This is a genomic window from Acinetobacter sp. YH12106 (assembly GCF_013418995.1).
GTDB classification, from domain to species: Bacteria; Pseudomonadota; Gammaproteobacteria; order Pseudomonadales; family Moraxellaceae; genus Acinetobacter; species Acinetobacter pseudolwoffii.
The window spans coordinates 1-57,671 of record NZ_VPAV01000009.1 but is presented as its reverse complement, the minus strand read 5'-3'; the positions used below and the strand labels follow the sequence as shown (position 1 = coordinate 57,671).

General features: G+C 43.7%; 46 protein-coding genes, 8 tRNA genes and 1 pseudogene (1 of these 55 running past the window's edge). 15 read left to right on the top strand and 40 right to left on the bottom strand.

Going from position 1 to position 57,671, the window contains the following annotated elements; all coding sequences use genetic code 11:
- The 5 genes from FTU45_RS09040 to FTU45_RS09020 all read right to left on the bottom strand — a co-directional run.
- On the bottom strand, positions 1-888 hold the 5' end (the start) of the coding sequence (locus FTU45_RS09040) for a diguanylate cyclase (RefSeq protein ID WP_179999879.1). The gene continues 915 nt to the left of window position 1, outside the view; only the first 888 of its 1,803 coding nucleotides appear in the window; its start codon is at positions 886-888; its stop codon lies beyond the left edge, outside the window.
- 229 nt (positions 889-1,117) lie between these two features.
- A complete protein-coding gene (locus FTU45_RS09035; protein ID WP_005097798.1) occupies positions 1,118-1,456 on the bottom strand; it encodes an FKBP-type peptidyl-prolyl cis-trans isomerase in 339 nt (112 codons plus the stop codon).
- A gap of 84 nt (positions 1,457-1,540) precedes the next feature.
- Positions 1,541-2,164, bottom strand: coding sequence for an MgtC/SapB family protein (locus tag FTU45_RS09030; protein ID WP_005097799.1), 624 nt, complete (start codon positions 2,162-2,164; stop codon positions 1,541-1,543).
- 85 nt (positions 2,165-2,249) lie between these two features.
- Positions 2,250-2,780, bottom strand: coding sequence for a YaeQ family protein (locus FTU45_RS09025; protein WP_005097801.1), 531 nt, complete (start codon positions 2,778-2,780; stop codon positions 2,250-2,252).
- Positions 2,781-2,881: 101 nt separating this feature from the next.
- On the bottom strand, positions 2,882-3,889 hold the full coding sequence (locus FTU45_RS09020; protein WP_180076298.1) for a GTP-binding protein: 1,008 nt from the start codon (positions 3,887-3,889) through the stop codon (positions 2,882-2,884).
- Positions 3,890-4,279: 390 nt separating this feature from the next.
- On the opposite strand from FTU45_RS09020, the gene FTU45_RS09015 reads away from it, so the two are divergent.
- Positions 4,280-4,510, top strand: a complete 231-nt coding sequence (locus FTU45_RS09015) for a hypothetical protein (RefSeq protein WP_005097806.1) — start codon at positions 4,280-4,282, stop codon at positions 4,508-4,510.
- A 348-nt stretch (positions 4,511-4,858) separates the two neighbouring features.
- Positions 4,859-6,463 (top strand): bifunctional 3-(3-hydroxy-phenyl)propionate/3-hydroxycinnamic acid hydroxylase, encoded by a 1,605-nt coding sequence (locus FTU45_RS09010; protein ID WP_180076297.1) that lies wholly within the window; start codon positions 4,859-4,861, stop codon positions 6,461-6,463.
- 82 nt (positions 6,464-6,545) lie between these two features.
- Here the strand turns inward: FTU45_RS09010 and FTU45_RS09005 are convergent, their stop codons facing one another.
- The 7 genes from FTU45_RS09005 to FTU45_RS08975 all read right to left on the bottom strand — a co-directional run bounded on the left by FTU45_RS09005 (position 6,546) and on the right by FTU45_RS08975 (position 12,819).
- Positions 6,546-7,160 (bottom strand): glutathione S-transferase family protein, encoded by a 615-nt coding sequence (locus FTU45_RS09005; RefSeq protein WP_180076303.1) that lies wholly within the window; start codon positions 7,158-7,160, stop codon positions 6,546-6,548.
- 133 nt (positions 7,161-7,293) lie between these two features.
- Entirely contained in the window at positions 7,294-8,187 is an 894-nt protein-coding gene (locus FTU45_RS09000) for a LysR substrate-binding domain-containing protein (protein ID WP_180040576.1), read from the bottom strand.
- 1 nt (position 8,188) lies between these two features.
- Positions 8,189-9,388, bottom strand: a complete 1,200-nt coding sequence (locus FTU45_RS08995) for an MFS transporter (protein ID WP_180076296.1) — start codon at positions 9,386-9,388, stop codon at positions 8,189-8,191.
- A 31-nt stretch (positions 9,389-9,419) separates the two neighbouring features.
- Positions 9,420-9,983, bottom strand: coding sequence for a TetR/AcrR family transcriptional regulator (locus tag FTU45_RS08990; RefSeq protein WP_005169748.1), 564 nt, complete (start codon positions 9,981-9,983; stop codon positions 9,420-9,422).
- Between the two features lie 497 nt (positions 9,984-10,480).
- A complete protein-coding gene (locus tag FTU45_RS08985; protein ID WP_004280680.1) occupies positions 10,481-11,002 on the bottom strand; it encodes an acyl-CoA thioesterase in 522 nt (173 codons plus the stop codon).
- Positions 11,003-11,291: 289 nt separating this feature from the next.
- Complete coding sequence (locus FTU45_RS08980) at positions 11,292-11,468, bottom strand: hypothetical protein (RefSeq protein ID WP_167381266.1); 177 nt, start codon at positions 11,466-11,468, stop codon at positions 11,292-11,294.
- Between the two features lie 346 nt (positions 11,469-11,814).
- Entirely contained in the window at positions 11,815-12,819 is a 1,005-nt protein-coding gene (locus FTU45_RS08975; RefSeq protein WP_005169741.1) for a patatin-like phospholipase family protein, read from the bottom strand.
- A 123-nt stretch (positions 12,820-12,942) separates the two neighbouring features.
- On the opposite strand from FTU45_RS08975, the gene chrA reads away from it, so the two are divergent.
- A complete protein-coding gene (gene chrA, locus FTU45_RS08970) occupies positions 12,943-14,151 on the top strand; it encodes a chromate efflux transporter (protein ID WP_180076295.1) in 1,209 nt (402 codons plus the stop codon).
- 54 nt (positions 14,152-14,205) lie between these two features.
- On the opposite strand, the gene FTU45_RS08965 is transcribed toward chrA, so the two are convergent.
- Both FTU45_RS08965 and gltS read right to left on the bottom strand, forming a co-directional pair.
- Positions 14,206-15,681 (bottom strand): sodium:alanine symporter family protein, encoded by a 1,476-nt coding sequence (locus FTU45_RS08965; RefSeq protein WP_180076294.1) that lies wholly within the window; start codon positions 15,679-15,681, stop codon positions 14,206-14,208.
- Positions 15,682-15,726: 45 nt separating this feature from the next.
- The gene (gene gltS, locus FTU45_RS08960; RefSeq protein WP_100355594.1) at positions 15,727-16,965 is read right to left on the bottom strand and encodes a sodium/glutamate symporter; all 1,239 of its coding nucleotides are present in this window, start codon (positions 16,963-16,965) and stop codon (positions 15,727-15,729) included.
- Positions 16,966-17,878: 913 nt separating this feature from the next.
- Between gltS and FTU45_RS08955 the strand changes: the two genes are divergently transcribed.
- Positions 17,879-18,586, top strand: coding sequence for a nitroreductase (locus tag FTU45_RS08955; protein WP_005097826.1), 708 nt, complete (start codon positions 17,879-17,881; stop codon positions 18,584-18,586).
- A 79-nt stretch (positions 18,587-18,665) separates the two neighbouring features.
- Here FTU45_RS08955 and FTU45_RS08950 read toward each other — a convergent pair whose 3' ends face one another.
- On the bottom strand, positions 18,666-19,883 hold the full coding sequence (locus FTU45_RS08950; protein ID WP_180076293.1) for a multidrug effflux MFS transporter: 1,218 nt from the start codon (positions 19,881-19,883) through the stop codon (positions 18,666-18,668).
- 139 nt (positions 19,884-20,022) lie between these two features.
- Here FTU45_RS08950 and yccS point away from each other — a divergent pair, with 139 nt between their 5' ends.
- The 4 genes from yccS (at position 20,023) to FTU45_RS08930 (ending at position 26,483) form a co-directional block, all read left to right on the top strand.
- Complete coding sequence (yccS, locus tag FTU45_RS08945) at positions 20,023-22,197, top strand: YccS family putative transporter (protein WP_074383432.1); 2,175 nt, start codon at positions 20,023-20,025, stop codon at positions 22,195-22,197.
- A gap of 85 nt (positions 22,198-22,282) precedes the next feature.
- Positions 22,283-22,843: a YcxB family protein gene (locus tag FTU45_RS08940; RefSeq protein ID WP_005169724.1), complete on the top strand. Its 561-nt coding sequence runs from the start codon at positions 22,283-22,285 to the stop codon at positions 22,841-22,843.
- A gap of 170 nt (positions 22,844-23,013) precedes the next feature.
- Positions 23,014-25,593 (top strand): sulfite reductase flavoprotein subunit alpha, encoded by a 2,580-nt coding sequence (locus FTU45_RS08935; protein WP_180076292.1) that lies wholly within the window; start codon positions 23,014-23,016, stop codon positions 25,591-25,593.
- A 95-nt stretch (positions 25,594-25,688) separates the two neighbouring features.
- On the top strand, positions 25,689-26,483 hold the full coding sequence (locus tag FTU45_RS08930; protein WP_180076291.1) for a YdcF family protein: 795 nt from the start codon (positions 25,689-25,691) through the stop codon (positions 26,481-26,483).
- 24 nt (positions 26,484-26,507) lie between these two features.
- On the opposite strand, the gene FTU45_RS08925 is transcribed toward FTU45_RS08930, so the two are convergent.
- The 11 genes from FTU45_RS08925 to FTU45_RS08875 all read right to left on the bottom strand — a co-directional run bounded on the left by FTU45_RS08925 (position 26,508) and on the right by FTU45_RS08875 (position 29,426).
- Entirely contained in the window at positions 26,508-26,966 is a 459-nt protein-coding gene (locus FTU45_RS08925) for a DUF2750 domain-containing protein (protein WP_005097833.1), read from the bottom strand.
- A gap of 71 nt (positions 26,967-27,037) precedes the next feature.
- A tRNA-Val gene (locus FTU45_RS08920) sits at positions 27,038-27,113 on the bottom strand.
- A gap of 99 nt (positions 27,114-27,212) precedes the next feature.
- A tRNA-Asp gene (locus FTU45_RS08915) sits at positions 27,213-27,289 on the bottom strand.
- A 12-nt stretch (positions 27,290-27,301) separates the two neighbouring features.
- Positions 27,302-27,377, bottom strand: a tRNA-Val gene (locus tag FTU45_RS08910).
- A 70-nt stretch (positions 27,378-27,447) separates the two neighbouring features.
- Positions 27,448-27,524: transfer RNA gene (locus FTU45_RS08905), tRNA-Asp, on the bottom strand.
- A gap of 14 nt (positions 27,525-27,538) precedes the next feature.
- Positions 27,539-27,614: transfer RNA gene (locus FTU45_RS08900), tRNA-Val, on the bottom strand.
- A 21-nt stretch (positions 27,615-27,635) separates the two neighbouring features.
- Positions 27,636-27,712 (bottom strand) — tRNA-Asp (locus FTU45_RS08895).
- 48 nt (positions 27,713-27,760) lie between these two features.
- Positions 27,761-27,837 (bottom strand) — tRNA-Asp (locus tag FTU45_RS08890).
- A gap of 28 nt (positions 27,838-27,865) precedes the next feature.
- Positions 27,866-27,941 (bottom strand) — tRNA-Val (locus FTU45_RS08885).
- Between the two features lie 496 nt (positions 27,942-28,437).
- Positions 28,438-28,971, bottom strand: coding sequence for a cell wall-recycling L,D-carboxypeptidase ElsL (elsL, locus tag FTU45_RS08880; RefSeq protein WP_180076290.1), 534 nt, complete (start codon positions 28,969-28,971; stop codon positions 28,438-28,440).
- A complete protein-coding gene (locus FTU45_RS08875) occupies positions 28,968-29,426 on the bottom strand; it encodes a YbaN family protein (RefSeq protein ID WP_100329126.1) in 459 nt (152 codons plus the stop codon). The genes elsL and FTU45_RS08875 overlap by 4 nt, the downstream gene beginning before the upstream one ends.
- Before the next feature lie 87 nt (positions 29,427-29,513).
- On the opposite strand from FTU45_RS08875, the gene FTU45_RS08870 reads away from it, so the two are divergent.
- From FTU45_RS08870 to dapE, 3 genes are all read left to right on the top strand, one after another.
- Positions 29,514-30,389: a DUF1853 family protein gene (locus FTU45_RS08870; protein WP_180076289.1), complete on the top strand. Its 876-nt coding sequence runs from the start codon at positions 29,514-29,516 to the stop codon at positions 30,387-30,389.
- Between the two features lie 112 nt (positions 30,390-30,501).
- On the top strand, positions 30,502-30,654 hold the full coding sequence (locus FTU45_RS08865; protein WP_004280704.1) for an entericidin A/B family lipoprotein: 153 nt from the start codon (positions 30,502-30,504) through the stop codon (positions 30,652-30,654).
- A 121-nt stretch (positions 30,655-30,775) separates the two neighbouring features.
- Positions 30,776-31,912, top strand: a complete 1,137-nt coding sequence (dapE, locus tag FTU45_RS08860) for a succinyl-diaminopimelate desuccinylase (protein WP_159138274.1) — start codon at positions 30,776-30,778, stop codon at positions 31,910-31,912.
- A gap of 65 nt (positions 31,913-31,977) precedes the next feature.
- Here dapE and FTU45_RS08855 read toward each other — a convergent pair whose 3' ends face one another.
- The 6 genes from FTU45_RS08855 to pilG form a co-directional block, all read right to left on the bottom strand.
- Positions 31,978-32,436, bottom strand: coding sequence for a hypothetical protein (locus FTU45_RS08855; protein ID WP_180076288.1), 459 nt, complete (start codon positions 32,434-32,436; stop codon positions 31,978-31,980).
- Positions 32,437-32,439: 3 nt separating this feature from the next.
- Positions 32,440-36,900: an Hpt domain-containing protein gene (locus FTU45_RS08850; protein ID WP_180076287.1), complete on the bottom strand. Its 4,461-nt coding sequence runs from the start codon at positions 36,898-36,900 to the stop codon at positions 32,440-32,442.
- A gap of 168 nt (positions 36,901-37,068) precedes the next feature.
- Positions 37,069-39,141: a methyl-accepting chemotaxis protein gene (locus FTU45_RS08845; protein WP_005097845.1), complete on the bottom strand. Its 2,073-nt coding sequence runs from the start codon at positions 39,139-39,141 to the stop codon at positions 37,069-37,071.
- A gap of 46 nt (positions 39,142-39,187) precedes the next feature.
- Positions 39,188-39,724: a chemotaxis protein CheW gene (locus FTU45_RS08840; RefSeq protein WP_005097846.1), complete on the bottom strand. Its 537-nt coding sequence runs from the start codon at positions 39,722-39,724 to the stop codon at positions 39,188-39,190.
- Positions 39,725-39,729: 5 nt separating this feature from the next.
- On the bottom strand, positions 39,730-40,098 hold the full coding sequence (locus FTU45_RS08835; RefSeq protein ID WP_005097847.1) for a response regulator: 369 nt from the start codon (positions 40,096-40,098) through the stop codon (positions 39,730-39,732).
- Positions 40,099-40,126: 28 nt separating this feature from the next.
- Positions 40,127-40,510 (bottom strand): twitching motility response regulator PilG, encoded by a 384-nt coding sequence (pilG, locus tag FTU45_RS08830; protein ID WP_005097851.1) that lies wholly within the window; start codon positions 40,508-40,510, stop codon positions 40,127-40,129.
- Between the two features lie 287 nt (positions 40,511-40,797).
- Between pilG and FTU45_RS08825 the strand changes: the two genes are divergently transcribed.
- The 4 genes from FTU45_RS08825 to FTU45_RS08810 all read left to right on the top strand — a co-directional run bounded on the left by FTU45_RS08825 (position 40,798) and on the right by FTU45_RS08810 (position 47,568).
- Positions 40,798-41,445 (top strand): hypothetical protein, encoded by a 648-nt coding sequence (locus tag FTU45_RS08825; protein ID WP_005097852.1) that lies wholly within the window; start codon positions 40,798-40,800, stop codon positions 41,443-41,445.
- A 51-nt stretch (positions 41,446-41,496) separates the two neighbouring features.
- Positions 41,497-42,624, top strand: a complete 1,128-nt coding sequence (locus FTU45_RS08820; RefSeq protein WP_180076286.1) for an efflux RND transporter periplasmic adaptor subunit — start codon at positions 41,497-41,499, stop codon at positions 42,622-42,624.
- 24 nt (positions 42,625-42,648) lie between these two features.
- Positions 42,649-45,756 (top strand): efflux RND transporter permease subunit, encoded by a 3,108-nt coding sequence (locus tag FTU45_RS08815; protein WP_180076285.1) that lies wholly within the window; start codon positions 42,649-42,651, stop codon positions 45,754-45,756.
- Positions 45,757-45,852: 96 nt separating this feature from the next.
- Complete coding sequence (locus FTU45_RS08810) at positions 45,853-47,568, top strand: proline--tRNA ligase (RefSeq protein WP_180076284.1); 1,716 nt, start codon at positions 45,853-45,855, stop codon at positions 47,566-47,568.
- 56 nt (positions 47,569-47,624) lie between these two features.
- Here the strand turns inward: FTU45_RS08810 and FTU45_RS08805 are convergent, their stop codons facing one another.
- From FTU45_RS08805 to FTU45_RS08770, 8 genes and pseudogenes are all read right to left on the bottom strand, one after another.
- Positions 47,625-48,920: a hypothetical protein gene (locus tag FTU45_RS08805; RefSeq protein ID WP_005169682.1), complete on the bottom strand. Its 1,296-nt coding sequence runs from the start codon at positions 48,918-48,920 to the stop codon at positions 47,625-47,627.
- A gap of 21 nt (positions 48,921-48,941) precedes the next feature.
- The gene (locus tag FTU45_RS08800; RefSeq protein WP_180076283.1) at positions 48,942-51,227 is read right to left on the bottom strand and encodes a hypothetical protein; all 2,286 of its coding nucleotides are present in this window, start codon (positions 51,225-51,227) and stop codon (positions 48,942-48,944) included.
- A gap of 33 nt (positions 51,228-51,260) precedes the next feature.
- The gene (locus FTU45_RS08795) at positions 51,261-51,983 is read right to left on the bottom strand and encodes a hypothetical protein (protein ID WP_180076282.1); all 723 of its coding nucleotides are present in this window, start codon (positions 51,981-51,983) and stop codon (positions 51,261-51,263) included.
- Positions 51,984-51,995: 12 nt separating this feature from the next.
- Positions 51,996-54,296, bottom strand: coding sequence for a hypothetical protein (locus FTU45_RS08790; RefSeq protein ID WP_180076281.1), 2,301 nt, complete (start codon positions 54,294-54,296; stop codon positions 51,996-51,998).
- Positions 54,297-54,528: 232 nt separating this feature from the next.
- On the bottom strand, positions 54,529-55,098 hold the full coding sequence (gene dcd, locus FTU45_RS08785; RefSeq protein WP_004280726.1) for a dCTP deaminase: 570 nt from the start codon (positions 55,096-55,098) through the stop codon (positions 54,529-54,531).
- Between the two features lie 123 nt (positions 55,099-55,221).
- Positions 55,222-55,815, bottom strand: coding sequence for a LysE family translocator (locus FTU45_RS08780; protein ID WP_100329137.1), 594 nt, complete (start codon positions 55,813-55,815; stop codon positions 55,222-55,224).
- A 265-nt stretch (positions 55,816-56,080) separates the two neighbouring features.
- Positions 56,081-57,346, bottom strand: coding sequence for an iron-sulfur cluster carrier protein ApbC (gene apbC, locus FTU45_RS08775; RefSeq protein WP_074383443.1), 1,266 nt, complete (start codon positions 57,344-57,346; stop codon positions 56,081-56,083).
- A 205-nt stretch (positions 57,347-57,551) separates the two neighbouring features.
- Positions 57,552-57,671, bottom strand: a pseudogene (locus FTU45_RS08770) (IS30 family transposase); the annotation flags it as partial.

Below are 57,671 nucleotides of genomic sequence, written 5' to 3'. Positions count from 1 at the left end.
TAGCGTCACACTGATATTCAAAATCAATAAGACGATCGCAATATAATAAATCAGCGGTTTTAAATAGCGCTGATTAAACAGATGCATATAACTGAGGAAAAATAATACCGCCAGAAACGTAAACAGATACTCTAAACGTGTTCCCCATAACCAGTCGATATTGGTAAATACCGAATAGGCATAGGGCGCTGAAAACATATTATGCAGGGCCAGAAAGATAATAAAACAGCCAAACACAAAAATGCTTTTGCTATTACGCTCTTTCGATCCTCGAAATATTGAAAACAGGATATTGAAAACACCCACCCCGAGTACTGCGCCACAGGCCATGGCAATACTCATCATCAACTGCTGGAATTGACGATTGACTGTACCTGCGACCCCAATCTGCATTGGGCGTTCCAGCCCTCCATGCAAATGAGTGTAATTCGAGGCCTGAATGCTTAAGGTAATGTATTCACTGTCTGCAACGAAATAGCCAATCCGGGGGGCTTTTTCAGTGATCTGCTGTTCAGGTGTTTTACTGATTTGCCCAAGCCGGACAATAAACTCGCCATTTACATAGACCCGATAAGCGCCATATTGAGCAGGAATCCGAATGGCAATCCGGCGTCCGATAAATTCTTTAGGAATTTTATAATGGCTAATAAATGTGCCATAACCAATATTTGAGTTGGTCAGTATTTTAAAAGAAGCCGGCAATTCCACTGTTTTTGATAACAGTACGGAACTTGGCTGGACAATAAACTGGCTCGGATAAAATAACCATTTCCCCTGCAAAGGGCTGCTGCTGTGTTCGCTAAAATGAATTTCAGAGATATGATCACGGAACTGCTGCTGCACCCCGGGGGATGTGGCAGCGATCTGGGCAGATACTGAAGTGCTCATCAAGATGCCCCAGCTTATGGCCCAAACCCACATTACAAAATAGACATTCCTTATCACGTTTTGCAAAGACAGTAGTTTCCTGAAAAAGAGCTTTATTCTTCTTATAATCTACTTGGAATATCAGGGAGTTCAAATATTTTTTTGTAGTTTATCGGAAGAAGCCCCCAATACTGAGACTTCTCCCGATCAGCATTCACTCATGATACTGAATGAATCTTATTTCAATGAATTAATCACGTGTTTTTACATCAAACAGTTCAATTTCAAAAATCAGGTCTGAATTGGCTGGAATCACTTTGCCCATTTTACGTTCGCCATAGGCCAAATGTGCCGGCACCAGCAGTTTACGTTTACCGCCCACTTTCATGCCCAAAATGCCCTGATCCCAACCTTTGATCACACGGCCTGTTCCGATCACGGTTTCAAAATAATTACCGCGATCAATCGATGAATCAAACTTGGTTCCATCTTCTAGCCAGCCGGTATAGTGTGTGGTAATCAGCGCGCCTTTTACCGCCTCTTTCCCTTCGCCTACTTTTAAATCAATAATTTCAAGTTCGTTAATCATACTTATTTACCTGAGATTGGCATAAATTCAAAAACCAGTATAAACCGGATTGATTGATTTTTTTAGGCTTTAGTCCTTGATGGATTAAAAGCTGAGTTCCTGAATATTCTGATCATTGAGTAAATGCAGGGTGAGTTTTTGATGGTTTTTGGCCGATCCCATCAGCACCCATCTTCCGCTAATCTGCTGCTCAACCTTGCGCTGTGAAGAATGCATGACTTTTAGCTTATATTGTTTGAAAAGCGATTCATAATGGTTGAGCTCATGTTTCTCAAAAGGACAGACAATTTCGTAATTACGTTCCTGATTCAGCGACTCGATCCCGCGCTGTACATACATCAGTAGAACCAGTACCACCATGACCATTAAAGTGGCCCAGATACTCAGGATTTCATAACCCGCACCGGCTGCCATGCCCAGTGCTGCGGTCATCCAGATGGTGGTGGCCGTGGTAATTCCTGAAATACGGTTCTCATCTTTGAGAATGACCCCTGCCCCTAAAAAGCCTAGCCCCGTCAGGACATTGGCCGCCAGCCGGTCAGGATTTTCCACGCCTATTTTCAGGGAAATGATAGTAAACAGACAGGAGCTGAGACTGACCATGATCATGGTACGCAGTCCGGCAGATTTACTGTGATATTCACGTTCTGCACCAATAATGGCCCCGATCGCGACGGCCAGCAGTAAATCATAAAGTTCATGGTACATGACACAACCCTGAGTATTTTTATTCCTCAGGTATACGCAATTTAAGCGACAGGATACAAGTCCAGACGTGCATCCTTATGCGTCCTTATTGTAACTGTTCCCACTCGACCAGCACCTGCCCCTGATCGCCAATCAGAGTCCATTCACCATCCATCACATTGAGCTGTAACTGCATGGTGCGTGCACATAATTGTGGCAATGCATCGGTGGTTGTAGTCGATAATTTCCACACCTCCACATTCTTTAACGTCTTTAATTTGCTGCTGCGCTTATACCATTCATCTACCGCAGAACCATAGGTCACCACAGCCACTTGCTTACAACGCGCACTGGCTTTTTTGACTTTATCTTCATCCGGGCTACCGACTTCAATCCATTTCACCAATTGACCAGTGAGGTCTTTTTCCCACAAGGCCGGCTCATCGGTTTCAAACAGATCCTTGGTAAATTCCAGCGTTTCATCGGCATAACGCGCATACGCCAGAATACGCACCATCAGGCGTTCAATGGTTTCTGAAGGATGCAGCGCCATCGTCAACTGATAATCTGCATAACGGTGCGTATCCATATCTGCAATATTCAAATCAACCTTATAAATCGTCGCTTTTAACGCCATAACACAATCCTCAAATTTGGCGCCTAGCATATAAGATTTAGCAGTATTTTGCTGAACAGATTTAGGTCAATAACTCATTCAGTGCACTGGAAACAGTACTATTATTTTTCCGGATCAATACGGCATTGCATCAACGTGCTTTCAAACTCCAGCCAATCGCGTGACTGTTGATAAATCACTTCGATCCGGTTATCAATACCTGCCTCGACCGACTGATAATTAAACTGTTCCGGATTAAAATTAAAGCTTTTCCAGCCCTGATCGGTATTAAAAATTCCTTTGATTCTGAGCCAGTCTTTTTGTTCACACAGCAAGTCGAGCAAATCATAAAAATGAAATTGCCAGCGTTTTGGCAACTTCCAGCCCGCAACCTGATAGCCCTGCGCGCTTTCCACATAATGATAAGGCAGCTGCTGAATCAGCACGGGTACCTCTGGGGAAGGACTGATCTGTTGCTGTTTTAATAAAGGCTGGAGCTGACGTACAGAGCCTTGATAATCCTGTTTAATCTGCTCAATACTCAGCTGTCCCTGCTCTGTGCACAACCACTGCTGGGCATAGACTTGATATTCCGCCTGAAGCTGCGTAAGCGCAGCATGATCTTCGGCTGTCATTAAATCTGTATGTGAAATCACCACAATCTGCGCGGCCTTAAGCTGATCTGCATACAGATTTTGCTGTGACCAATCCTGATCATGCAAACGTGAACCATCGACCACCGTGACCAAAGCCTGCATGTTTAAATGACTGTGCCAATGCGGTTCCGTCAACTGTTCTAACAATTGTGCAGGATGTCCCAGCCCGGTCGGCTCGATAAACAGCCGATCCGGTTTCACTTCGGACAGTAAACGTGACAAGGCAATCTGCATCGGCAACTGACTACTACAACATAGGCAGCCACCCAGTAATTCCTTTACCGCATAGCCTGAATCTTGTGGCAATAACTGCTGGTCGACCCCGATCTGACCGAACTCATTCATCAGTACGGCCCAGATTTCCTGTTCAGGTTTCTGCTGTAATAAATGCTTAAGCAGTGTGGTTTTACCCGCCCCCAAAAATCCAGAAATGATATGGACAGGAATCGGCTGTGCTGCGGACAGAATTTTCAAAATCGGTTCTCAAGAGATTAAATAGACAAGATCATGCCCTGTATTATAGGGCACAGCATGGTTTTAGAGACATTTTCTTGCTCAATGGCGACTTGAAACTATCAGTTTATAAGTTAATAGAATTATCTCAAATAGAGAATCTTGATGTTTATTCATATTTAAAATTCAGCTTTTTTGAAACATTCATATACATTTTCATTAAATAGAACACTGCATAATTAACAGTAATTAAACAACTTTCTGCATTGTGTATATGCTGAGTTATTCACTCCGTGTCGCTTTTGTTAATTGATTTGCTCATCAAAATTTCAGTGCTTAGGATGAACTCCTGTCGAATTGATGTGATGGTCAGCTCGGCAAATTACATGACATAAATAAAGGATGCCAAAAATGAAATATGCACAAATCTTACTTGCAACAACGCTTACTGCTGCTGCAGCCACCAGCTTTGCCGCGACTGAAACAACAAACGCAAATACAAACACTGAAGAAAAAGTGATTGTCAGTACCCAGGAATTGCCTGAGTCAAATGCTCCGGTTGCTGGCGCAAATGCAGAACAACCAGCTGCATCTGAAGCTGCTGCAGAAAGCGCAACACCTGCACAACCTGCAGCACGTTAAGTGATTTAACGACGGGTTAAATGATCAAAGAAAATATCAGGGCAGTATTTCTCCAGTAGGCTTAGCCTGTACTGCCTCATATTGATCAATGCTGAATCATGCTTTGCGCGGGTTCAGCATTTTTGTTGACTAGATTTAAATGCCCATCATAGTTAAAACTGATCACAGGATTGAGAATGACTATTGAATTATTTTAAATTTATCATTTAAATTCAGTTATTTGCATAAGAAAAAGCCACTTAAGATTAATATTATTGATATAGCTCAACTACTATCGCCTAACTTGTTTACAACTCAGAACTGTCCCTTAATAGATTGAAATGCAAGTCGATTGAATGGACATTCACTATGAGCAATACCAATTACAGCACTGATGTAGCAATCCTCGGCGCTGGGCCTGTAGGCTTAACCATTGCCAACTATCTGAGCAAGCAAGGCGTGAGCGTCACGATGGTCGAGCAACTCGATAGTTTGATTGATTATCCACGTGCCATTGGGATCGATGATGAATCTTTGCGTACCATTCAATCCTTAGGTTTGGTCGATCAAGTCTTGCCCCATACCACGCCCAATCATGCCATGCGCTTTTTAACACCTAAGGGTCGCTGTTTTGCAGATATTCAACCTTTAACCCGTGAATTTGGATTTTCACGCCGTAATGCCTTTATTCAGCCACAAGTCGATCAGATTCTGCTTCAGAGCTTAAAACAATATGAAAATACGCAGGTACTGTTCTCACGTCAATTGACCCAGTTTAGTCAGGATGCCGAGGGTGTAACACTTAACCTGCAAAACGAACAAGGGAATACAGAAACAGTCCGTGCCCAGTACCTGATTGCCTGTGATGGCGGTAACTCTTATGTACGCCGTAATCTGGGCATTGCTTTTGAGGGTGAAACTGCACCAAATCAGTGGATCGTAATCGATCTTGAAAATGATCCGCTTGCGACACCGCATATTTACCTGTGTTGTGATCCGGTACGTCCTTATGTATCCGCCGCATTGCCCCATGGAATTCGCCGTTTTGAATTTATGGTCATGCCGGGTGAAACTCAGGAAGAACTCAGCAAACCGGAAAATATTGCCAAATTACTGGCCAAAGTGCTTCCAAGTACCGACGGCATCGAAGTGATCCGTCAACGTGTTTATACACATAATGCCCGTATTGCGGACAAATTCCGGGTAGACCGCATTTTACTGGCAGGTGATGCTGCGCACATTATGCCCGTCTGGCAAGGTCAGGGTTATAACAGCGGGATGCGGGATGCCTTTAACCTGGCCTGGAAAGTCGCACTGGTGGTTCAAGGCAAAACCGGCCCAGAACTTCTCGATTCTTATCAGGTTGAACGTAAAGACCATGCCAAAGCCATGATTGATCTTTCCGTGATGGCCGGTCATGTATTGGCACCACCAAAAAAGTGGCAAGGTTTTGTCCGTGACGGTATCGCCTATGCCCTGAACTATATCAAGCCGATCAAACAGTACCTGCTGGAAATGCGCTTTAAACCGATGCCGAAATATCATGATGGTGTGCTTTTGAGCAACGGCGCCAAAAATTCTCCAATTGGCAAGATGTTCATTCAGCCTCAAGTTCAGCTTGCATCAGGTGAAACAGTGTTACTGGATGAAGTGATTGGCAATGATTTTGCCATTATTGCCTGGGGTGTCGATCCAAAATGGGGCCTGAGTCCGGAGACGTTGCAACAGTGGAAATCGCTGGGCGTGAAATTCATTCAGGTAATTCCGGCGGTGCAATTGCAAAATAGCCAGCGCAAAGAGTATGAAGATGTCATCACCATTGGTGATATCGGCACAGACATCCGCTCGTGGTTTGGCAACACGTCTGATTCAGTGGTGATCTTGCGTCCTGACCGTTTCGTGGCTGCGCTGGCCATTCCTCAATCGATGGAAAGCACCAGCCAGCAACTGTTTAAAAAGCTTTACCTGAAATAATATTAGGATCACCTTTCACCACGCTTCGGCGTGGTTTTTTTTATTGTTTTTAGATATCCCGGACAATATATAGACCGAGGAGTTAGACTCGGTACTCTTGAAACCACTGGATATCTTTTAGGGAGTCGTGCTGTGCCATTTGTTGTAAAAAAGGTCTGAACTCGTCAAATGGCGGTAAAATTTTCGCAGAGATCGCAAAGACCAAACAATAGGCCACATATAAGTCTGCTGCGGAAAATTCTTCACCCAGCAAATAGGGATTGGCCTGGCTTATGCCCTGTTTCAGAAAATCAAATACTGCAGCTTCATTCCCGAAACTTAAACTTCTGCGGTTCTTTTCAATATTTTCTGGCGAGACCTGCAAATTTTTTAGATCGATATATTCGGTGAAGGGCCCATGACAGAAAAATATCCATTTTAAATATGCCCCACGCTTGGGTTCATCCAAAGCAGGTGCCAAGCCTTTATCAGAATATTTATCTGCCAGATAGATAAAAATGGCGGCCATTTCTGAAATGACAATCTCCTGATCGACCAGACAGGGAACTTTTCCCATCGGATTAATCTGTAAATATTCAGCTTGATGCATATATTCATAGGACACTTCCACCTGCTCAATCTGGTCTTCAATCTGCAATTCTTTCAATAAGGGCAACAGGGTCAGGCCCCGTGATTGCGGATTGTTATAGAGCTTCATCATATTGCTTTAACCATTTTTTATTTTTAGAGTTTCAGTATAAAACGGTTTTCTGTGTCAATTTACACAGATGTGCTACAGATCATTTCTGTCGCACAGCTTTTAAAATATAGGCAGACCAAAGATGCAAATCTTAAAAAAGATCGACACAAAACTTTTCTTTTAAGACTTTTAAAATCAGATCAATCACCACATGTTTTTGGTCTTTACGATAATTGGCATATAGCCCAATCATGGGCAAAGGTTCAAGGGTCTTTTTCACTACAATATTGTCGCCGAGTAATGGAATCACATAGGCTGGTACCAGACTCCAGCCCACGCCCATTCCGACCAGATTGACATTGAGCAGGATATTGGTGGAATGCTGCACCACATTGACCTTCAATTTGGACTGTTTAAAAAAGTCTTGAATAATTCGATGCAGTTGTGGTGAAGCCTGCTCATCACTAATGACAAAATCCTGATTTTCAAAGCTCTTAATACTGACATGTGGCAGGGTCACAACCGGAGAATCTTTCGGCACAATCAGGGTTAAAGGTTCATCAAAAATCCGGATCGAATCAAACTCGCTCGACTGTCCCGGATAGCGGGTAAAAGCAATATCGATCTGGCCTTTTCTTAAAGCACTAAACTGCTCAGCGTCGGTCAAACTATGAAATAGTGCTTTCAGTTCAGGAAAATGTGCGCGGATATTGGGCATGATATAGGGAAAGACTTTCATTTCCGCAACCGGTACAAATCCGATATTCAGCTGATCCTGATGTGCATTGGCAATCTGTCTGGCAGCGTGGATCGCACGTTCTGCATGTTCCAGACTGAGCAACGCTTCTTTTAAAAAAACCTGTCCGGCCTCGGTCAGGTTGACCTTACGGTTATTTCGCTCCAGTAACTGTACGCCTACCTCACGCTCCAGATCCTTGATTTGCTGACTTAAGGAAGGCTGTACAGTATTCAATTTTTCCGCAGCCCGGGTAAAATTCAGTTCCTCGGCCACAGTGACAAAATAACGTAAATGTCTTAATTCCATTTTATGCTTCCTGATTTTCCGGTGCGTGTGTTGGTCTTTTGGCCACATACTGACGATAAACCAATATCGTCACAATGACGAGTGCAGCACTCGACACATACATCGCTTCAAAGCCCCAATAGGCAATCAATAGGCCCATCACCACGGAACCTACCGCCAAACCCAGATCAAACAGGGTAAAGAAGGTTGAAATCGCATGTCCCATACGCTGCTTATCGACAGATTGAATTGCGAGTGTCTGCAGACATGGAAATAATGAACCATAACCGATCCCCACAAAGACTGCTGATAACCACAGCGTCCATTGATTGGATATCAGACTCACCATGACTAGGCCAATCGCAAAGAAAATAAAGGAAGGATAAATGACAGCACTTGGTCCCTTACGATCATAGATTTTCCCGACCCACGGCCGTACCAACAGCATCGAAGCCGCAAATACAATAAAAAATACGCTGGTATAAGCCAAAAGCTGCTTGCTTTCACTAAATGCCGTGATAAAACTCATGATGCCCGAATAAGCAAATGCCGTCAGCAACGCCACACAGCTTACCGCCAGGACTTTCACTTCCAATATATCTTGTAGACTCAATTTGGTTTTTCCTGTGCCGATCCGCCTTGATTTTGGCAGTTCGGTAATTTTCAGCATCCAGCAGAAAATCAGTCCCAGAGAAATAATAATAGCCAGAATCCCAAATAAGCTTTTAAAGCTGGTGAATTGAATGACGGTCAAGGCCAGCAATGGGCCAAATACCACCCCCAGATTGGTCGACATGACAAAATAGCCCATGCCCTCGCCTTTACGCTGTTCTGGAATAAATTCATTGGCCACCGGAACCGCCACCGTGGTCAAAATACTGAACCAAATGCCATGTAGAAATCGCACCAGCAACAGTGACCACAAGCTATCAATGAGCAAATAGCCAAAGGCAAACAGCGCAAAAATCACGCCTGCACCGCGCATCGAGATTTTCTTGCCCAGTTTTTCGATGATCATGCCGGAAAAAGGCCGAACTGCAATTGATGATGCCAGAAACAAGGTCAGTGCCAGACCCGCTTCTTTGACTGAGCCCCCCAAATCTTTCATGATGTAAATCGGCAAGATGGTCAGTAAGGCAAAATAATAAACAAACAGAAAAAAGTTATTGCATAAGCACAAGATAAATGAGCGATTCCATAAACGCTCGGGGCTGAGAGACATAAAAACCAACTTTAAGAAAAATAGACCAGGCTCAGGCTTGAATTACAACAGGATGCAGCACTAACCCAACCAGCGCCCGGATGTAATTTTCATCCGGCATACGATTGAAAAAAATAATCTGGTAATGGATCGGGCCGTACAAACTGTCCAGCATTAAATCAAAAGGATAATCCGCGCGAATCTCGCCACGCTCAATCGCTTGCTGAATCAGTTGATGAGTCTGCTGTCGACGCGGCAATAAATATTGCTGAAAGAATTCACCGGCCAGTTCACGATGATTGGCGATTACCACCAGTAAAGCCCGACCAATCGGATGGTTGAGCGCCTGAGACAACAAGCTTAGCTGTCGAATCAGATTACTTTTCAGGTCATTTGCAGGATCAGGCTCAAAGACTGAGACCGTATGCTGTTTGAAGGTATCTAGCACCAGCTCCGATTTATGCTTCCACCAGCGATAAATCGTAGATTTTCCCACCCCAGCTCGTGCTGCAACAGCCTCAATAGTCAGTTGATGATACTCTCCCTCTGCCAATGCATCGGCAACCGCCTGCAAGATACATTGCTGTCGTCGTGAGCTTTTTTCGTCATGATTCATAAAGTCTACTTATCTTCAAACACAATCGATACGATACGTATCGTTTTATATTAGAGCAAAAAACAATAAAGCTCCAGACATAAACTGAAATTAAGGCAAAAAAGACTCTCTTATAAAGTAATGCTGATCAGTTAAAGAATTTAAAAATAGACGCTTTAACTGCTTAGTCGTTCATGATGGAGTCTGAAGGTTTTAAATCAAATATTTTCAATATCATTTGTTACTTTGGTTTCATTCAAATGAGCAGCGGAACTTCGCAAGGAAGGCATCTTGCAGTCATATTCCTCACCGCAAAACTCGTCAGCCACCCTCGACTCGTCAATTTGTCATGGAGACCATCATTTTTTTAATCTTGCGGTGCAATACACCTCATGCCTCAAACAGTTGCGGATGACTTTTCCACCTATCACATATAATCCTCAATTTAAAAAAGAAAATGCCAGTCAATTGGTTAACTGACTGGCATTACTCTTATGAAGATGTTTTTAAATCACCGCTTAACTCTGTGCAGTCTTTTTATAAATACTGCATGAAGGATGATGATTCTCTTGCAAACGCGCGACTTTACGCTGTTCGGCTGCTTCAAAACGGCAACGTTTCCAGTCATTGTCCAGGTTCAAAGCCGGAATCTGTTTCGGTTTGCCATTTTCATCTACGGCCACCATAGTGAAATAACAGCTATTGGTATGGCGTACCGTTCTTTTTTGAATATTCTGCGCTTCTACACGAATCCCGATTTCCATCGAGGTGCGACCAACATGGTTGACACTGGCCAAGAAAGTTACCAGCTCACCCACATGAATTGGTTCCTTAAAGTTCACCTTGTCTACCGATAAGGTCACGACATAACTGCCCGAATAGCGACTCGCACATGCATACGCCACCTGATCCAGTAATTTCAGAATGGTTCCACCATGAACATTTCCTGAAAAATTTGCCATATCTGGCGTCATGAGAACTGACATCGTTAACTCTGACTGGTCATCTGACACTGCTGCAATTTGATCTAAAGGGGCCATCGTTTTCTTTGAACTCTTTGAATGACAAGGTTATCGCTTATTATTATAGCGTTTTTAACATGAATAAAATGTTCAATTCGGCAAATGAAGCATCATAATTATTGATATAGAAACTGCACTCATACAGAAAAAAATATATTTAACAGATCTCAAGGCTCAGCAAGAAGCTAAGTTCCAAACAAATAAACACTTATTGATCCAAAGCATCTGCTTACCCAGCTCAAGTTTTTTTCGGGCCGCTCTCATTTTGCAAAAAATAACTCAAGACGCTGGATAAATCATTACTGATTTAGCGCATGAGTGGTCTTAACATTTCCTGGGCGACATTTTCATAGCTGAGAATTTGCTGACCATCCAGTGTGGTAGTGACCGTGAAAGAACCATCCGGATGTGCAGCTGTCACTGTAAAAATATAGTGTTCAAATTGTGCCAACTTGACCTGATGTCCAATTTTAATCTGATTCATTGTCGTTACATCTATTCAGTAATATTTCAAAGCACATTCTGTCATGAACAATATTTAAATATTTGATCAACTTAAGTATAGGAATAATAATATTAAAATTGTGACTTAGAAAAGCAACACTCATTTCTAAAAATAATATAAATTATAATTCAATAATTTACAGGAAAAATAAAGTTTATCTCTCCTGAAAATTCTGGCCAATTCATATGCAGAAACAATGATTTAATCTTTTATAACGATCAGCCAGTGTTAAGATCAGGATCTGGAAAGCATAGGGATGCAATAGCTTTGCCTACCTGGTTCGATCTCATAAAAAATGAACAAAAAAATTTAACCGCAATATGCTTTAGGGCTGCTGCTGTTCCTGAGCCACAAAGAGCGGAATATGATGGCCGCGAGCATAATTATATTTTTGATAAGCGAGAGAAATATCCATCAGTTTTAACTGTGCAGCATCAATGCCGGCCTGCATGGTTAATTCTCTGCCACGTACATCAAAGATATGTCCTTTTTCCCGTAAATCGGGCTGGATCACCACATCGGCATGCTTTAATTCTTCTTGTGCCAAGTGTTGCTGCATAATATTAATATTCTGGTTAAACAGTCCCCAGACATTACTGGTTTCCGTATGAATAGGCTGTGCCAGAATATCAACCGCAATCACAATATCTGCTCCCAGCTCACGTGCCACATTCACCGGTACCGGGCTGACCAGCCCGCCATCGACATATTCTTTTTCTTCAATTATTGTTGGAATAAACATACTCGGAATCGACACTGAAGCACGTACTGCCTGTCCAGTATTGCCGTAATTAAAAACGACTTTCTTGCCTTCTTTTAGTGCTGTGGCCACCACAAACATCGGGATTTTCATGGCTTCTAGTGGAGTTTGATCGACTTGTAAATTGACATAGTCTTCTACTTTTTTGCCATCAAAAAAACCTTTTCGATCCAGCTTGATATCGCGTACATCGGTTGCTCGCATGCTCAAGGCAATATTGCGCAGCTCAATCGCCGGTTTACCACTGGCATAAATAGATCCGACGATGCTGCCCGCACTGGTTCCAACAATAAAATCCGGACGAATACCGGCCTGTTCCAGTACTTCGAGCGCACCGATATGTGCATAGCCACGTGCGCCACCACTGCCTAAAACGAGAGCAATGACCGGACGCTGTTCAGTTTGCTTGATCTTTTCAAAATCAATTTGATTCGGACGTGCCTGAGCTTCTCCACGTTGCGCAGCGGGTTGTAGATGATTGGTAGCCGACTGGACTGTCATCGGTGTGGTTTGACAACCACTCAGGCCGAATGCACCCAGTGCCACAATACTCAACACATATTTCTGCATGTAGAGAATGTCCTCATTAACTTAAAGCAGCATAGTGTATAAACACCTGCTTAAATAATCTGTAGAATTTCGTAAAATTGTCATACAGTTCGGGTAGTTTGTCTTCATTTTCCCCTTCATGCTATGTCAGTCATTTCACTGTACCGGATTTTTCTGATTTTCCTGCAACTGGGCTGTATTTCATTTGGCGGGCCAGCCGCACATCTGGTATTTTTTCACCGCAAATTTGTGATGCAACTACAATGGCTCAATGATACCCAATACAGTCAACTGGTGGCTTTGGCGCAGCTTTTACCGGGTCCGAGCAGTAGTCAGGTGGGTTTGTCTATCGGATATCTGCAACGTGGTTATCTAGGTGCATTGATGGCATGGCTGGGATTCACCCTGCCCTCGATCATACTCATGACTGGTGTCGCGCTACTGGGTCAACACTATGTTCATATTCTAAACTCAAATAGCTTTCATACCATTCAGCTCATTGTATTTTCTGTTATTGCCTGGGCATTCTGGCAGATGCTGCAAGGCTGCTGTAAAACGGCCTGGCAATATGCAGTCCTGCTGCTGTCTGTCATATTATTGACGGTAATTTCGGTGAGTTATAACCAGATTCTCGTCATCATCCTCGGCGCAATTTGTGGAATGTTGATGGGATATCCTTCCAGATTAAATCCGAACAAGCCCAAAGACAGTGACAGTACTGAAATCAGCTCGCCTTATCTGCAATCTGCTGCTGCACCCTACTGGCTGCTGGCATTTATCTTGCCATTTTTGCTGCTGCCCCTAGCGGATAAACTATCGAATGGGTCGGGCCTACAATTCCTGAGTGATTTTTATCAGACCGGTTCGCTGGTTTTTGGTGGTGGTCATGTGATTTTGCCCTTACTCCATCAGGATTTTGTCGCGACTGGCATAGTGAATGCGCAATCTTTTGATCTTGGCTATGCATTTGCCCAGCTCATGCCCGGGCCACTATTCAGTTTTGCTAGTTATATTGGCGCTGTGCTGCCGTGGACGCCCTATCTCTGGCTGAATGTACTTTTAGCGACCTGTGCAATCTTTTTACCCTCATTTTTTCTGATCTTTGCCACCTTACCCTACTGGTCATGGCTGCTGCAGCAACGGCGAATCCATCAGGCCGTGATGGGAATTAATGCAGCGGTAGTCGGTTTGTTACTGGCTTTGCTCCTGAATCTGTCACAACATTATTTTAACAGTATCTCCGACCTGTTGTTCGTTGCGGTGATGATTGCCCTGCTACGTTCAAAATTACCGGTCTGGTTCAGCCTGATTTTCGGCTTCGTGCTTTATCAAAGTTATTTAAATTTCTTCTAAATAAAACATTGGCACAAAAAAGCCCCGAATGATCGGGGCTTTTTATTTCAAGTCTTACCAGATATCTGATTTAACCTTGTCTTTAAATTTAGGATGGTTATCCAGTTTAAATTCAGGCTCTTTCACACCGCGCTTCAACTGACCGGTATAGTCTTTGAGTAGCATCAGCAGGAATGGCATCAGCAACAGGATCGCAATCAAGTTGATACTTGCCATCACACCCATGAACAGATCCGCCATATTCCAGATCAATGGCACGCTGGCGATGGAACCGAAATACACCATCACCAATACAAATAAACGGAAAATCAACATAACCCGGCTATTGTTATTGATGAACTGGACGTTTCCTTCGGCATAGGCATAGTTACCAATAATCGAAGAATAGGCAAACAGGAACAGAATCAAAGCCAGGAAGTCATCACCCCAGGCACCAATCTGGCTTTCGAGTGCCATCTGGGTCAAGGTCACGCCTTCAAAGCCTGCATTTTCATACAGACCCGAAACCAGAATAATAATCGCAGTACATGAACACACCACAAAAGTGTCTACAAATACCCCGAGCATTTGTACCAGACCCTGATTGACCGGATGCTTCACATCAGAGGCTGCGGCAGCGTTCGGTGCTGAACCCATCCCGGCTTCGTTAGAGAACAGACCGCGTTTGATCCCCATCATCATGGCCATAGAGATCATGGCACCAAAGAAACCACCCGCGGCAGCTTCAAACTCAAAGGCTTTACTGAAAATCAGCTGAAAAATGGAGGGCAAGACATCGTAGTTGATCACGGCAATATACAAGGCCACCGCCAGATAAAGCACGGCCATAAAAGGCACAAAGCTTTCAGCGACTTTCGCAATCCGTTTAATCCCGCCAAAAATAATCATAGCCGTGATTAGAACCAGGAACAGACCGACCCATGATATTTCCAGATTCAATCCACCTAAGGGCAGCAGCAGGTTCGCCTGATCCCAGCCCCAGGCATGCGAGGTTGCGCCGCTAATTGCATTGGCCTGAACCGCATTAAACACAAAGCCATAGGTCGTGATCAATGCAATTGCAAAGACAATCCCGAGCCATTTCTGTTTTAGCCCCTGAGTAATGTAATACGCGGGGCCACCACGGAATTGCTGGTTTTTATGATCGCGCACCTTAAACAATTGCGCCAATGAGGATTCCACCAAAGCAGAGCTCATACCTAGAAATGCAGTAACCCACATCCAGAACACCGCGCCCGGCCCGCCAATCGCAATGGCAATTGCCACACCCGCAACATTACCCACCCCGACCCGGCTTGCAAGACCAGTGACAAAGGCCTGAAACGGGGTAATCCCGTGTGTATCCTGAACCTTGCCACGGCTATTTTTCATGACTTTCATGCTGTGCCAGAACAAACGAATTTGTACTGCACCGGTCATGATCGTATAGAAAATACCGACTGCGACCAGAAACACCACTAGAAAGTCCCATAAAGGGCCATTCAGGGCATTAATCCAGCCAAGCAAGGTTTCATTTAACTGATCATTCATGTCACATCCTTATGAGCCTATGACTCATCGTATCAGGCATAAAAATTATGCAAAAAACTTCAAAATCATCTGAATAACAGTAGCATTGATTAAGTCAACGAAGAACGCCCCACATAATGGAACGATCAGGAAGGCCTTATGCGACGCACCATACATATTGGTAATCGCCTGCATATTGGCAACCGCTGTTGGAGTTGCACCCATACCGAAACCACAATGACCTGCTGCAAGTACCGCAGCATCATAGTTCTTGCCCATCAGGCGGAAAGTTACAAAACCGGCATACAAAGCCATGGTGATGGTCTGTGCACCCAGAATTACCATCAGTGGTCCTGCAAGGTCAGCCAATTGCCATAATTTCAATGATAACAATGCCATCGCCAAGTACAGCGACAATGAAGCATTACCGAACACATCAATGGCACGATCGAAAATCTGAACTTTGAAAATACCTTCCAGTACATTACGCAGGATGACACCACCCGCCAATGCCCACACGAATGTTGGCAGTTCAAATGCAGTACCTTTACTGAAACCCGTCATAAACTCTGCAAAAGCCAAACAGCCTGCAAATAGACCCAAAGTCGTGATTGCATTATCTGCGGTAATTAAACGCACCTGATGCGGATATTCAAATGGAATATATTCGGTCGAGTTGATATCCATTGGCGTGCTATCACGCTTTTCGATTTGTTGATCCGTACGTGCAATTGCGAGATTATGACGGTTAATCAGCAATTTTGCTAAAGGACCACCAATAATCCCACCGATAATCAGACCAAAAGTAGCACTGGCCATCCCCAGTGCAAGCGCCCCCTGAATGCCATGTTCAACCTCAAAAATCTCGCCCCATGCACCTGCAGTACCATGACCACCGGTTAAGGTAATTGAACCTGCAATCAGGCCAATCAATGGGTCAATACCGAGCAAGGTGGCCAGACTCATGCCGACTGCATTTTGCAAAATAATGAAAGCCGAAACAGCAAACAGGAAAATAACCAGACCGATCCCGCCTTCACGCAACTTGGAAAAGTTGGCACTCAGACCAATCGAAGCAAAGAAAATCAGCATAAAGCTGGTTTGTAATTCTGCACTGGTGGTGATGCTATATCCCCACAATGAATGCACCAGCAATGAGATGATCGCCGCAACCAAACCGCCCGCGACCGGCTCAGGAATATTGTAGCGCTTTAAAAAATCGATTTTATTAACCAGGAATCGGCCGAGTAACAAAACAATAACTGCGGCAATCAAGGTATAAAATGCGTTAAAAGTAAAATCCATAATTTTTTGCCCAAGATAATGTTGATTTTTTATCATTCTAAAAGTGATGCAGAGATACCGAGCTTTAGATCTCTCATCGATTTCGACCTAAAATATTCTGACCTCATCTAATGCTTTTAAAATAACAAAATGATCCACCATCTCTTTCAAACTTATGAATATCATCATCACGATCATATTCAACAAATGAGAGATTTATAAAAGCCAAAATACAGCTTTGATTTAAGCTCTATTGCTGTCAATGAATGGTATAAGCATACAAATTTAACAGAAGAGTCAGATCTATAAGACTGTGTTCTACTTCTCAAAAAACACCAAGGTTTAGTGAGCGCTTTTAACCTGACTAGCTTAATTCAAGCCACTTGGAATAGCGTTATTTAAAATAAATCTTGTGCATGCCGACCTTGAATTTTCCCAAAGCGCATGGATTAAGATGAAAAGCTGCATATTATGCTGTTTCTTTGTATAAAGTTTTATTGTTTTTTATTAAGAATAGTTAATCAATCTATAAAAAATAATTATTAGTCTAGGGTTTTTAGATGAGCGTCAAACTCTCTAGTTATCGAAAAAAAATATTAATCTCTTACTTAAAACTTTATCAAACCAAGAAATTTCAATGGAATTAACGTGCTTTTCTATCCCAATCCACTTCATCTGTGCAGGCAATTAGTATGTTCAAATGGTTCAAGCATCCGAGTTTTAAGCTAATTTTTAATTTCATCAAAGCTTTTTAACCAATGTCCTGACTATTTGACTGAGGCTATTTAAAACATCAAGCTAGATATCAATCTTTTGTTTCACTGATAAATACTTTTTCCATTCTGGCCCGCGATTTAATTTTTCTGTCCACCCTACTGTTTGTTTAGTTTATAGTCATTCAAAACTTCATATGGATATTCGATTGGACATCAAAATGGATCAAAAACTTGTTCATGCTGTAGATCAAACGATCACCTCTCGCCATTCGGTGCGCGCTTTTTTAAATACGCCGGTCAGTACAGACATCTTGAAACAGATTTTAACTGTGGCCAGCCGCGCACCTTCGGGCACCAATACCCAACCTTGGAAAGTCTATGTTGTGACAGGTAAAAAACGCGATGAACTGGTAGAACGCGTCTGTCAGGCCCAAATGCAAATCTATGCCAATCCCGAGCTGGCGGAACAATACCAAGAAACCTTTGCCTATTATCCTGAACAATGGCTCTCGCCGTTTATTGAACGTCGTCGTGAAAATGGTTGGGGCTTATATGGTTTGCTGAATATTCAAAAAGGCGAAAAAGAAAAAATGGCACGGCAGCAGCTGCGTAATTTTGAATTATTTGATGCACCGGTGGGACTGTTTTTTACCGTACATCGCTCTTTGGCCATTGGTTCGAAAATGGATATTTCGATGATGATCCAGAATGTCATGATTGCAGCAAAAGCCCGCGGTCTGGACACTTGCCCGCAGGCCGCCTGGAATCATTTCCATCCCATCGTACTCGATCTGGTCGGTGCACCTGAACATGAAGAACTGGTCTGTGGCATGGCCTTGGGCTATGCCGATCCAGAGCAGATCATTAACAGCTTTATTACGCCGCGTGTCCCGGTAGAAGAATTCGCTGTATTTATTGATGAGTGATTGAATCAAGGCTGAGTCTATCGACTTGGCCTTATTTTCAGATCTTTAGATTTTATCTGGCCAGAGCCAGATCAGGCATTTATTCATGTTTGAATACTGGCAGCTCAAGTTGACAAATTGCCCAGACGGCAATACAAACAAAAACCAGCATAATCAATGCCATATTTAATAAAGCATTCCAAACCAGAAAATTTAGTAAAAGCCCGCCCAATAAGCCACAGACAAATTGCATACTGCCCATAATCGCGCTAGCAGTTCCTGCACGTGCACCCTGCTTCGCCATAGCCAATGCCATAGCATTCGGGCCAGTAAAACCGATCGACGCCACCACGACAAACATGCCCAGCAAGACCAATGCAATAGAATCTACATCCAGATAGCCAAGCAATACTAAAACAAAAACACCCACTAACTGTAGAACAATGCCGATTTTAAGGCGTTGCAATATCGAGAAACGCCCAGCCAGACGTTTATTCAAGGTCGAAAATAACATGATCCCGACGGCATTGGCACCAAAGGCATAGGCAAACTGCTGCTCAGTCAGTTGATAACGATCCATCAAAATGGCCGAAGATGCACTGATATAACAGAACATCACCGCACTGGAAAAACAGCCGGCATAAAGCGGATGTCGAAAGCTTTGATCCTGAAAAATGCTACGGTACAAACTTAGAACCTGTTGAAAGTTCAGCTTGAGACGGCGCTCTGGTTCCAGAGTTTCTTTAAAGAGAAAATGTACACAGGCCAGACTCAGCAGACCGCAGCCCATCAGCACCAAAAAAATCACATTCCATTCATAAAACATCAACACCCAGGCCCCCAGACTCGGCGCGAGAATGGGTGCAATCGCGGTCACAATCATCATGCTGGCAAAAGCCTGAGCTGCTGAATGCATATCCAGACGATCACGAATGGCCGCACGGGCCATGACCACCCCGACACAACCACCCAAGGCCTGCAGAATCCGTGCAGCGATCAGACTCCATTCATCCTGTGCAAACACACACAGCAGACTTGCCACAATGTATAAACACAGCCCAAAATACAGCGGTGGTTTACGCCCAATCCGGTCACTGATCGGCCCATAAATTAGTTGCCCCACAGCCAGACCGAAGAAGTAAGCCGGCAAGCTATTCGAGACCATTTGGGTACTGACGCCAAAATCTGCTGCCATCGCCGGCAAGGCAGAAAGATACATATCAATGGATAAAGGCCCGAGCGCACTCAGCGCCGCTAGCAAAACAATCCAGGACATGGCATAAGGTGGTTGTACGATTTTATTCGATGGCATAAGCATGAAGATTTAAAGCGCTAATATGCAGACAAGTTAACACAGTGCATAGTATGATTTAGCTTGAAATGAAATTTTATAAACCTACTATTTTTCATTGGCATATTCAGATTCATCTGTAAGACTGCAGTATAAAGGACGACTTTTGAAATCTTGGCTCACTCGTCTCAAGCAAACCACCTATAATACGACCTTGATGTATAACCTGCGTATGATGACGGCATTTGCAGGTACCGCCTTTGTTCCCTATTTTATGGGGCAACAATTGATGACGATTCCCCTGACTTTAGGTGTGGTCGCAGCCGGTTTAAGCGATATTGATGACCGCTTTTCGGTGCGTATTCTCAATCTCCTGTATACCTACATGGGTTTCTTTATTACTGCGGTTGGCGTTTATCTGCTCTATCCTTATCCGCCGCTGTTCGCCTTGGCCTTGATTGTTTCTTGTATTGGCCTGATTCTGCTTGGCTCCCTTGGCAGGCGCTATGCCACAATTTCTTATGGCTGTCTGGTGGTTTCCGTCTATGCCATGCTGGGTGTCGAACTGTTCGATGAATGGTATAAGCAGGCCGGCTTGCTGGTCATCGGTGCGATGTGGTACGGCATTCTGTCGACGCTCAGCTTCCTGGTCTTCCCTGCCCGGTTGGCACAAGACAAGCTTGCCACCTCTTATGCTTCGCTTGGTGACTTTTTATATGCCAAGTCCAATCTGTTTGATGTGGACATGACCCCGACCAGTTATCAGCAGAGCATGATTGATCTTTCTCTTGAAAATGGCAAACTGATTGCCATTTTTAACGAAATGAAAACGGCGCTCTTGACCCGTCTAAAAGGCGACCGTGGGCAAAAAGATACCCGTCGCAGTCTGCAATATTATTTTGTGGCGCAGGATATTCATGAACGTGCCGATTCAGCCCATATTGATTATCAGAAACTGGCCAAGATTTTCCAGCACAGCGACATCCTGTTCCGCTTTCAGCGCATCATGTCGATTCAGGGCAAAGCCTGCAAGGACCTGAGCGAAAGTTTGCTGCTGCGCAAGCCTTATGTACATAACAAACGCTTCAAGCATGCTTTTGACAATCTTCGGCTGTCTCTGGAGAAATTACGTCAGGATCAGCATTATGATCAGGTCTGGATTAATGCCTTATTTTCACTATTTCAGAACCTGAAATCGATTGATGCCCAGTTACGTAACCTGGAAACCGAGCAAAGTATCAAAGCCGAGCGTTTTAAACATATTGAAAACCAGCTCAGAGATGATGACCTGAAAGGCTGGGACGACATCAAGGTTCGAATTAAACAGCATCTCACTCCAGAATCGGTGCTGTTCCGGCATGCCATCCGCCTGTCGATTGTGCTGCTAATCAGCTATATCTTTGTACAGGTCAGCAATATTGAATATGGTTACTGGATTTTATTAACTGCACTGTTTGTCAGCCAGCCAAACTTTAACGCCACCAAGCGGCGTTTACGTCTGCGGATTGTCGGTACCTTGGTCGGTATTATTTTCGGTTATGCCATTTTATATTTTGTACCTTCTGTCGAAGGACAATTATTACTGCTGGTGTTCAGCGGGATCTTGTTCTTTGAATTGCGTAGTAAACAGTATGCCCAAGCCACGGCCTTTATTACGATTCTTGCCTTGATCAACTTCAATCTGGATGGTATGGGCTTTGCTGCGGCTATCCCGCGGATGATTGATACCCTGATTGGCTGTGCCATTGCCTGGTTCGGGGTCAGCTTTATTTTCCCGGACTGGAAGTTCCGACGTTTGCCGCGCAGTATCAAACGCAGCTTGCAGGCAGAAGCGGACTATTTAAGTGAAGTGATCGAGCAATATAAATCGGGGCGTAATAATGGCCTGAAATATCGGATTGTGCGCCGTGCTGCCCACAATACCGATGCCGAGGTGGCTTCACTCATTTCGACCCTGGCCACTGAACCGGATATTGATCCGGTACAAAAATCGCTGGCCTTTGAGTTCCTGTGTCTGAACCATACCTTTATCAGTTATATCGCCGCGCTGGGTGCGCACCGGGGAAGAATTGAGGATCAGGACATTCTGAATTTACTGGATAATGCATTAGAGAACATTCGCGGTGCATTATTACGAGACGAAACGCCCGATTTAAGGGCGCAAAATATGATCGTCCATATTCGTCAGCGCCTGTCACATGATCAGGAACAAGATCAGAAATCTCTGATCATTTTGCAGCAGCTGTCTTTAATGTTCAGTATTTTAAACCAGTTGAGCCAATTGAAACAAAGTTTGAGTCATGAGCGTGATGAACAGGCAACAGAACTCGGTTCATTATAATTTGGATGATTTTGGAACAATATACTCACTGAATTGGTACAATTAATGCTAAACTTTTTACAGTTTTAAATCTGCTAGTTTCACTATGACCGCGAAAAATTTATACGCTTATACCCTACAGCCTGTGAACTATGAAATTTCAGAAGCCGAGCAGCGTCATGCTCAGCTGGTGATCTGGCGTAGTACCAATAAAATTGGCATGAAAGCATGGCTGATCATGGGTGCTGTTGTTGCACTTTCTATTCTGGGCCTTCTGCTTCTCAAGAACTATTCAACCGTGTTCTGCTGGGTGGCGATTGCCTGTGTGGTGTTGTATTACCTGATCCGTACCTTTGGTCTGGAATGGTATGTTAAACGCAAGATGAATGAATTTCCGGTACAGGAAATCAAAGGTGTTCGTCTGGGCGTACAACCGCACGGTATCATCATGCGTCAGAAAATGGGCATGCAGGAAGGTGTGGGTGCGATCAGCTGGAAAGACATTTATGAATGGTACAACACACCAGAATTCATGTTGGTCAATTTCAAGGTAAAAGGCCAGCAAGGTGCTTATATCCTGCCTAAACGTCTGGACAGCAAAAACTTTTCTTTTAACACGATTCGTAAGCATCTAGAAGCAGAAGTTGGCGCAGCCAAACAAATCTAAACTTGTACACGTTTCAACAAAAAACCTCCTGCCCCGGCATGGAGGTTTTTTTAATCCTAAAACAATAAATGATAATGAGAATAAATATTATCCTCAACACCTATAATTCAGTATTAAAGTTCAGTTATAATTTGCCCACTTTTATAAAGCTCACCCTTAATCTGACGACCATGTTTAAAAAAACATTTTTCCAAATCCACTGGTTTCTGGGGATTACAGCAGGTTTAATCCTCTCTTTGATGGGCGTCACTGGCGCAATTTATTCCTATGAACAACAAATCTTAAAATGGATAAATAACGACAGTTATACGGTTCAGGTTCAGCAAGGTGACAAACTTACGCCTGCTCAGCTGTATCAGCATTTTCAAAATACCACTCCAGAGATGAAGATTAACAGTATTAGCGTGGCACAAGATCCAAGTGCTTCAAGTACTGTAAATATTGCCAAAGAGGGAGCACGGCGTGGTCATAACATCCTGATCAATCCCTATACTGCCGAAGTTTTGCCTGAAATTAAGGGTCGGGAATTTTTCCAGTTTATTCAGCAACTGCATCGTAATTTAACGGTTGGCCCGGTCGGCAAACAGATTACCGGTGCTTGTACTTTAATGCTGATCTTTTTCGTCTTGTCCGGTCTTTACCTGCGCTGGCCAAAGCGTCATTCGATCAAGCAATGGTTCTTTGTAAAACCCAAGCTGAAAGGCCGTAATTTTATCTGGGATCTGCATGCTGTTGTGGGAACCTGGGTGGTGATTTTCTACCTGATTCTGGCTTGTACCGGCCTGTACTGGTCCTATGACTGGTGGCGTAGCGGGATGTTTAAAGTTCTCGGCGTTGAACGTCCACAGCCTACCATGCAAGCCAATGCGGGCAATAATCGTGGTGAAGGACGTCAAGGTGGCGAACGCGGCCCACGTGGTGAAGGACGCGAAGAAGGCATGAATCCAGAACAGATTAGCCGCGCGCTAGATTTGAGCTGGACTGGCTTTAATACTGAATTTTCAGATAAATATTCCACAGTAACCTTTAATCTTCCCAAAAAACCCGACGGCAGCATGCAGCTCAGCTTTGTCGATCCGGTTGCCCAACATGAACGTGCGCGGAACAGTGCCACTTATAATTACCAGACAGCCGAATTTACCGAAGTTGAGCTCTATGAAGATAAAAAGCTCAATGAAAAGATCATGAGCAGCATGTTACCGGTGCATCGTGGCAGCTTCTTCGGCCCGATCTACCAGTTCTTTGCCATGGTCGCAGCCTTGTTAATGCCATTATTCTTTGTGACAGGCTGGATGCTGTATCTGAAACGTCGTAAACAGAAGCGCTTAACGCTGGCAGCGCGTCAGGGTGTCACTCCAGTTGACTTAGATGAAAATGCCAAACCTTGGCTGATTGCTTATGCATCACAAACAGGTGTCTCAGAACAACTGGCTTGGCGTACAGCAACTGCCCTGCAGGAAGCACGTCAACCGGCAACAGTAAAAGCGGTACAACAACTGACGCTTGCCGATTTACAGCAAACTGAGCAGGTATTATTTGTTGCCAGTACTTATGGCACAGGTGAAGCACCTGATCTGGCCTCTTCTTTTGAGAAAAAAATCCTGTCTGGCAAAGCTGATTTGCGGCATTTAAATTATGCGGTGTTGGCGCTCGGTTCTCAAGAATATCCGGATAGCTATTGCAGTTTTGGTCACCGTATTGACCAGTGGTTGCAGCAAAATGGTGCCCAGCAGTTATTCACTACCATTGAAGTGGATAATGCCAATAACGAGCACATCCAGCGATGGAATACTGCACTGGCACAAGTAACTCGCCTTGAACTGCAAGCCATGGGTATCGATAAAACCTTTGATCAGTGGACACTGACTCAACGTGAAATCCTCAATCCAGGTAGTCTGGGTGCTCCTGCCTTTAATATCGAACTGATTCCTGAGCATGAAGCAATCTGGCAAGCAGGTGATATTGCCGAGATTCAGCCAGCTAACAGTCCGGAACGTATTCAGGCATTTATGCAACAACACAATATTGCTGCCGGCACACAAGTGCCTTCTATGCAGCAAAGCATTGAGCGCGCGCTTTGGGATCGTGATCTGACTCAGGCAGAACCTTTTGATTCAATGGATCAGCTCCTCAAGCAATTACCGGCTTTGGCATCACGTGAATACTCGATTGCCAGCATTCCAAGTCAGCAAGTCCTGCGTCTGGTGGTACGTCAGCAAGCTGATGCGAATGGAAATCTAGGTCTGGGTTCAGGCTGGTTAACCCAGCATGCCGCACTCAATGCACCGATTGCGCTACGCATTCGCAGCAACGAATCGTTCCACCTGATTGATGATAACCGTCCGATCATTTGTATTGGGAATGGTACCGGTATTGCTGGTTTAATGAGTCTGCTCAGCTCCCGTAACCGTCAGGAATACACCCAAAACTGGCTGATCTTCGGTGAACGTCAGCGTGAACATGATTTCTTCTTTGCAGAAACCATTCAGGCCTGGTTGCAAATGGGAACCCTGAAACGGCTGGATCTTGCGTTCTCTCGTGACCAGCAGGAAAAAGTCTATGTGCATCATAAATTACGGGAACAGGCTGAAGAGCTGAAAACCTGGGTTGCCCAAGGCGCAGTGATTTATGTCTGTGGTAGCATCAATGGCATGGCCAGTGATGTCGATCAGGCCCTGACCGAGATACTTGGTGAAACGCTGCTCGATCAATTACGTCTGGATGGCCGTTATCGCCGTGATGTATATTAAGATGAACTGATATACTAAAAACCGGGCGCAATAGCCCGGTTTTTGAAAATACAAAAGTAATAATAAAAATATGAATAAGAAAAAAGGAAACTTGGATGCTCAATCAACTTAAACGAAGTCTCAGTCTGATCTTTGGCTTGATCCTCTGTATCAATAGCGTCTGGTTACTGAATCAGGATCAAAGGCATTTGGGTATCATGCTGTCTATCATCATTGCTGTGGCACTGATCCTGTATGCCCTGCTTTTTTCATCTATTCAGCGCTGGAAACAAAATTCTCGACTCAGAACATTGTTCTGGAACAGTCTCTGGGGCGGATTTTTATTCTGGATGATCAGTGTTGCGATTTTTTTCGCTTATATCCAGATGTCGATCAACTCGAATATTCCTGCACAACCGGCTACAGCGATTCTGGTATTAGGTAGTGGGATTAACCAGGGTCAACCCTCACCCATCTTAAAAAATCGTCTGGATACTGCAGCAAAATATGCAGAACAATATCCAGATACGTTGATGATTATGACCGGAGGACGAAATTTCCAGGAAAGACAAAGCGAAGCTGAAGTCATGCAATATTATATTCATACGACCTATCCGCAGCTCAAAAACCCGATTCGCTTAGAAGATCAAAGCAGAAGCACCCAACAGAACCTGCAATATTCTCAGGCGATCTTGCAACAACAGAATATTGGCCGAAATGAGCCTATTGTGATTGTGACCAACGATTTTCATAGCCCGCGTGCCCGTGCTATTGCCAGACATCAGGGCTATCAGCAAGTGATCAGTCTGAGTGCCAGCACTCCTCAGAATGCTCGCTACAATTCATGGCTACGTGAATATTTTGCGTTGATTAATGGCTGGCTGCTGAATGAATATTCACTGTTCCAATAAACAAGCTGTTTAACAACAAGAAAATTAATTTAAACGAATGTGTCTTGGCAAAGGCATATCCGGATTTTTAAAAAGTTCCGGCTTTTGTACATAGATCTGATACAGATAATTTTTGATATCCAGTAATAATTTTTCCGGTGCCACCAGAATATTCTGCCCTTCTGGCGTCAGATCAAGAGACACAATGGTACTTTCCTGACGTAAAAACGGAATCACTTTCTCTACAAAATCCTTGAGACCAATTTCCTGAATATCGTAATTCACCCAATTGTCTTTAATCAGCAGACGAGCCAGACCTTTACTGTGCCAGCAAGCAAATGCACGCTGTCCAGTAGGGGTCGCACACAAAGCCCAGCCATCCTGATAAAGCGCAAAAATGCCGGCATTCGCGACAATCGATTCAATATATTGTTTATAAAGGTGTTGAGGGTCGTATGTAGTTTGAGATTTGGTCGCTGCCTTGCGCTGATATGGATTTCTCATCGTCGTGAAACCTTCAAATTATTATAGACTTCAAATTCTATGAAATGTTCAGTGTTTAGGCAAGAAAGATATGGTGGGCGCTGACGGGATCGAACCGCCGACATTCTGCTTGTAAGGCAGACGCTCTACCAACTGAGCTAAGCGCCCTGAGAAAAACAACAGCGTTGTTTTTAATGACGCAAGACAAGGAATGTCTTGGTATATTGAACACTCAGATCTCAGGAATCCAAGCTTCTCATCTTAGGATGGCGCAGCGGACGGGGCTCGAACCCGCGACCCCCGGCGTGACAGGCCGGTATTCTAACCAACTGAACTACCGCTGCATCGTAAGAATCTGGTGGGCGCTGACGGGATCGAACCGCCGACATTCTGCTTGTAAGGCAGACGCTCTACCAACTGAGCTAAGCGCCCTGATAAAGAGTGTCAATCTTTAGTTTAATCAAATTTAAGCTCAGGGACCTAAATTTAATTTCTTTTGAAATGGCGCAGCGGACGGGGCTCGAACCCGCGACCCCCGGCGTGACAGGCCGGTATTCTAACCAACTGAACTACCGCTGCATCGCAAAAGATTATGGTGGGCGCTGACGGGATCGAACCGCCGACATTCTGCTTGTAAGGCAGACGCTCTACCAACTGAGCTAAGCGCCCTCAAAAGGTCTATTGTATAAATGGCGCAGCGGACGGGACTCGAACCCGCGACCCTCGGCGTGACAGGCCGATATTCTAACCAACTGAACTACCGCTGCATTTACACAATGTCGCTATTGTGGCAAACGAGAATCAAGATCTTAAAGTGGCGCAGCGGACGGGGCTCGAACCCGCGACCCCCGGCGTGACAGGCCGGTATTCTAACCAACTGAACTACCGCTGCAACTATAAGGTCTCAACATGAAAGAGCTTGGTGGGCGCTGACGGGATCGAACCGCCGACATTCTGCTTGTAAGGCAGACGCTCTACCAACTGAGCTAAGCGCCCTTTCTAAACGTCTATCATCGTTTGATGGGTGCATTATAGAGAATCTGCACAGCCTGTCAAACGCTTTTCGGAATGTTTTCCACTTTTTAGGTGTGAGTGATTAAAAAATAGGTTGTTTGTTAAAAAAAACAACACTTTTTGTTTATTTTTTAAGTCTCTACCGAAATTTTTTAATTTCCAAAATGAAAATCACAACAAAATTTCCTGTCTTCTCTTGCGAGATTTCAGACTCACTCAGGCAGTATGCTTTAGTTCCGATCAAGAATTATACAAAGCTTTAAAATTACTCGGCGTTGTGTTCATGTAATCTTTCAACTGTCATTTATTTTTATGTGAAAAATAGCGATAAAGTTTAGCTTTAGACAATGATTCAACCCATTTCATGCTGTAAAAATAGGATCTGGATCAGATTAATAAATGTCTTAAACTGTATTAAATCATCTCATCCCGCCCGTAAAAACAAAATCATTTTCACATGACATTAAAGATCGATTCATTATTCAGTATGCACACCCTTCAGCATTTTTGAATCTAATGCATGTTCCGAGATATACACCAAGGCATTCTCACCCACCAGGTCAAAGAGTTCAGCGACCTCCAGATTACGCATACGAATACAGCCATGAGAAAGTGGCTCTCCCATCATTTCTGTTTCTGGCGTGCCATGAATATAGATATAACGTTGATAGGTATCGCAGCCCTCGCCTTGATTAAAACCGGCTTCAAGCCCACTCAACCATAAAATACGGGTCAAGATCCAGTCACGTTGCGGAAACTCTGCTGCCAGTTCAGCATCATAAATTTCACCCGTCGCCTGACGTGCAATAAATACACTGTTTAAAGGTGCATTCTGACCAAACTTTTCAGCGATCTTGTGCCAGCCACGTGGGGTCTTGCCACTATTTTCAGTTTCACCAATGCCATTTTTACCAGTGGAAATCAGATATTGCTTGTTTAGACGTGGCAAATACAGCTTTTGTTGGGCGAGATCAATCAGGATATCTGCTTGATCCAGATGCAAGATACTCATGACTTGTTATTCTCTGAATCTACTTTATTTGACTCTGTTTTCTTTAACTTTATCTCTGTCTTTTCAGGATGAATCGTTTCTTGATGAAGCATCACCTGATCCGGTTCAGGACGTCGCCATAACCAGATGGCCACAATCAGCATGGTGATATTGGTAAAGGCTTTTACTGCCAAGGGTGCGGTAGTAAACAGCATGATAATCCCGCTGATCAGCATCATGATACTGGCCAGCCATTTGGCCTTACGCGGTACAGTACCATGTGCCCGCCAATCTCTTAAAGTCGAGCCATATTTGGGATGGTTCAATAACCAGTTATCCATTTGTGGCCAACCTTTAGATGCCGCCCAAGCAGCCAGAATCAAAAAGACCGTTGTTGGCATACCCGGCAGGATTGCACCGATAAAGCCCAGGATCACAAACAGCACCACCAGACTCCGCCAAAACAACACTTTCATACATCAACCCTAACCGCAGAATTCAGGTAGTATAAAGCGTTTTCCGATACTGTCCGTTGTATTTCTGCACTTTTCACAGGTTGTACCATGTCTTTTTCCAGTTTAAACCAAAATCTTGTAGAAGCATGGCATCGTTATCAACATCCTCTGGTACGGCAACTGGCATTTGCTGTCGGCAGTCCGAATATCCTGTCCGGTATTCCCGAGGAGCTTGAACTCATACATCGCTTTGAGCTGCATGACAGCCAGACTTGGCAGCAATATCTTAGCCAGTATCATCCACGTTTGGAATTTCTCGATCAGCATCCAGAAGAATTAATCGAATTTGTGCAGCAACTGAAAAGCACGCGTTTGGGGCTGCGCTTTGAAATGCTGGTCTGGTTCTGGTTACTCGACGATGCTTATCATCCCTATCAGCTACTCGGTCATAGTATTCAGCAAATTGAGGGTGCAAAAACCTTGGGTGAACTGGATTTCCTAGTCCTTAATACCGATACCGGACTGGTTGAACACTGGGAAATTGCCCTGAAATATTATCTGGCCGAAGCAGATTTTAGTCTGCCGCATTGGTACGGCCTGAACCGCACCGATACCTTAATCAGAAAAATGAACCATTTCACACAAAAACAGTTCCAATTTGATGAAGCTTTAGCACATTCTATTCAAAAACGTTTTTGTGTGATGAAGGGACAGTTGTATCTGCCGACCCATCATGCTGACCAACCTATTCCCACCTGGATTAATACCAAGCGTCGTTTGGGGTTATGGGGGCAGCATATTCCTGCTGCACAAGACGCGTTCTATCGCCTGCAACGGCATGAATGGATTTATCCGCAAGCCCAGCCAAGCAGTTTGACTGCGACCTGGTGGACGGATGGTCTCTATAAAAAAATAGATCGCAATGACTTCTATATGTATCGCCAACCGGTACTAACTCAATATCCATCACATAAGCCCCTATAAAGCATTACATTTATTAACCGAAGCACTATGAAAACCACATATTTTTTAGTGCGTATATTTTCTACTCTAAGTTCCACATCATAATAATTTTATTATTGATTATACGGAGATGATGATGAAAAAAATTCTTGCTGCTTCATTAATGATGGCTTTTGTATTAACTGGCTGTAACACCGTAAAAGGTATGGGCAAAGACGTGTCTAAGGCGGGCGATGCGGTAACCAATACTGCTGAAAAAACCTCTGACGAAATCCGTCAAAACTAGTTTTTTCTTAAATGCTCATAGAACCCTATCTCAGATAGGGTTTTTTTATATCGATCGTTCACATTCAAGCCGATATTCGCCTATTATAGAGCCGAGAAAATTATCGACTGTTGAAAACCGCATGAGCTCTTCCGCTACTCTCGATTTAAGCCTGCAACTATTACGTCAGCCTTCTGTCACCCCCATTGATCATGACTGCCAGAATATTATGGCGGAACGTTTAAAAAAGATTGGTTTCAATATTGAATCCATGCGTTTTGAAGATGTCGATAATATCTGGGCACGCAAAGGCACAGAAGGTCCGGTCTTCTGTTTCGCTGGCCATACCGATGTGGTGCCAACGGGCAACCTGGATGACTGGAACTCAGATCCATTTTTACCCGAAATCCGTGAAGGTAAACTTTATGGTCGTGGCAGTGCCGACATGAAAACGGCTTTGGCAGCTATGATCGTAGCGACAGAACGTTTTGTAGAAAAATACCCAAATCATAAAGGTTCAATTGCTTACCTGATTACGTCAGATGAGGAAGGCCCATCAATTAATGGTACAGTCAAGGTCATTGAAACCCTGGAAGCGCGTAATGAAAAAATTACCTGGTGTCTGGTCGGTGAACCGTCAAGTACCCATAAACTGGGGGATATTGTCAAAAATGGCCGTCGCGGTTCTTTAAATGCCAATCTCACGGTAATAGGCAAACAAGGTCATGTGGCATATCCGCATCTGGCAGTGAACCCGATTCATAGCGCCTCTAAAGCGATTGCCGAGCTGTGTGACACCGTCTGGGACCATGGCAATGAATATTTCCCGGCAACCACTTTCCAGATTTCCAATATCAATTCGGGTACAGGCGCAACCAATGTTGTTCCGGGTAGCATGAATCTGCTATTTAACTTCCGTTATTCAACTGAAGTGACTGCCGAAGAACTTAAAGCACGTACTGTGGAAATTCTGGATCGTCACGGTGTGGATTATGATATTTCCTGGACTTTATCTGGCTTGCCATTTCTGACCCCGGTCGGCGAGCTGGTCAATGCAGCTAAAACCGCTATTCTAAATGTCACAGGCACTGAAACCGAGCTTTCTACTTCTGGTGGAACCTCGGATGGCCGCTTTATTGCACCTACAGGCGCACAGGTACTGGAACTTGGGGTGTTAAATGCCACTATTCACCAGATCAATGAGCATGTTGATATTGCCGATCTGGAGCCACTGGCTGAAATTTATGAACAGATTTTGGTAAATTTACTCGCCAATTAAGTAAATTCATAACGCAATAAAAAAGGAACTCCATGGAGTTCCTTTTTGATATTTGATAGTTTGCATTACAGCCCGATTGTAGCCTGAATATTCGTCATATTCGGAATATGGAACAGCTGTTCATTCATTCGTACATATTGGAAAATTGCAGAGTCATTCACCGGCTGATCGACATCGACCACTTCAGAAATACGAATCCGGATGGTTTTCGGCATTTCATTGCACATTAGGGCAAAACGCTGATTGATCTCATCACCTTCAATCACCAGTGCCACGCCATGTTGACGTGAAGGCTCATTGATGGCATAGACTGGCAATTTTGCTTCATGCCATTCCACTGTCTTGACCTGGGTATTGCTGTCCAGCGCTGACAGCACAATGTTTTGTGGCAATAACATCGGATCTTTGCCATGACAGTCAATAATATAGGCATCAATAAATCCGGTCGATACCGTAATCAGATGCTGAAGTTCCTGCTGGCTAATCTGATCAGCCATCTTGCTCGTCGAATTGCTCTGACTCATCGATTACCCCTGTTTTTCGGCAATTAATTGTTGAATATTGGCCAGCAGTTCAGCTTCCTGGAACGGTTTACCCATATAGTGGGTCACGCCCAGACTGAATGCACGTTCACGATGTTTCTCACCAGTACGCGACGTAATCATGATAATCGGCAAGTCACGGTGAATATCATGGTGACGAACCAGGTTGGTGACTTCAAAACCATCCATACGTGGCATTTCGATATCCAGCAGCATCAGATCTGGTCTGACATTTTCTAGCTGCTCGATCGCATCTACACCATCTTTGGCGGTCACAATGTCATAGCCCTGACGTTCAAGCAGACGCGAAGTTACCTTACGTACTGTCACCGAGTCATCGACAATCATCACCAGACGACGTGCATTGGAATGACGCGAACCATCACGCTGATCATGCATCTGTTTCACACGCTGTGTCGCCTGAATCTGACGCGCAATATTCTGGCCATCGAGAATCAGACAGACCTGACCATCACCCAGAATCGTAGCACCCGCCACTACCCCGATGTTGGCAAACTGCTGTCCAATCGGTTTCACCACAATCTGTGCACGTGAACCCACCAGTTGATCGACCAGCAAGGCAATGGTTTGGCCACTGTTGCCTTTAATCAGAAGCACCGGCAATGAATGACCGACATTATTCAGACGTGGAATCGGCTGAGTACCGACAAATTCCGACAGATAACGCAGCTTGTAGTTTTCACCATCAATCTTGAAGTAATCATCTTTACTGTTAAAGTAAGTTTCCAATGTGGTCGGCGCAATCCGCACGATTCGGTCAATCTGCGCCAGAGAAATTGCATATTGCTGATCGCCCGCTTTCACCATCAAGGCATCACTAACGGCCACTGTCGTCGGTACGCGAATCGTAAAGACCGTGCCCTTACCCAGTTCCGAGCTGACCGAAACATGACCACCGAGCAACTTGATTTCACTTTGTACCACGTCCAGACCAACGCCACGACCAGAAATCTGGGTGACTGCTTTTGCGGTAGTGAAACCAGGATGGAAGATATATTGTAGTATTTCATCCTGATCAATCGGCTGGTCGGCTTTGATCAGATCCAGACTGAGGGCTTTCTCACGAATTTTCTCCGCATCGATCCCCTTGCCATCATCACTGAAAGAAACGATGACATCGGTTCCTTGGCGGCTGATGTTCAATACAATAGAACCCACTTCCGGCTTGTTCAATGCCAGACGATCTGCGGTATCTTCCAGACCGTGGTCAATCGCATTACGCAACATATGTTCAAATGGCGTAACCAGACGTTCCAGAATATTACGATCCAATTCACCTTCAGTATTCTGCACAATCAGTTCGGCAGGACGGTTCAAGGTGGTTGAGGTTTGACGCACAATACGTTGTAAACGCGGCAACATCCGGTCAAACGGCACCAGACGGGTACGCATCAGGCTTTCCTGAATCTCGGCCTGAATACGCGATTGTTGTAATAATAAACCTTCAGTTTCACGAATCTTGTCGGCCAAGGTGCTCTTGAAATCGACCAGATCCGATGCCGATTCTGCCAGAGATTTAGATAACTGGTTCAACGATGAATACTGGTCCATTTCCAGCGGATCGAAGTCGGCATAGCGCGAATTTTCTGAACCATGTTTGGCAATAATCTGTGATTCCAGCTCGCCTTCCATTCGACGCAACTGGTCGGCAAGTCGTTTGATCGCCAGTTCCATCTCGTTCAGGGTATTGCCAAGCTGACCCAGATCCATCTCGATCCGCGAACGGTTAATCGAGTTCTCACCCGACAGGTCAATCATCTTCTCGACCAGATCAGCAGAGATACGAATCATCTCGTTATTGCTATCGCTACTGCCTGTATTCGCCCACTCACCCATCATCTGTGGCGGTTCAGTACCATCACCCTCAACAAAACCAAAGTCGGTACTGACCACCAGATGTTCTGTTTTTGCCAGACGCTCAGGCAATTGCGCAGTGACGTCCACATAAGCAATCTTTTTCAGACTGCTTTGAAGCTGCTCAAAACCGCTATAGTCGCGCTGGAAAATTGCCTGTTTTAACCAGGCCAGTGTTTTCTGCAATAAGCCATCATAGGCATTCGAGTTAAATTGATAAACTGCAAACTGCTCGAAAGTGGTTTCCAGTTCATAGGCAATGCTGGCCACCTCTTCAGTTTCAATCATGCGTGCACCACCTTTAATACTGTGGGCAGCACGTTGTAACTGAAGTAATAAACTACGGTCACTACGCTGATCAAACCATTGATTGAGCAGCTTCTCTGCATTGGCCAGAATTTCTTCAGACTCTTCGAGGAAGGTTTCTTCAACGATTGATTTCAGCTCATCTTCTTCAGAGCGTTCAACTTCAGTCTCAGCAGCTTCAATAGATTCTATTGCTATGCTTTCAACCTGTTCTTCTGTTTCAGCCAGACCAATTGCAGGCTGTTCTGTCGCCACTGATTCTTCGAATGGCACTTCAGGAGTCGATAGCATCTCTAACGCGGTCACGTTGAATTCAGCAGTTGTGCTTTCAACAGCAGCCAACGTTTGCCCAGAAAGTAGTGCCTGAATATTTTGTAAAATTGCCACCGCTTCTGTCGCCGGATAATCAATGCCATCATCTCGAATGGACTGAATACGGTCGGACACGTTATCCTGTACCAGACGGACAATCTGGATTAAAGCAGGTGTTACGGCAATCTGCTGACGGATCACCCGTTCATAAATACTTTCCAGTTCATGGGCAATCAAACCGATATGCGAAGCCGCAATCATGTTTGCACCACCTTTTAAGGTATGCAAATGACGCATCAGATTGTTCAGTGAAGTCGTATCATCCTGTTTTTTGCTCCAGGTATTCAGATCTTCATCAATACCTGCCAGCAATTCATCCGCTTCTTCCAGAAAGATACCTAACAGTTCTTCATCGAAATCACGGTTGGTTTCAGCACTCTCGCGCTGTTGACGATCGGCTGCAATACGCTGGCTCAAGGCAGCGAAATCTACGCTGCCTGTGCTTAAGGTGTCAGCCGTTGGGAGAGTATCTGTGGTCGCCTCAACGCCTGACTTTTCAGTCTCTTCAGCAAAGATCTCAAGATCCTGTTGTACAAATGCCGACAGTTCACTTAAAGTTTTTTGGATGTCATCATTCAGAATGACGCGCTGTCCTGCGGCCAGGGTATCAAATAAATGAATAAATTCCTGATGTGCCTGTGCAAACAGTTCATAAGCATAATTGCTGTTTAACAGCACCGGCTTTTTAAGCAGGGCATCATAAGCCGATTTCAGATCTGCCGTGAATTCATGAATTCCTTTGGCCGCGCGGCTATCAGTATGCGCCAGTAATTCTGCAGCCTGTTGACTCAGTGCCTGGATATATTCCGGATAATCGACTTGTGCGCGTTTATCGAATTCAAACTCAGCATCGAGCAACAGGTCAATATCCAGCTCAACCAGTTTGGACACCAGACCTTGGGTTTGAACCGCATCTGATTCAGTGACCGCAAAGCCATAATCACTCCAGACTGCTTCAAAAGTGGCATAGACCGCATCTAGTTTTTCGGTATCCCCCTGACCTAATAAATGCACATAATCACTGATAAATTCGGCATATTGAATCAGTAAGGCTGTTTCTTTTGAGGTCGAGACAATTTCATCTTGTAGCAAGGTTTTAAATAACTGTTCAACTTTAGAGCTGGCTTCAAAAATCTGTTCAATCTGCGCCATCGATGAACTGCCACGCAAGGTGTGAATGGCACGAATCAGGGCATTATAATCTTGTGATTTTTCATCTTCAGTACGCAGGAAGGTGGCAATCGTTTCCAGATGCTCTTCGGCTTCTTCAATGAAGATGGCCACGGTTTCTTCAATATCAGTGCGAACCGCTACTTCTACCGGCGCTGTTTCGATAATAGCAGCAGATTCACTTAGGTCATGATCTGCAATTTCCAGCCCTGTGGTCTGACCTTCGGCAGTCAAATGATCGGCCAATGCTAATAATTCTTCTAGCGCAGGTTCAGGTGAAAGGTTTTGTTGTAATTGTTGTCCCAACAGCAGCATTGGACGCAGGTCGAGATCGATTTCCTGTACATGTTTGAATTTTGGATATAAAGCATATTGATAGACATTCAGTACCGCTTGGGCAAATTTTTGCACCGTCGCTGTCAGCTGAATTGAACCGGACAAGACCCGGTTCAGGGTATCTTCAACTGCCCAGGCCATTTCCCCTGCCGATTTTGCCCCCACCATACGACCTGAACCTTTCAGGGTATGAAAATGGCGGCGAATGGTCTTCAGATTTTCCTGATGATCTGGATTGACCAGCCATTCTGGAAATAAAGCATTTAACTCAACGAAGATTTCTTCGATTTCCTCAACAAAAATTTCAAGAATTTCTGCATCTTGATCAAGATAACTATCTTCAGGAAGCGTTGTCGTTTCAACTAAATTTTTTAATATTTCTTTCATAGCTTATGCTTCTTACGTTATGCCGCCAAGAAGGGCGCTCAAACTTAATTGTGACCGTCACGCAATACCTAACGTTTGAGGTTAAGTACATCTTGTCGAGGCTTTATCTGTATTTTTTGAATGTGCCTCAATCGTAATTAAGGCACATTCTCCCCATCATCTCTAACTTTATTCTGGTAGTTTAAAGTCAGCTACAGATTCACGTAATGCATCGGCCATATTTGCCAGTTCAGATACCGAACGTGCTGTATCGAAGGTGGCACTGGTGGTTTGCGAAGTAATTTCCTGTACGACGTTCATCGTGGTCGCAATATGACCTGCAGATGCAGACTGCAGTTTCGCTGCATCAGAAATGTTCGCAATCAGTTTCGCCAGGTTATTCGATACGGTTTGAATCTCATCCAGTGCCACACCGGCATCTTTAGACAAGTTCGCACCACGTACAACCTCGGCTGTAGTTTGCTCCATCGAAATAACCGCTTCGTTGGTATCGGTCTGAATGGTTTTTACCAGGCCTTCAATCTGCTTGGTTGCAGACGCAGAACGTTCTGCAAGACGCTGTACTTCATCGGCTACAACTGCGAAACCACGACCGGCTTCACCCGCCATCGACGCCTGAATGGCTGCGTTCAATGCCAAAATGTTGGTTTGGTCGGCAATATCGTTAATCAAGGCAACGATGTTACCAATTTCCTGAGAAGATTCACCCAGACGTTTAATACGTTTTGAGGTTTCCTGAATCTGTTCACGAATCGTGTCCATCCCCTCAATCGAGCGTTGTACGACATCCGCACCATTTGCAGCAATTTGTACCGAACGGTCTGCTACCACAGCAGATTCATCGGCGTTGGCAGATACCTGATCAATCGACATGGCCATTTCGTTAATTGCCGCAGAAGCACCGGCAATTTCCTGAGCCTGATGTTCAGAAGCTTCAGCCAACTGGTTGGTAATGCCCTGTGTGGTCGCGGTATATTGCGCAACTTCTTGCGAAGTTTCAGTAATACGCGATACCAGGTCACGTAACTGGTCGATTGCAAAGTTAATCGAGTCGGCAATCGCACCGGTAAAGTCTTCCGATACTGTTGCGTATGAACGTAAATCACCATCTGCAAGATCGGCGATTTCATCCAGTAAACGTAAAATCGCATTCTGGTTACGGTCATATTCTTCTTGTAAACGGCCTACACGCTGCTTATCCGATACACCACGTAAAGAAAGCAATTTGAATACACAAAGCAAGAAACCAAGTAACAAGGCAATCAACAGGATGGCTGGAATAACGGTTTTAAGACCTGAGTTACCTGATAATTTGTTCAGGTTATCTAAAAGCACATCAGACTGGGCAAAAATAGATGCAGCGGCCTGACGAACTTTTACAATTTCAGTCGAGTTCTTCAGAATAATTGCTGATGCTGATTCGAGTACTTCATCATATTCAGCCTTAATACCTTCTAGAGATTCACGCATTGCTGGATCAGCAATACGCTGTACGCCCAGTTCAACAGAACCATTCAATTGTGCATTTAAATAAGAGCCGAAAGTTTCGGTATCGGCACTAAAGTCATCCGCCGATTCACGAGAGCCATCACTACCCGTCAATACCAGACTGATTGAACGTAAAATACGTTCTGCAATAAATACCTGGTTCTTGGCAATCACCACCTGGCTCGATGGCATATCTTGACGCGCCATCTGGTCAACCATCAAGTTATATTCCGCCTGAATCCCGGGAATTGCTTCACCAATGGCAATGTTGGTGTCGTATAACTGGTTAATGATTTTTTGTTGCGAGGTAATCAGATCAATACCGCTAGAAACTTCTGTCCACTGTTTATCAACAGCTTGTAGCGCCTCATTATCTGAATGAATATTTTTAACTGTTTCAAGGTTCTCAGCAAAAGATTTTTGCGAGTCAGTTAGGTTTTTCATTGCCTCCGGTGTACCCGAAGCGGTTGCTTCAGTTGCTTGGCGCGAAATCGTTTGCGAGAGGAGACGTAAATCACCCAGACTTTGAGTGAGTTCGTTGCTACGTGGCACACTATAAAAAAGATATAATAAAGTGATCAGTGCGGCTAAAAGACAGCCTGCTGCCCCATAGATCAGCGGTTTTGACTTTTCACTATCACCAAATACACGTGATAATTGATCTATTTGCGATTGAATCTTAGTGAAAAAAGCATTACCGCCTTTGCGGCCAGTGCTTTCACCTGTATTTTTCTTTTTAAGTTTAAAGCCCATGCAGCCTCTCCCCGGTTGACGCCTTGATCACTTTCGTGCGCGACATTTAATTTATAAATTTTATAGATGCGTTCATAAAATTTGGATTTTGCAACAGACGACTGAATAAGAACACATGCCACTGCTGGTTGTGCTGATGAAAAAATCCTTGACAGTATTCTTGTAAGTTTTCATCTAATTCAGATTTCTTCGAAAAGAAACTTTTCTTATTGAAATGTTGTATACCCAAAACTTGATCTACGACCAAACCGACATACTGGTCATTATGGTTGATGCACAATACTTTTTGAGTCGGTGAAAACTGACTGCTATGCCCTGATACGTATTGAGTGAGATCAGAAACGGATAACAATCTTCCCCGGATATTCGCCAGACCCAACACCCATGCTTGTGTCTTGGGTACCGGCGTATATTTTGGGGGATAAATCACTTCTGATACTTCCCCCAGCGGAGCAACAAAATATTGCCCCATCATCTCAAAAGCAATGCCCGACCATCGGTTCACTTCATTGTCATTGGAAACGTAGTTTTTATTTCCCCGTTTCGCAATGCGAAGCAATTCGATAAATCCATTTGCTGCCATAGAGCTTATCCTGCATTGAGGTGTTGCTTAATTACTTCTATTAATTGTTTTTCATCTACTGGTTTTGTTAGATAGTCTGCTGCACCCTGACGCTTGCCCCACACGCGGTCAGTGGCCTGATCTTTGGTACTGACAATCACAATTGGAATGTGTTTGGTGGTCGCCCCACGCGCAATCTGACGGGTCGCCTGGAATCCGTTTACGCCCGGCATCACAACGTCCATCAGGACCAGATCAGGCAATTCAGCCTGTGCCATGGTGACGCCATCGGCCCCATTGGCTGCTTCAATCACCTCAAAGCCATGTTTAGAAAGAATTTCTCTAAAGCGAAAAGTTTCTGTCGGTGAGTCATCCACAATTAGGATACGTGCCATGCCAATTCCCCAAAAAAAAAATCAAATATTAAGCACTAATATGGTTACGGATTGCGTTCAGCAATTCATCTTTACTAAAAGGTTTGGTCAGGTATTCATCTGAACCCACAACACGACCTTTGGCCTGATCAAATAAACCATCTTTACTTGATAGCATAATCACAGGAATATTCTGGTAATTCTGAGAATTTTTAATTAACGCGCAAGTTTGATAGCCATCTAGACGCGGCATCATGATGTCTACAAACACGATATCTGGATTTGCTTCGGCAATTTTTGACAAAGCTTCAAATCCGTCGACGGCAGTAATCACTTCATAACCTTCGCGCTGAAGAAGAGTTTCCGCGGTACGACGAATGGTCTTTGAGTCATCAATAACCATAACTTTTAGATTTTGGAATTTATCGTCCATTTGTTTAACCCTTCCCATTTTAGAAACTATTATGCCATAAGGCTCATAGGATTATTTTATTACGATCGATAAACATTTTTAACATAAAGTCACTTGTATTATCAACGAACATTTTCTACACAAGTAGACAAAATCAGTTATTTTTAACAACAGCTTCACATTTTACCCACGCCGATGTTTTTTTTTTGACTAACGGTAGTTTTTAATTCGTAAATTTAAGTCTAATATAACAAGATTATTACTTTAAAATAAGTAATTTAGTCAACTTTAAATTTAGGGAGCCAATGATGGGTCAGTTTTCAGAAAAACTTGCTGTCATTGATAAAAATAAAATGACTGGTCAATTCATTGTTGCTGTGCTGTTACTATTACAGGTGACCTTAGCTTGTGCCAACAATAACCAAATCCAGCAAAAGGCCACTTGGTACCGCTATTATGATAGTAAAGGCGTGGCCAATATCAGCACTAATGTGACGCCCAATCATATCCGTTACGGTTATGAAGCGCTTGACCAGAATATGCAGGTCATTAAACGTGCTCGTCCTTATAATGCCGAAGCCGATATCAGACAGGCTCCCCAACGTGCTCAACAGGCCAAGCGGATCGCTGAAGACAATAGACTGAAGCGAGCGTACAACAATAGTCAGACCGCCTTACAGAAAAAAAATGACAGTCTGCTACAGTTAAAAAAGCAAATTGATTTTCAGCAAGAACAAATGAAGCAATTGCAAAAAGATCGAGTGATGTTTGTACGCCAAGAACGTGAATATTTACGTAAAGGTAAGGCTCCACCGGCACACCTGAAAACCACACTTGAGAATAATCATAAAAATCTCATTTCCCAAAAAGAAAATATTCAATCTTTACAAAGTCGCTATCGAAATCTGGAAGCAGAATACGACAAAATTATCGCCCGTTTAAAAGCACTTGAATAAATACAGATAGCTTGTTTTGGTTTTAAACCACAATAAGCTGTAAGGACTCTTATGCAAACTGCACCACATGCTCATGGTTTAAATATGCCTTCTCCGCGCTCTATCCTAATCATGAGTGCACTTTGCTTAAATATGTTATTAGTGGCTTGTGATAAAAATGAACCCGTACAGCAAGCCGAAACACCCAAATCCATTGAAGTCATTCCTCAAGACCTGATTGCAGTACAGTCCGGCAACTCAGTTCAAAAAACAGCGTTTACCGGCACGATTCGGGCTGTCAATCAAAGCAGTATTCAGGCACAGGTGTCTGCCACCGCCACCAGTGTCAATGCCCAAGTCGGTCAGACCGTCTCCAAAGGTCAGGTGCTGGTACGGCTAAACAATCAGGACAATGCTGCCCGACTGGCACAGGCACGTGCCAATCTGGCCTCTACCCAAGCTCAGGCCAATCAGGCTCGAAACATGATGCAACGTAAAAAGCGTCTACTCGATCAGGGCTTTATTTCAAAAGTAGAATATGAACAGAGTCAGGTCGATTATCAGGCACAGCTGGAAAATGTACGTGCCCAGCAAGCCAATGTCGATATTGCCGAGAAAGCAGATCGTGACGGAACCATGACCAGTCCGATCAGTGGCGTGATTACCCAGCGTCAGGTGGAACCTGGCCAGACCGTGTCGATTGGACAAACCCTGTTTGAAATTGTTGATCCTAAACAGCTGGAAATTCAGGCACGCGTGCCTAGTGACCTACAATCAAACTTAAGGCTAGGCAGTCAAGTCGAATACAGCATTCAAGGCAATCCCAATCGGCTCACTGCAGTGATGAGCCGGATTTCCCCGATCGCCGATCAGGCCAGTCGCCAGATCGAATTCTTTGCTACACCGAATGAAACGATTCCTTCTTTAAGTATCGGTTCCTTTGTAGAAGGCAATATTTTGAGTTCACGCCAAATCAGTGGGCAGATTATTCCCTTAGATACGCTGCAGGATATCCAGAACAAACCCTATGTCTGGGTGATTCGCCAGAATAAACTTATCAAGGTCAATGTGCAGGTACTGGAACAGCGCTATAACGACAATATTGCGGTGGTCAAAGGATTGGAAAGCACCGATCGGGTCAGCCGAATTAAATTTAGCGAAGCCGATCTACAAAAAACTGTCACACTTCGCTCGAACTAAAGCGCCTCACACAGGATCATTGACATGTGGTTTACCCGAATTAGTGTGAAGTATCCAGTTTTCACCATCATGATGATGTTCTGTCTGATGGTATTGGGACTGGCTTCCTGGCAGCGGATGGGCGTTGAAGAATTTCCCGATGTCGATTTTCCCTTTGTGGTGGTGTATACCAACTACCCGGGCGCTTCTCCAGAAACGGTCGAGTCAGAAATAACCAAGAAACTCGAAGATCAGATCAATACCATTTCTGGTTTAAAACAGGTGATTTCACAGTCCAGTGAAGGCCTGTCGATGATCACCACTGAGTTTAATCTGGACGTACCTTCTACCACGGCCGCTCAGGATGTACGGGATAAAATTGCCTCGGTAACTGCTGAATTTCGTGATGAAATTCAGGATCCGATTGTCGAACGTTATGATCCAACCGCCAATGCGGTCATGTCGATCGTATTTGAATCCAATAACATGGATATCAAAGCACTCAGTTCTTATCTGGATCAGCGGATTGTACCCCAACTGCGCACCGTTGCCGGCGTGGGAACGGTGAATTTACTCGGCGATGCACAGCGCCAGATCCGGATTCAGGTAGAACCGCAAAAACTGCAAGCTTTTAGCCTTGGTGTAGACAGTGTCATCAATACCTTAAAGGCTGAAAATATTAAAGTTCCAGGCGGCACACTCAAATCTGGCAACTCGGAACTGGTGATTGAGATCAATTCCAAAGTGCTGCATCCGCTGGCCTTCGGCGATCTCATCATCGCCAATAAAAATGGCGTACCAATTTTCCTGAGACAAGTCGCAGAGATCCAAGACAGTCAGGCAGAACTAGAATCTGCCGCCTTTTTAAATGGCAAAACCGCAGTTGCGATTGATATCCTGCGTAGCTCGGACTCTAACGTGATTGAGGTGGTCGATAGAACTTACAAAACTTTAGAAAGTATTGAGACCCAGCTTCCTCAGGGGACGACCTTGCAAGTGGTAGTGGATTCTTCCAAAAGTATCCGGGGCACCATTGGCGATGTAGCCCGCACCATTATTGAAGGTGCGGTACTTGCCGTACTGATTGTTCTGCTATTCCTCGGTTCATTCCGCTCCACTGTGATTACCGGTTTGACTTTGCCGATCGCCTTATTAGGTACTTTGACCTTCATCTGGGCCTTTGGCTTCAGTATCAACATGATGACCTTGCTGGCGCTATCCTTGAGTATTGGCCTGTTAATTGATGATGCGATTGTGGTCCGTGAAAATATTGTCCGGCATGCCGACATGGGCAAAGATCATGTGACTGCCGCACTGGATGGCACCAAAGAAATTGGTTTAGCTGTTCTGGCCACCACCCTGACCATTGTCGCCGTGTTTCTGCCGGTGGCCTTTATGGGCGGGATTATTGGTCGTTTCTTTTATCAGTTCGGGGTTACAGTTAGTGTGGCTGTGCTGATTTCGATGTTTGTTAGTTTTACTTTAGATCCGATGCTTTCTGCACATTGGGCCGAAAAGAAAAAAGATCCAAATAAAAGACCCGGACGGGTGAAACGTTTCTTTAGCTGGATTTCTGGCAAGCTGGACAATTTAAGCCATGTCTATGAAAAGCTGCTCAAACTGGCGCTGCGCTTCAGATTCATTACCTTAATGATTGCCGTAGCTTCATTATTTGGTGCCTTGGGATTATCGAAACTGATTGGCACCGAATTTGTACCGGTTCCTGACAAAGGCGAAATCCGCATTAAGTTTGAAACACCGGTAGATTCTTCGCTTGAATACTCACAAGCCAAACTGCAACAAGTCGATCATATTATCCGTCAACACCCTGATGTTAAAGCAACTTATGGCGTAATTAATGGTGTAACTGACCGTGGTAAAAACCACGTCAGCCTGCGAGTGACCGTGACACCACGGATCGAACGCGAAAAAAGCCTGACCGAGCTCAACAATGAGTTTCGACAACGCCTGCAATCGGTTGCCGGGATCAGTATTACCTCGGTTGCATCTGCCGATGAAACCGTTTCGGGTGGTCAAAAGCCAATTATGATCTCGATCAAGGGCCCCGACCTGGATGAACTGCAAAAAATTTCCGATCGTTTTATGACAGAGATTGCCAAGATTGACGGTATTGTCGATTTGGAAACCTCACTGAAAGAACCCAAGCCGACACTCGGCGTGCAGATCAATCGTGTCTTGGCCAGTGATTTAGGATTATCCGTGAATCAGATTGCCAATGTGGTTCGTCCACTGATTGCCGGTGATGATGTCACCACCTGGCAGGATGAAAAAGGCGAAACTTATGATGTGAATTTGCGCCTGACGGAAGACCAGCGCAGCTTGCCACGTGATTTACAGAACATGTATATCACTTCAAATAAAACCGATGCCAATCATCAGCCGATTCTGATTCCACTTTCGAGTGTGGCCAAGTTTGAAGAAAAACTCGGTGCTTCACAAATTAACCGCCGTGATCTGGCACGTGAAGTTCTGATAGAAGCCAATACCGCTGGTCGTCCTACAGGAGATATCGGCACGGATATCAGCCGGCTACAAGCCAATTTTGATATGCCGCCAGGTTATAGCTTTGATACCCAAGGTTCAAATGCCGATATGGCAGAATCCGCAGGCTATGCCCTGACCGCCATCACCCTGTCGATTGTGTTTATCTACATTGTGTTGGGTTCACAGTTTAATAGCTTTATCCATCCTGCGGCGATTATGGCCTCCTTGCCATTATCCTTGATTGGTGTGTTCCTGGCGCTGTTCCTGTTTAATTCCACCATGAACCTGTTTTCGATTATCGGGATTATCATGCTAATGGGACTGGTGACCAAGAATGCGATTCTGCTGATCGACTTTATTAAAAAAGCCATGGATCGCGGTGAAGAGCGTTATGATGCGATTATTGCCGCGGGGAAAACCCGACTGCGTCCCATTTTAATGACCACCAGCGCCATGGTCATGGGTATGGTGCCCTTATCCTTAGGGCTGGGTGAAGGCGGTGAACAAAGTGCGCCGATGGCCCATGCCGTGATTGGCGGGGTGATCACCTCAACCCTGCTCACTTTGGTGGTTGTCCCCGTGATCTTTACCTACCTGGATGACTTTAAGAATTTTATGCTGCGTCAGATGCGTAAAATCATGGCATAATTTAATGCAACACAATGAGGTGACATTCCCAAATGCTCATCTCATTTTTTATTGTATAATCTCTGCTTTAACGCTTAATTTTTTAGGACAGTTTCCATGCGCGCGAGTCGCTTTTTATTTGCAACGTTAAGAGAAACCCCGAACGATGCTGAGGTTATTTCCCATCAGTTGATGCTTCGTGCCGGTATGATTCGTAAGTTGGCTTCAGGTCTGTACACCTGGTTGCCGATGGGCGTTCGCGTATTAAATAAAGTTGAAGCGATCGTTCGCGAAGAAATGGACAAGGTCGGTTCACTTCAGGTCTATATGCCGGTGACTCAACCTGCGTCTTTATGGGAAGAATCAGGTCGTTATGTACAATACGGCCCTGAACTTTTACGCTTCAACGACCGCCATGGCAACCCTTTTGTTCTGGGTCCGACGCATGAAGAAGTGATCACTGACCTTGCACGTAACGAATTAAAAAGCTACAAGCAATTGCCTGCAAACTTCTACCAGGTACAAACCAAATTCCGTGACGAAATCCGTCCACGTTTTGGTGTGATGCGTTCACGTGAATTCATTATGAAAGATGCCTACTCTTTCCATGCTAACCAGGAATCACTGCAACAAACCTACGACGACATGTATGCAGCCTACTGCAAAATCTTCACCCGTCTTGGTTTAGATTTCCGTCCGGTTCAAGCAGATACCGGTTCAATCGGTGGTTCGGGTTCTCACGAATTCCATGTGCTGGCTTCAAGCGGTGAAGATGATATCGCTTTCTCGACTGAATCTGACTATGCAGCCAATATTGAAATGGCAGAAGCAGTACTTGTCGGTGAGCGTGCGGCACCCACACAAGAACTTAAACGGGTAGAAACACCACATCAAAAAACCATTGCGGATGTATCAGCATTCTTGGGTACTGATCCTGCCCATTCAGTAAAAGCATTGCTTGTTCAAGGCATTGTAAAAGAGGATGGTTCTGTTCCTGTGGTTGCTTTATTCCTTCGTGGCGATCATGAACTGAATGAAATTAAAGCTGAAAAACATCCTTTAATTGCTGCACCTTTGACATTTGCTACTGAAGAACAACTTCAAGCACTTGGCTTAACTGCTGGCTTTGTCGGTCCTCAAGGTCTGGTCGAAAAAGGTATCACCGTTATTGTTGATCGTGCAGCATCGGTATTGTCTGATTTTGTTGCGGGTGCAAATGCAGCAGATCAACACGCAACAGGTGTAAACTGGGAACGTGATGCACAGTTCACTGAAGTTTATGACTTACGTAACGTGGTTGAAGGTGACCCTTCTCCAGATGGCAAAGGTACACTGCAAATCAAACGTGGTATCGAAGTGGGTCATATCTTCCAGTTGGGTCAGAAATACTCTGAAGCATTGGGCTGTAAAGTCTTGGGTGAAGATGGCAAACCATTCACTGTGACCATGGGTTGCTATGGTATTGGGGTAACACGTGTGGTTGCGTCTGCCATTGAACAAAACTTTGACGAGAAAGGCATTATTTGGCCAACTGCCATTGCCCCGTTTGAAGTGGCCATTGTACCGATGAATGCACATAAATCACCACGCACAGTAGAAGCAGCTGAAGCGCTTTATGCTGAACTCACTGCTGCGGGTTATGACGTAATTCTAGATGATCGTAACGAACGTCCAGGCGTTAAATTTTCTGACCTTGAGTTGACCGGTATTCCACACCGTATTGTGATTGGTGAAAAAGGCTTGGATGCAGGTACTTTTGAATATAAAGGTCGCCGTGATGCTGAATCTGTAAATATTTCCAAAGAAGAGTTGTTGGCTAAAATCGCTAAATAATTTTGCTTTCTTAATAAAAAATCCCGTCAAGTGCGGGATTTTTTGTTTTTTTTAACTTAACAGAATTTATGTCCACCGAAGCAGTTCGGTTGAAAGTTCTGGCCTGCCAGTTTTAGGTTATTTAATGGAAAATCAATTAAGGTGGGGTTTTTGATTTCACTTACGTCTAGAGAACCACCAGCAATACACCCACTAATAATACCACCACAAATACGAATGTTATTTGTTAAATCGTGATTAATCCCGGCGATAGTTTGTTTTAATACAGCATCGGTAATCTGCACTTTATCCGTTGGAGAAATACTGCCTAAATCCACTTCATCTTCCATAGACATCCACCACCCTTGGTTAGCTCCCACAGCTGCACCTGGCCATAAAATCTTTTGTGATTGCAGCGATAATGATGCAGGGTTATTCAAATATAAGGCGTGAATTAGACCAAGGTTTTGATTTACCGTAATATCTGTTTTTAGACCTGTTAAATACCCTGTAATTTCTTTATCAAGATTTAATAGCCCCCCTAAAAGCTGTGCTTCTAATGGACCATTAAAGTCGATTCGATCAACTGTCCCTGTACCTTTTAACACCACCTCTTTCATACGAGTACCTGAAACAATGGTAGCAGGGATAGTAAAAGGTGCAGTTGATTCCTGCAAAGTAAAACTATAATCATCTGATTTATAATGTAAATCGAGAGGTAAAGTTAAACTACCTAATTTCCCTCTCACAGTACCTTCAATCATTTGACCTGTAGCTGCATAATCCATAATACGAGAAGCTGTATTCGCCACACCGGATGCTGCTTTAGTCTTCATATACCCACTGAAACTGTTAATACCGTTGGGTGTATTGCTATTTTCAGTACCTAAAGTCAAAAGACCCTGAATTTTTTCAGCACTCAAGCGAAAGCCCAGTACTTCACGAGTAGATGCCTGATTTGGATTTTTAATTGCAAATTGAAGAAATGGATTGGTAATCAATGCTGAACTGCCTGCACGATCATTGGATGTATAGTTCGAATTCGTAGGCAGCCCACTTAGAGCAATATGATCAATATCAATATCACAGCCTGTCGCACCATTAATACCTCCACAACCAAGTTGTAGCTTTTTGATATTGGTATTGATCTCCATCTCGGCTTCTAATCCTAATTTATAAAATGAAATATTGGACTGATCATAGTTAGTACCAAGATCATCGGCTTGGTTATAACCTCTCTGTACTTCCATCGAAAGAAGTGCCTGACCTTCCACATCGGACAGCTCTTCATCATTTAAGGTAGTCATTGCAAAACTGTATGGTGTAAACACACACATTCCTACAACCATACTACTCAAAAGTGCTTTTTTCATTTTATCGTCCTTATATTCTTATTAGCGTGGCGTGATACCCATTGTGCTGCGCAAAGTACCGCCAGTAATAGCAATACTTGCCATGTTTTGCATATTGCCATTGGTCGCCATCGCAAAATTGGTTTTAAATGGTGTCGCGATATTATTTTCATAATTGAGTTTGACTTGATTATCCAACGTTACGGTATCAGCACTGACACGAACTTTCCCATTAACACCCAAATGACCTTCCATCCGGTTAAAGTTGATCGAAGAAACGTTTAATGCTCCTGTTGTTAAATCAATATCTTCATTGGAGATACTGAAGTAGCTACCCAGATTAGCTTTATCTGCACTTTCTTCTGATGTGAGTGGCCTAAATTTAAAGTTTGCATCAAATGACAAAAAGTTGGTATCTGGTGAACTTGCGGTTGGATCTACCCCAGGAATAATCAGAAGCTCACCATTTCCATCGAGCTTAAAGGCAATATTGGTCAGTACATCATCACGTTTAGAAAAGTTATCGTGAGGCACATAGCCTCCGCATTTACTGACTGATGCAGTGCTACAGTTATATTTAGATCCTGGTAATTGCCCCATTGCGAGCTCTGCTTTTGCTGCAATCAGTAATTTATCGGCACGAATATAAATCCCTTCATCTTCATAGCCAATAATCCCTTCAGATTTAATTAAAGCATCGATATTTCTAAAGCCTGCATAATAGTTAACAGCTTCACCCTGTACACCGTCCTGACCATCAATCAATATAATTGAAGTTGTACTTGGCAGACCGGTTTTCTTGTCGACCCCGTATCCTTCAGTAGAGGCCATGATGTTATAAGCAATTGCCTGCTTATTATCTGTTCCATAAGTTGTTCCAGACAACGCGACATTGGCATTTAAATTATAAATAGGAATACCAATCCCCCATGAACCGCCATCCCCACCAAGTTCTGTCAAGGAGTTATCTGAAATAAAACGTGCTTTCGCAGCAATTGCCTGAAAGTCCATTCCTCGTACTGCAATAAAAGCAAAATCCTCTCCATCTCCTGCTGTACTCAGTGTCTGTTTCAGTACATCACTACTATGCCCCAAGGTTTTTCGCATATTTTCATTGATGATAAAATCGAGACTTTTAGCCGTAATAGTATTTATATAAATATCACCAAAATCGATATAGGCATTTTTACCATGTAAATTTCCATCAGCATTCCGTGTTGTCAGGGGCCTAATATTGGAGAATTGGACTGCATAGCTTCCATGGCCAGTATGACCAATTTCAAGCACGGTAGGTGCCATGTTGCTTGGGTGACCACTAGCAGCACCAGTAAAGTCGGCAGATAAGCCCAGATGCAACCCCCCTTCACCCACCAGATCGCTATATCCTGCTGCAGTTTTGTCTTGACGCTGTAAAACACCATTTAACTTGTTACTTACATCAAAAGTACCAATCTGGGTTTGACCGGCATTCATGGATAATCTGGCATTGGTCACCGCACCTGAAGCCCCAAGACGCATAATATTTTTACGTTCGTTATTTGGCGTGTTATAACGCAAGTCAATATTAACGCCAGGATTGGTGGGATTAACCCGGCCAACAGCAATATCAGTGGTATCTTCAACACGTTTCAAATCCACGTAATGGTCTTGATTGCCATTTCGGGTGGTGAGTACAACACCTTCATTGGGGTCAATGTACATATAGCCCTGACCCGCAAAATTAAAGTTAAAGTCATTTAAAATCAGGCTATTTTCACCTAGTTTATGACTAATGGTGGCATTTTTAAGTTGAAAGTCGATACTGGCAATTGCTTCTTTATTAAATAAACCTGCAGTAGTTTGTAATAGAACACTAAGCGGCGTAGAGGTACTAATCCCTAATGCACCCAGACTTTGACTAGATTGTACGCCAGCAGTCCGAATACTATTCGCAGACTGGCTACATGGATTGGTCGTACAGGCTGTCTTTACCAGTTTTAAATCTGCAGTGGCTTGAAATGGTGAAACACTTGCAGCAAGCCGAAGTCCTGCCCCTTGTGAAGTAGCACCTACATCTATTTCAAGTTGACTAATAATTGGCTTATTATCTTTTCCAATAATTTCAACATTATGTAGACCTAAACCCATTTTAGTACTGGCATCTGGATTGGGATCATACCAATTGACTTGAGCAATACTGGCTTTAGAAATTTCATGGGTAATCACCATACCATCCTGTCCAGTGACCTCGCTCAATTCCTGCTCTTCAATGGTTTCTAATGCATAACCTTGTTGAATAAGGCACATGCACAACGTTAGCAACTTCAACTTTATTGTTGTTTTTTTCATTTTTATATCCTTATGCTGTACTTTACGTTGCAATTAACAACGACTTTGTGCCCCACCTGTACAGTTATAACCAAATATTTTTAAATCGCCAGACATATGCAAATTGCCATGAACATTCAATCCCATAAAACCTTTTTCAGCACCTTGATCGAATAATGGGACATCTTGTGACGAAGTTGTATATTTCCCATCATCACTATAGGTACGCCCTGTATATGTACTATAAACACCTGTATTGGCATAACCTTCTAAGGCGCCAGCACCTGTGCCCGTTTCGATAGAAACTGTATTAAAACCTAAGTTACGGATCTTCAAAGGTTGATCATCATAAAATCTGATGTTCATGGCCGTTTGTGGTTCATTACGGTGATTAATGATGGTTGTTCCATCAATTGAAAACTTATCAATCTGAATTGTGCCCTGAATACCTTTAAACACTAACCACTTTTTATTTCCATTGGTATCCACATGATTATTCGGTGCAATTGCTAATCGGCAAAACTGTCTGCTTGCCCCACAAGTGGTCGGATCGAGCACATAAAATACTTCTAAAGGATTACCATCGCTACCCAGTTTGGAGATTGTATCTTTAGTCAGATTGGTAGCATAAATATGGTTTAAGGATAAGGTCCAGTTCAGGTCCGCTCCACCCTGTCCTACGGTATCCGTTAACGCTTGCTGATCCAGAACCTCTAATCCGGCATAGCTGAACATCGAAGTACAGAATAGTGTGCAGAGGGTCAATAATTTGGACATGTTTGTACTCCCTTACAGACCTGTGGTTTTTATTTTTAGATGCTGAATCAGCACACCATCAATGACTGCCGAACCAAAGTTTTTACTTGAGCCATCAATACTTTTAAATACGATGCCGGTTGAATCAACACCATCCTTAGCTCGCAGCATATTTGTCCCCGGAATCCGCTCTGTGGTTCCTATGGCAATACTACTATGTGTTGCATTACGCCCTTGATAAAGTGCAGTAGTATCTGAAACATTATTCTTAATTGGTGTACCACAGCTATAGACATTACAGGTTGAACCCTTTAAATCGGTTGTTCCGAGTCCACCACCGTAATTTTGATAAATTTGATTATAAATAGAAGCAATATTGGGAATACGTGTCACTTCTAAAATAATGTTATTGCCTTCTGAACCGACCACAAAAGGCTGATACATATTACCGAGCACCAGGTTAATATTTGGGCTATATAAATATAAACCCTCAGAATCATGAAAGATTGGAGCAATACTTCCATTCAAGGCCGGGGTTGGGCCATCACCATCAAGCGGACCTGTTTTTGCTGCAGTGCTTAAACGAATACCTTTGCTGTTTAGAGCATTATTACGAGCATTGATAGAATCTGTATTTCCAGCATATGTTCTTGCTAAAGTTACACTTTCTGCCGAGATCATCTCCCGATCTAAACCCTGGGCTTGTAATTGTTCATTCGTAAGGGTCCGTAGTGTCGCAATTTCCGCATCAGTTTTATCTTTTATTTTATCAAGCCTTGATAACAAGCGAGTATCAAGATAACCGGTTGCCGAAGGGTTATCATCCGTATTTAAGCGAATAATACTCGCCATACCTAATGTTTGATTATAATCCTTATTGTCAGATTCTAAAGTTTGAAACAGCCGAACTTGTGAGCCATTAAAACTTAGACCATTGGCAACAAATTGGGTTCTCAAACGGTATTCTTTATCAAGTCCCGAAGTCGGCCCACCGGTTATAGGATCGACAACATTGGAGGAATTAAACTCACGCGCAAAAATATCACTCCAGAAACCTAATTTGATATTATTATCACTTTCGACGCCTGTAATCGGGCTTAATGGAGCTTCCAAGGCAATATAGCCTACATCTTTAGCGGCATCCTTAAACTGTTTGACATTTTCAGTTCCTGCACGGAATAACCAGGGATTCTCGGCTGATCCCCAACTAAAGCCTTGGTTACTGTATCGCGTACTCAGTGAGTCATCACTTCTAGATAATGCCAGACCATAAATGAAAACATCTGCTTTTGTTCTTAATTTTCCTACGCTTGCCTTAGCAGCTTCTTCCTCGGCAATTTTGGTCGCATCTGTAACAAGCTGCTGATATAGCTCTAATCTTTTCTTTTCTGCCTCTGGTGCTGCAAGTGCATCTGCCTCAGTTTTTGCCTGTAATTTTCCAGCATCTGTTTTTTGAGTGATTTGTGATTGTATATAGTCTGTTACCGAAGTGTCGATAACATTAGTTCTGCCTGTCGTATTTAACTCTTCATCTTCAATAGTCGTATTTAACTCTTCATCTTTAATAGTCGTATTTAACTTTTCATCTTTAATAAATTTTGATTCGGGAAGTGATTGATCGAACTTGTTACCAAACAGTAGCTCAATCATTTCCCGCGTATTGGCTTCTGCATATTCTTTAGACTTATTAGGGCGATATGGAGTTAATTTATATGCAGTTGTCCCATCATTTTGGAGTGAGTAATTAATACCTGGTGAGGTATTACCTGCACCATCATAATAATCATCATAACGCTGTTCATAATACCGTTGCATTAACTCAGAGTCATAATAGGCTTGAACAAGTTGAGACCGAAGGGCAGGTTGTTTCGCTTCTTCCGTCGCTTTAATATCTTTGGTGTATTTTGTTTCTAATTCAGTATATTTAGGATTAAAAATAGGGTCATATGTGTCTTTATAAATTGTAGCATAACCTGTTGAAGCTTGAGCTCCCAAATAAGCATTGGTATATGCTAAATCATATGTTTTATTATAAATTCGCTCCCCTAGCTTTTCATAGTTTTCACCAGTTGGAATAATGCGAATAAAACCCGTATCCGCCTGTCCCGGATTTTCAATGCGTCTGGCATAACTAGAACCAGCAGAAATATCTTTAGGACCTTGAAATACCATTTTGAAGTCGTCAAGAACAAGTGCAACACCTTCACCTGTGGTGTCAGAAAGAGAAGAATCTGATAATTCCTGCATCGCATGTGCAGAAGGCAACAGGCTTAAGCCAATGGTCATCGCCAAATAACTTTTGCGAAATCTTAATATGTCTTTTATCTGAGTCATCCCGCTCTTTCCTTTTTATCCGATGCTCCGCACCTTTATGCTTCAGCTTCCCAGCCGCCAAACTTTATTTTTATGATGCATTGCATCTTTTTTATGGTTATGCGGAATCTATTATGCTGATTTTTAATTTAGATGCCAAAGCCAATTAGGCGAAAAATCGCAGTTTCCGATGAATGAAAATTTCAAAAAAATAAACGGGACATAAAGTCCCGTTATTCAATACGTTAAAGCATTAGGTCTTCGGCAAAGTAACGCCGGTCTGCCCCTGATATTTACCACCACGATCTTTATATGAGGTTTCACACACTTCATCAGACTCAAAAAATAGCATTTGTGCGACGCCTTCCCCTGCATAAATACGCGCAGGAAGGTTGGTGGTATTCGAGAACTCTAAAGTTACATGACCTTCCCACTCTGGCTCAAGCGGAGTGACGTTGACAATGATACCGCAACGCGCATAAGTCGACTTGCCCAGGCAAACCGTCAGTACATTACGTGGAATACGGAAATACTCGATGGTACGGGCCAATGCAAATGAGTTCGGTGGAATAATACAAACATCCGATTCAATATCAATAAAGCTGCGTTCATCAAAGTTCTTCGGATCGACAATTGCAGAATGCACATTGGTAAATACTTTAAATTCCCGTGCACAACGCACGTCATAACCATAGCTCGATACGCCATACGAAATCAGCTTTTGACCATTTTCATCCAAACGTACCTGGTTTTCTGCATACGGTTCAATCATGCCGTGTTTTTCGCTCATTTCGCGAATCCAACGATCAGACTTAATTGCCATTGATATAATCCAAAAATCTTAAGAACAAGTTATTGCGACGTACTTTAACTGAAATTGCCCTCAATGAAAATAAGTGAAGTGCTTGCAGCCAAAGTGGATAAAAAATTGCTGATGGATATCAGCTTATAAACTTAAAAGTGCAGAATAGCTTAAAGGAATCGAAAAGCTCATTAACACCAGTGATGCGGTTTTTTGCAGGTTTTTTTGATTGAGCCAGCGACTGTTTTTTCTAGCCAGTATTGAGCCGAGGAAAGTCCAGAAGAATGCAATCGGAATCAGCAAAACCAGGAATACTAACATATGAGTCACATAGTGCTGACTGCTTTTCCAGACAATCACCGGAAAGATCGCTGAAGCAAATAAAAGTGCTTTAGGATTTAACAAGGTTGCCAGAAATAGTTCTCGTGCACGAATCGAGACATTTTCAAAATTTTCACTGAGTTCTGCCGTGCGCCATAATTTCACAGCCAGAAAAAGGATATAGCCGGCACTAAACAGCTTGAGAATGGTCGGCAAAAGCGGAAGATGAACGGAAATTTTTCCGATCAGAATGCCCCAAAAGCTAATGGCAATCAGATAGCCAAAGGCTTCAGCAGGAATTAAACGAAATGTTTTTTTAAATCCGACCTGTATGCCTGAAGATGCCAATAAGGTATTGGTTGGGCCTGGTGTTAAAAGAATGGTTGCCACTAAACCAATAAAAAACCATGAAATCATAGTTTGACCTCGCTCTAATCCGCGTAGCATAGAATAGTTCGGTCAATGCTGCAAAAAAATAATTGTAAGAGAACATATAATCAGAATTCACACTGAATTAAATCAATTTAATTCAATCACTTGAAACCATTTTGGGAACCAATACGCAACAGTCATTTCAGTCAATTTTCTTAATTTAAAGCTGTTTATTTCCATGAATTATTAATAAAAAAGCCCTAACTTGAATTAGGGCTTAAATATGTGAACTCTCTATTTAATGGGTCAATTAGAAAATTCGGCTCTGATCTTTTTCGGCCTTAGGTAGCTGCGCTGCAATTTTTTCTGCAATCAGCATATAGCTTTCGGCTGCATCATCTCCGGCAATGACTGAAGGTGTGCCAGCATCGGCATTTTCACGAATTTCAGCATCTAAAGGTAAGCGACCCAATAATGGAATATGATATTGCTCAGACAGTTTATCTCCACCGCCTGTGCCAAAAATCTGTTCTTCAAAACCACAATTTGAACAGATATGGGTCGACATATTTTCAATCACGCCCATGATCGGAATTTGCACACGGTTAAACAGTTCAATGCCTTTGGTCGCATCGAGTAGGGCCACGTTTTGTGGTGTGGTGACAATCACTGCCCCGGTTACCGGAATGCGCTGTGCCAACGTCAACTGGATATCCCCTGTACCGGGTGGCATATCAATCATCAGAACATCAAGATCTGGCCATAAGGTCTGGTTAAATAATTGCATCAATGCACCGGTGGCTTTCGGTCCACGCCAAGCCACTGGAGTATTGTGATCACCAGTTAAATGGCCAATCGATAACACTGCCATTCCATAGGCTTCGATAGGGACAAACTGTTCCGCTTCGATCATCGGCGTTTTGCCCGCATTACCGAGCATGGTCGGAATACTCGGACCATAAATATCGGCATCCAGCACACCGACCTTTAAGCCTAATTTTTGCAGAGCCAGTGCCAGATTCACTGTAGTCGTCGATTTACCTACACCGCCCTTGCCGGATGACACCAGAATCACATTTTGAATACGTGGATGTTTTGGTACATCACGTTGCTGAGGTGCAGCTTTTTGAATCGGTGGATTATTGGGATCAGCTTCTTCTTGTTTTGCAGGCTGGGCGGAGGCATCCACCACAGGGGGAAGATTGGGTTTTGCTTCTGCTTTAGGCTGACTGGAACAGCTTTCACCTTTGGCATGCTTATGCCCGCAGCCATCCGATTTATGACTTTTAGGCCCAGTTTTTTGCTGAATCACATGCATATTCAGTTCTTGAATACCACATTTTTGCAAAGCTTGCGCCAGTTCATCATGGATTTGTTGCAGATCTTGTTTTTCTTCAGGATAAGTATTTAAGGTGATTTGTAGGATCTCAGCTTGAACATTGACCTGAGTAATACGCTGTTTGAGCGGATCATTTGAATTTGGCAACAGATAGTTTTGCAATACTTTTTGCACAGCTTCTTCGTTCACCTCCTGCGAAGGTGAAAAGACCGATTTGAGCGAAGAAAGCCACGACATAGGTTACTCCAAAACTATAGATAGATATCCGAATGGCATAGTTTAACGGGGTTTTCGCTTAAGGTTAAGCACTCTGCCGAGAAGATCGAAGAGATATCTGCAATTTCCAACCATTTTACTTGGTTTTGTTGGATTGTAGCGGATAGGCATGCTAAAAGTGAATCAATCAAAGTAAAGCCAACTGGATTCTTTTTGATGGGCGGATTCAAGCGGCAAGTGCAACAGTATAAAAACCAGCCATAACTTCACTAGGCGTATACCAACCTAGTGTTTTTCTAGGACGATGGTTGAGTGCAAATTCTATCTGCTCTATTTGTTCGTTTGA

Excerpts from the sequence above, each read along its gene's own strand:
- FTU45_RS09035 (WP_005097798.1), bottom strand. The coding sequence starts at position 1,456 with ATGATTAACGAACTTGAAATTATTGATTTAAAAGTAGGCGAAGGGAAA.
- FTU45_RS09030 (WP_005097799.1), bottom strand. The coding sequence starts at position 2,164 with ATGTACCATGAACTTTATGATTTACTGCTGGCCGTCGCGATCGGGGCC.
- FTU45_RS09025 (WP_005097801.1), bottom strand. The coding sequence starts at position 2,780 with ATGGCGTTAAAAGCGACGATTTATAAGGTTGATTTGAATATTGCAGAT.
- FTU45_RS09015 (WP_005097806.1), top strand. The coding sequence starts at position 4,280 with ATGAAATATGCACAAATCTTACTTGCAACAACGCTTACTGCTGCTGCA.
- FTU45_RS09010 (WP_180076297.1), top strand. The coding sequence starts at position 4,859 with ATGAGCAATACCAATTACAGCACTGATGTAGCAATCCTCGGCGCTGGG.
- FTU45_RS09005 (WP_180076303.1), bottom strand. The coding sequence starts at position 7,160 with ATGAAGCTCTATAACAATCCGCAATCACGGGGCCTGACCCTGTTGCCC.
- FTU45_RS09000 (WP_180040576.1), bottom strand. The coding sequence starts at position 8,187 with ATGGAATTAAGACATTTACGTTATTTTGTCACTGTGGCCGAGGAACTG.
- FTU45_RS08995 (WP_180076296.1), bottom strand. The coding sequence starts at position 9,388 with ATGTCTCTCAGCCCCGAGCGTTTATGGAATCGCTCATTTATCTTGTGC.
- FTU45_RS08990 (WP_005169748.1), bottom strand. The coding sequence starts at position 9,983 with ATGAATCATGACGAAAAAAGCTCACGACGACAGCAATGTATCTTGCAG.
- FTU45_RS08985 (WP_004280680.1), bottom strand. The coding sequence starts at position 11,002 with ATGGCCCCTTTAGATCAAATTGCAGCAGTGTCAGATGACCAGTCAGAG.
- FTU45_RS08980 (WP_167381266.1), bottom strand. The coding sequence starts at position 11,468 with ATGAATCAGATTAAAATTGGACATCAGGTCAAGTTGGCACAATTTGAA.
- FTU45_RS08975 (WP_005169741.1), bottom strand. The coding sequence starts at position 12,819 with ATGCAGAAATATGTGTTGAGTATTGTGGCACTGGGTGCATTCGGCCTG.
- chrA (WP_180076295.1), top strand. The coding sequence starts at position 12,943 with ATGTCAGTCATTTCACTGTACCGGATTTTTCTGATTTTCCTGCAACTG.
- FTU45_RS08965 (WP_180076294.1), bottom strand. The coding sequence starts at position 15,681 with ATGAATGATCAGTTAAATGAAACCTTGCTTGGCTGGATTAATGCCCTG.
- gltS (WP_100355594.1), bottom strand. The coding sequence starts at position 16,965 with ATGGATTTTACTTTTAACGCATTTTATACCTTGATTGCCGCAGTTATT.
- FTU45_RS08955 (WP_005097826.1), top strand. The coding sequence starts at position 17,879 with ATGGATCAAAAACTTGTTCATGCTGTAGATCAAACGATCACCTCTCGC.
- FTU45_RS08950 (WP_180076293.1), bottom strand. The coding sequence starts at position 19,883 with ATGCTTATGCCATCGAATAAAATCGTACAACCACCTTATGCCATGTCC.
- FTU45_RS08940 (WP_005169724.1), top strand. The coding sequence starts at position 22,283 with ATGACCGCGAAAAATTTATACGCTTATACCCTACAGCCTGTGAACTAT.
- FTU45_RS08935 (WP_180076292.1), top strand. The coding sequence starts at position 23,014 with ATGTTTAAAAAAACATTTTTCCAAATCCACTGGTTTCTGGGGATTACA.
- FTU45_RS08930 (WP_180076291.1), top strand. The coding sequence starts at position 25,689 with ATGCTCAATCAACTTAAACGAAGTCTCAGTCTGATCTTTGGCTTGATC.
- FTU45_RS08925 (WP_005097833.1), bottom strand. The coding sequence starts at position 26,966 with ATGAGAAATCCATATCAGCGCAAGGCAGCGACCAAATCTCAAACTACA.
- elsL (WP_180076290.1), bottom strand. The coding sequence starts at position 28,971 with ATGAGTATCTTGCATCTGGATCAAGCAGATATCCTGATTGATCTCGCC.
- FTU45_RS08875 (WP_100329126.1), bottom strand. The coding sequence starts at position 29,426 with ATGAAAGTGTTGTTTTGGCGGAGTCTGGTGGTGCTGTTTGTGATCCTG.
- FTU45_RS08870 (WP_180076289.1), top strand. The coding sequence starts at position 29,514 with ATGTCTTTTTCCAGTTTAAACCAAAATCTTGTAGAAGCATGGCATCGT.
- FTU45_RS08865 (WP_004280704.1), top strand. The coding sequence starts at position 30,502 with ATGATGAAAAAAATTCTTGCTGCTTCATTAATGATGGCTTTTGTATTA.
- dapE (WP_159138274.1), top strand. The coding sequence starts at position 30,776 with ATGAGCTCTTCCGCTACTCTCGATTTAAGCCTGCAACTATTACGTCAG.
- FTU45_RS08855 (WP_180076288.1), bottom strand. The coding sequence starts at position 32,436 with ATGAGTCAGAGCAATTCGACGAGCAAGATGGCTGATCAGATTAGCCAG.
- FTU45_RS08850 (WP_180076287.1), bottom strand. The coding sequence starts at position 36,900 with ATGAAAGAAATATTAAAAAATTTAGTTGAAACGACAACGCTTCCTGAA.
- FTU45_RS08845 (WP_005097845.1), bottom strand. The coding sequence starts at position 39,141 with ATGGGCTTTAAACTTAAAAAGAAAAATACAGGTGAAAGCACTGGCCGC.
- FTU45_RS08840 (WP_005097846.1), bottom strand. The coding sequence starts at position 39,724 with ATGGCAGCAAATGGATTTATCGAATTGCTTCGCATTGCGAAACGGGGA.
- FTU45_RS08835 (WP_005097847.1), bottom strand. The coding sequence starts at position 40,098 with ATGGCACGTATCCTAATTGTGGATGACTCACCGACAGAAACTTTTCGC.
- pilG (WP_005097851.1), bottom strand. The coding sequence starts at position 40,510 with ATGGACGATAAATTCCAAAATCTAAAAGTTATGGTTATTGATGACTCA.
- FTU45_RS08825 (WP_005097852.1), top strand. The coding sequence starts at position 40,798 with ATGGGTCAGTTTTCAGAAAAACTTGCTGTCATTGATAAAAATAAAATG.
- FTU45_RS08820 (WP_180076286.1), top strand. The coding sequence starts at position 41,497 with ATGCAAACTGCACCACATGCTCATGGTTTAAATATGCCTTCTCCGCGC.
- FTU45_RS08815 (WP_180076285.1), top strand. The coding sequence starts at position 42,649 with ATGTGGTTTACCCGAATTAGTGTGAAGTATCCAGTTTTCACCATCATG.
- FTU45_RS08810 (WP_180076284.1), top strand. The coding sequence starts at position 45,853 with ATGCGCGCGAGTCGCTTTTTATTTGCAACGTTAAGAGAAACCCCGAAC.
- FTU45_RS08805 (WP_005169682.1), bottom strand. The coding sequence starts at position 48,920 with ATGAAAAAAGCACTTTTGAGTAGTATGGTTGTAGGAATGTGTGTGTTT.
- FTU45_RS08800 (WP_180076283.1), bottom strand. The coding sequence starts at position 51,227 with ATGAAAAAAACAACAATAAAGTTGAAGTTGCTAACGTTGTGCATGTGC.
- FTU45_RS08795 (WP_180076282.1), bottom strand. The coding sequence starts at position 51,983 with ATGTCCAAATTATTGACCCTCTGCACACTATTCTGTACTTCGATGTTC.
- FTU45_RS08790 (WP_180076281.1), bottom strand. The coding sequence starts at position 54,296 with ATGACTCAGATAAAAGACATATTAAGATTTCGCAAAAGTTATTTGGCG.
- dcd (WP_004280726.1), bottom strand. The coding sequence starts at position 55,098 with ATGGCAATTAAGTCTGATCGTTGGATTCGCGAAATGAGCGAAAAACAC.
- FTU45_RS08780 (WP_100329137.1), bottom strand. The coding sequence starts at position 55,815 with ATGATTTCATGGTTTTTTATTGGTTTAGTGGCAACCATTCTTTTAACA.
- apbC (WP_074383443.1), bottom strand. The coding sequence starts at position 57,346 with ATGTCGTGGCTTTCTTCGCTCAAATCGGTCTTTTCACCTTCGCAGGAG.